The 57,671-nt window shown below is 37.3% G+C and carries 43 protein-coding genes (1 of these 43 running past the window's edge); 19 read left to right on the top strand and 24 right to left on the bottom strand.

Translation table 11 applies throughout. The features are described from left to right. Positions 1–710: 710 nt before the first annotated feature. From F6K18_RS11695 to F6K18_RS11705, 3 genes are all read right to left on the bottom strand, one after another. Positions 711–1,538: a class I SAM-dependent methyltransferase gene (locus tag F6K18_RS11695; RefSeq protein WP_287520982.1), complete on the bottom strand. Its 828-nt coding sequence runs from the start codon at positions 1,536–1,538 to the stop codon at positions 711–713. 1,051 nt (positions 1,539–2,589) lie between these two features. After that, a complete protein-coding gene (locus F6K18_RS11700; RefSeq protein ID WP_287520984.1) occupies positions 2,590–3,363 on the bottom strand; it encodes an SDR family oxidoreductase in 774 nt (257 codons plus the stop codon). A 420-nt stretch (positions 3,364–3,783) separates the two neighbouring features. Then, positions 3,784–4,626 carry a nuclear transport factor 2 family protein gene (locus F6K18_RS11705; protein ID WP_287520986.1) on the bottom strand — a complete coding sequence of 281 codons (843 nt, stop codon included), beginning with the start codon at positions 4,624–4,626 and terminating at the stop codon, positions 3,784–3,786. Positions 4,627–5,162: 536 nt separating this feature from the next. Between F6K18_RS11705 and murG the strand changes: the two genes are divergently transcribed. Both murG and F6K18_RS11715 read left to right on the top strand, forming a co-directional pair. Beyond that, complete coding sequence (murG, locus tag F6K18_RS11710; protein WP_287520988.1) at positions 5,163–6,233, top strand: undecaprenyldiphospho-muramoylpentapeptide beta-N-acetylglucosaminyltransferase; 1,071 nt, start codon at positions 5,163–5,165, stop codon at positions 6,231–6,233. A 674-nt stretch (positions 6,234–6,907) separates the two neighbouring features. After that, a complete protein-coding gene (locus F6K18_RS11715) occupies positions 6,908–7,069 on the top strand; it encodes a hypothetical protein (protein ID WP_287520990.1) in 162 nt (53 codons plus the stop codon). Positions 7,070–7,146: 77 nt separating this feature from the next. Here the strand turns inward: F6K18_RS11715 and F6K18_RS11720 are convergent, their stop codons facing one another. Beyond that, positions 7,147–7,389, bottom strand: coding sequence for a hypothetical protein (locus F6K18_RS11720; protein WP_287520991.1), 243 nt, complete (start codon positions 7,387–7,389; stop codon positions 7,147–7,149). Between the two features lie 649 nt (positions 7,390–8,038). On the opposite strand from F6K18_RS11720, the gene F6K18_RS11725 reads away from it, so the two are divergent. Continuing rightward, complete coding sequence (locus F6K18_RS11725; RefSeq protein WP_287520992.1) at positions 8,039–10,138, top strand: mechanosensitive ion channel domain-containing protein; 2,100 nt, start codon at positions 8,039–8,041, stop codon at positions 10,136–10,138. Positions 10,139–11,246: 1,108 nt separating this feature from the next. On the opposite strand, the gene F6K18_RS11730 is transcribed toward F6K18_RS11725, so the two are convergent. Continuing rightward, entirely contained in the window at positions 11,247–13,145 is a 1,899-nt protein-coding gene (locus F6K18_RS11730; protein WP_287520993.1) for a S9 family peptidase, read from the bottom strand. Between the two features lie 510 nt (positions 13,146–13,655). Between F6K18_RS11730 and F6K18_RS11735 the strand changes: the two genes are divergently transcribed. After that, positions 13,656–14,321 (top strand): class I SAM-dependent methyltransferase, encoded by a 666-nt coding sequence (locus F6K18_RS11735; RefSeq protein ID WP_287520994.1) that lies wholly within the window; start codon positions 13,656–13,658, stop codon positions 14,319–14,321. Between the two features lie 95 nt (positions 14,322–14,416). Here the strand turns inward: F6K18_RS11735 and F6K18_RS11740 are convergent, their stop codons facing one another. The 3 genes from F6K18_RS11740 to F6K18_RS11750 all read right to left on the bottom strand — a co-directional run bounded on the left by F6K18_RS11740 (position 14,417) and on the right by F6K18_RS11750 (position 16,454). Then, positions 14,417–15,046, bottom strand: a complete 630-nt coding sequence (locus F6K18_RS11740; RefSeq protein ID WP_287520995.1) for a hypothetical protein — start codon at positions 15,044–15,046, stop codon at positions 14,417–14,419. 112 nt (positions 15,047–15,158) lie between these two features. Continuing rightward, a complete protein-coding gene (locus F6K18_RS11745) occupies positions 15,159–15,701 on the bottom strand; it encodes an EF-hand domain-containing protein (protein WP_287520996.1) in 543 nt (180 codons plus the stop codon). A gap of 210 nt (positions 15,702–15,911) precedes the next feature. Continuing rightward, a complete protein-coding gene (locus F6K18_RS11750; RefSeq protein WP_287520997.1) occupies positions 15,912–16,454 on the bottom strand; it encodes an EF-hand domain-containing protein in 543 nt (180 codons plus the stop codon). Between the two features lie 587 nt (positions 16,455–17,041). On the opposite strand from F6K18_RS11750, the gene F6K18_RS11755 reads away from it, so the two are divergent. After that, a complete protein-coding gene (locus F6K18_RS11755; RefSeq protein ID WP_375341318.1) occupies positions 17,042–18,379 on the top strand; it encodes an FAD-binding oxidoreductase in 1,338 nt (445 codons plus the stop codon). 396 nt (positions 18,380–18,775) lie between these two features. On the opposite strand, the gene F6K18_RS11760 is transcribed toward F6K18_RS11755, so the two are convergent. The 5 genes from F6K18_RS11760 to F6K18_RS11780 form a co-directional block, all read right to left on the bottom strand. Beyond that, positions 18,776–19,009 carry a nuclear transport factor 2 family protein gene (locus tag F6K18_RS11760; protein WP_287520999.1) on the bottom strand — a complete coding sequence of 78 codons (234 nt, stop codon included), beginning with the start codon at positions 19,007–19,009 and terminating at the stop codon, positions 18,776–18,778. 715 nt (positions 19,010–19,724) lie between these two features. Then, entirely contained in the window at positions 19,725–22,817 is a 3,093-nt protein-coding gene (locus tag F6K18_RS11765; protein WP_287521000.1) for a TIM-barrel domain-containing protein, read from the bottom strand. Positions 22,818–22,824: 7 nt separating this feature from the next. Further along, positions 22,825–23,175, bottom strand: a complete 351-nt coding sequence (locus tag F6K18_RS11770; RefSeq protein WP_287521001.1) for a hypothetical protein — start codon at positions 23,173–23,175, stop codon at positions 22,825–22,827. Between the two features lie 15 nt (positions 23,176–23,190). Further along, entirely contained in the window at positions 23,191–23,553 is a 363-nt protein-coding gene (locus F6K18_RS11775; protein WP_287521002.1) for a hypothetical protein, read from the bottom strand. Between the two features lie 711 nt (positions 23,554–24,264). After that, positions 24,265–26,220, bottom strand: a complete 1,956-nt coding sequence (locus F6K18_RS11780; RefSeq protein ID WP_287521003.1) for a CHRD domain-containing protein — start codon at positions 26,218–26,220, stop codon at positions 24,265–24,267. A 568-nt stretch (positions 26,221–26,788) separates the two neighbouring features. On the opposite strand from F6K18_RS11780, the gene F6K18_RS11785 reads away from it, so the two are divergent. Beyond that, a complete protein-coding gene (locus F6K18_RS11785; protein WP_287521004.1) occupies positions 26,789–28,192 on the top strand; it encodes a (Fe-S)-binding protein in 1,404 nt (467 codons plus the stop codon). Between the two features lie 166 nt (positions 28,193–28,358). Further along, positions 28,359–28,580 carry a hypothetical protein gene (locus F6K18_RS11790; protein ID WP_287521005.1) on the top strand — a complete coding sequence of 74 codons (222 nt, stop codon included), beginning with the start codon at positions 28,359–28,361 and terminating at the stop codon, positions 28,578–28,580. 79 nt (positions 28,581–28,659) lie between these two features. On the opposite strand, the gene F6K18_RS11795 is transcribed toward F6K18_RS11790, so the two are convergent. The 6 genes from F6K18_RS11795 to F6K18_RS11820 form a co-directional block, all read right to left on the bottom strand. Continuing rightward, positions 28,660–29,130, bottom strand: coding sequence for a hypothetical protein (locus F6K18_RS11795; protein WP_287521006.1), 471 nt, complete (start codon positions 29,128–29,130; stop codon positions 28,660–28,662). Positions 29,131–29,609: 479 nt separating this feature from the next. Then, on the bottom strand, positions 29,610–30,875 hold the full coding sequence (locus F6K18_RS11800) for a serine protease (protein ID WP_287521007.1): 1,266 nt from the start codon (positions 30,873–30,875) through the stop codon (positions 29,610–29,612). Between the two features lie 71 nt (positions 30,876–30,946). Continuing rightward, positions 30,947–32,416 (bottom strand): serine protease, encoded by a 1,470-nt coding sequence (locus tag F6K18_RS11805; RefSeq protein ID WP_287521008.1) that lies wholly within the window; start codon positions 32,414–32,416, stop codon positions 30,947–30,949. Positions 32,417–32,472: 56 nt separating this feature from the next. Then, a complete protein-coding gene (locus F6K18_RS11810) occupies positions 32,473–33,321 on the bottom strand; it encodes a serine protease (RefSeq protein ID WP_287521009.1) in 849 nt (282 codons plus the stop codon). A 61-nt stretch (positions 33,322–33,382) separates the two neighbouring features. After that, positions 33,383–34,180 (bottom strand): COP23 domain-containing protein, encoded by a 798-nt coding sequence (locus F6K18_RS11815; RefSeq protein WP_287521011.1) that lies wholly within the window; start codon positions 34,178–34,180, stop codon positions 33,383–33,385. A 77-nt stretch (positions 34,181–34,257) separates the two neighbouring features. Beyond that, entirely contained in the window at positions 34,258–34,380 is a 123-nt protein-coding gene (locus F6K18_RS11820) for a hypothetical protein (RefSeq protein ID WP_275670343.1), read from the bottom strand. 1,513 nt (positions 34,381–35,893) lie between these two features. On the opposite strand from F6K18_RS11820, the gene F6K18_RS11825 reads away from it, so the two are divergent. The 6 genes from F6K18_RS11825 to F6K18_RS11850 all read left to right on the top strand — a co-directional run bounded on the left by F6K18_RS11825 (position 35,894) and on the right by F6K18_RS11850 (position 42,829). Next, the gene (locus tag F6K18_RS11825) at positions 35,894–36,025 is read left to right on the top strand and encodes a zinc ribbon domain-containing protein (RefSeq protein ID WP_353735065.1); all 132 of its coding nucleotides are present in this window, start codon (positions 35,894–35,896) and stop codon (positions 36,023–36,025) included. Positions 36,026–36,438: 413 nt separating this feature from the next. Beyond that, the gene (locus tag F6K18_RS11830; protein ID WP_287521013.1) at positions 36,439–36,789 is read left to right on the top strand and encodes a hypothetical protein; all 351 of its coding nucleotides are present in this window, start codon (positions 36,439–36,441) and stop codon (positions 36,787–36,789) included. Between the two features lie 150 nt (positions 36,790–36,939). Next, a complete protein-coding gene (locus F6K18_RS11835; protein WP_287521015.1) occupies positions 36,940–38,457 on the top strand; it encodes an AAA family ATPase in 1,518 nt (505 codons plus the stop codon). 175 nt (positions 38,458–38,632) lie between these two features. Continuing rightward, complete coding sequence (locus tag F6K18_RS11840) at positions 38,633–38,986, top strand: DUF1257 domain-containing protein (RefSeq protein WP_124144550.1); 354 nt, start codon at positions 38,633–38,635, stop codon at positions 38,984–38,986. Between the two features lie 580 nt (positions 38,987–39,566). Next, positions 39,567–40,250 (top strand): Crp/Fnr family transcriptional regulator, encoded by a 684-nt coding sequence (locus F6K18_RS11845; protein ID WP_287521274.1) that lies wholly within the window; start codon positions 39,567–39,569, stop codon positions 40,248–40,250. A 779-nt stretch (positions 40,251–41,029) separates the two neighbouring features. Further along, a complete protein-coding gene (locus tag F6K18_RS11850; protein WP_287521017.1) occupies positions 41,030–42,829 on the top strand; it encodes a M61 family metallopeptidase in 1,800 nt (599 codons plus the stop codon). A gap of 259 nt (positions 42,830–43,088) precedes the next feature. On the opposite strand, the gene F6K18_RS11855 is transcribed toward F6K18_RS11850, so the two are convergent. Both F6K18_RS11855 and F6K18_RS11860 read right to left on the bottom strand, forming a co-directional pair. Next, complete coding sequence (locus F6K18_RS11855; RefSeq protein WP_287521018.1) at positions 43,089–43,283, bottom strand: hypothetical protein; 195 nt, start codon at positions 43,281–43,283, stop codon at positions 43,089–43,091. Beyond that, a complete protein-coding gene (locus F6K18_RS11860; protein ID WP_287521020.1) occupies positions 43,273–44,463 on the bottom strand; it encodes an acyl-CoA dehydrogenase family protein in 1,191 nt (396 codons plus the stop codon). Before F6K18_RS11860 ends, F6K18_RS11855 begins: the two co-directional genes overlap by 11 nt. Before the next feature lie 523 nt (positions 44,464–44,986). Here F6K18_RS11860 and F6K18_RS11865 point away from each other — a divergent pair. The 4 genes from F6K18_RS11865 to F6K18_RS11880 all read left to right on the top strand — a co-directional run bounded on the left by F6K18_RS11865 (position 44,987) and on the right by F6K18_RS11880 (position 50,887). Next, entirely contained in the window at positions 44,987–45,187 is a 201-nt protein-coding gene (locus F6K18_RS11865) for a hypothetical protein (protein WP_287521022.1), read from the top strand. Between the two features lie 42 nt (positions 45,188–45,229). Continuing rightward, positions 45,230–46,321, top strand: a complete 1,092-nt coding sequence (locus tag F6K18_RS11870) for a type IV pilus biogenesis/stability protein PilW (RefSeq protein ID WP_287521024.1) — start codon at positions 45,230–45,232, stop codon at positions 46,319–46,321. A 217-nt stretch (positions 46,322–46,538) separates the two neighbouring features. Then, positions 46,539–47,624, top strand: a complete 1,086-nt coding sequence (locus F6K18_RS11875; RefSeq protein WP_287521025.1) for a hypothetical protein — start codon at positions 46,539–46,541, stop codon at positions 47,622–47,624. Next, a complete protein-coding gene (locus F6K18_RS11880; RefSeq protein WP_287521026.1) occupies positions 47,624–50,887 on the top strand; it encodes a CHAT domain-containing protein in 3,264 nt (1,087 codons plus the stop codon). The genes F6K18_RS11875 and F6K18_RS11880 overlap by 1 nt, the downstream gene beginning before the upstream one ends. 369 nt (positions 50,888–51,256) lie before the next feature. Here F6K18_RS11880 and F6K18_RS11885 read toward each other — a convergent pair whose 3' ends face one another. Together F6K18_RS11885 and F6K18_RS11890 are read right to left on the bottom strand one after the other, a co-directional pair. Next, entirely contained in the window at positions 51,257–51,589 is a 333-nt protein-coding gene (locus tag F6K18_RS11885) for a hypothetical protein (RefSeq protein ID WP_287521028.1), read from the bottom strand. A gap of 509 nt (positions 51,590–52,098) precedes the next feature. Next, entirely contained in the window at positions 52,099–52,767 is a 669-nt protein-coding gene (locus F6K18_RS11890) for a DUF3747 domain-containing protein (RefSeq protein WP_287521030.1), read from the bottom strand. 1,146 nt (positions 52,768–53,913) lie between these two features. Here F6K18_RS11890 and F6K18_RS11895 point away from each other — a divergent pair. Together F6K18_RS11895 and F6K18_RS11900 are read left to right on the top strand one after the other, a co-directional pair. Further along, a complete protein-coding gene (locus F6K18_RS11895) occupies positions 53,914–55,830 on the top strand; it encodes an AAA-like domain-containing protein (protein ID WP_287521032.1) in 1,917 nt (638 codons plus the stop codon). Positions 55,831–55,855: 25 nt separating this feature from the next. After that, positions 55,856–56,020: a hypothetical protein gene (locus tag F6K18_RS11900; RefSeq protein WP_287521033.1), complete on the top strand. Its 165-nt coding sequence runs from the start codon at positions 55,856–55,858 to the stop codon at positions 56,018–56,020. A 383-nt stretch (positions 56,021–56,403) separates the two neighbouring features. Here F6K18_RS11900 and F6K18_RS11905 read toward each other — a convergent pair whose 3' ends face one another. Continuing rightward, on the bottom strand, positions 56,404–57,671 hold the 3' portion of the coding sequence (locus F6K18_RS11905) for a Rieske 2Fe-2S domain-containing protein (protein ID WP_287521034.1). It continues 142 nt past the right edge of the window; only the last 1,268 of its 1,410 coding nucleotides appear in the window; its start codon lies off the right edge, out of view; its stop codon occupies positions 56,404–56,406.

The following is a 57,671-nucleotide window of genomic DNA, read 5'->3' on the forward strand; positions in this document are numbered from 1 at the left end:
ACAGGAGTAGGGGGGTAGGGAACAAAAAATAATTTTGCCTAGCGATCAATCTGACCATAAAATATATAGCAACCGCCAGGTTGATTAGGACAATTAGTGCGATCATCTTGCTCGCGTCATAAATCATCATAGTGACCCGATGTCCTATAGCAATGAGCGCTCAGGTATTTACAACTTAGTAGATCAAAGTGCAGTAAGGGAAAAGGTTGACAAAAAATAATGTGTAAATATGCCAGAGCACATTGCTATAACTATAATGGCGACTGCTATACAGTTACAGCGCTGTGCGCAGGCAACAGATCCGGAAGGCAACAGCTCCGGAAGGGGGAATAAAAAACCGATAATATAAGGCTTTTAGCTATTGGACACCTCTTGTAATATCATGTCCGCTGGGGCGCGTTCGTGTAAACCCAAAGGTGAATATCTACAGGAAATTTAAGTTTTTTTCTTGCTCTTAAGTATTCTTGCCTGTTCCCTGTTCCCAGTTAAGTGTTCCCTACCCTTGCTATACAATACCGATGCTACCGGACATGATATAATTTGTAAATATGCCAGCGCACATTGCTATACAGCGTATTTCATATTAGTGAGTACACCAGTCGCGGGCAAGATGCCCGCACTACAAAGACTTTAGCATTTATATTTTTACCTCATCTACCTGTAATCTGCTGTAATTTTGCTTAACCTAATTTACTTATAGATCAGTTAAATTATACTTTATGAGCAATCTGAAGCGCAGATAAGTAAGAAAGGTTAATGATATTGCCATGATATTTTTTTAAAATTGTACTCAAATTTTCAAATAAAGTCTTACGTTGCTTTGCCTCCATTGCTATATAAGGTGATAAGGTGCTTAAAAGTGCTAGATAATCATCAATATCATAAGTTACTTCACATATTAACTCTTCAGAAACTAAGTTTTGAAACTTACCAGAGTCAATAACTGCATTTCCTATACTACTAATATTTTGTTGATGAATTGCGATCGCTTCATACCCTTTTAAATCAGATGCGTAGGTCTGATAAACTGAATCTAATAATTCCTGATAAATATCTTGACTTGGTTGGGGTGGAGTATTCCAAAGTAAAACTAAAAAGCCATTAGTTTTTAAAGCTTCAGCAGTTTTAGCATAACGAAATTCAGACGATACCCAGTGAAAAGAAGTAGCAGCAAGCACTACATCAAACTGATTCTTTTCTAATTCCCACTCTTCAAAAGTAGTATTGATGATTTTAACTCTTTGATAGCGATCGCAATTTCTCAGCGCTATTTTATAAGATTCTGAATTTGGTTCTACGCAGACCATAGAAAAACCAAGATCGGCAAAGCTAGTTGTTGCTGTTCCTGTAGCACAACCTATTTCTAAAATTTTGGCATGAGAAGAAAGTTGAGCTATTTCTACGACACGGTTGACTAATATTTGGGGATAACGAGGTCTAGTTCTATCGTAAGCATCTGCTATTTGGTCATACCAATTGGATTTCTGTTCCAGGTTAAAATCTTGATACCAGTTATTTTTGGGTGAGGAATCAGACATAATTGTTTGAAATATTAATATTAATATTTGTATTTTAGGGTAGCTGTATAATAATCGGTAAGTAATGTCAAGATTTTGTAAAAGTTTGGCTAATGTATATTAGTGAAACATCTTGTTTATAATTTGTTTATAAACATTTTATCTACACCTCAAATCTGTTTAGTCAAATATTAACAATTATCAAAACTTTGTTGTCTTAGTTGTTCTAATCCCATACAAAAAAAACAGCCAGTTTTGGCCAGGAATTATTAATCAGGGTGCATCTATAAATTATATTTTTACATACATTAGACAAAATCAAGAAAAGTTGTTAAATAAAAAAACCTCCACCAATTACGGCGGAGGTTATCTATCAGGGTGCATCTACCATTTCTGTTTCCCATACTCCCATACTTAATCCGGAAATTCTCAATTTGATTTTCTATTGTTTTAGTGCAAAAAAAACCTCCACCAATTACGGCGGAGGTTATCTATCAGGGTGCATCTACCATTTCTGTTTCCCATACTCCCATACTTAATCCGGAAATTCTCAATTTGATTTTCTATTGTTTTAGTGCAAAAAAAACCTCCACCAATTACGGCGGAGGTTATCTATCAGGGTGCATCTACCATTTCTGTTTCCCATACTCCCATACTTAATCCGGAAATTCTCAATTTGATTTTCTATATCAAGAAAAGTTGTTAAATAAAAAAACCTCCACCAATTACGGCGGAGGTTATCTATCAGGGTGCATCTACCATTTCTGTTTCCCATACTCCCATACTTAATCCGGGAATTCTCAATTTAATTTTCTATTGTTTTAGTGCAAAAAAAAACCTCCACCAATTACGGCGGAGGTTATCTATCAGGGTGCATCTACCATTTCTTTTTCCATATTCCTCATACTTAATCCGGGAATTCTCAATTTAATTTTCTATTGTTTTAGTGCAAAAAAAAACCTCCACCAATTACGGCGGAGGTTATCCATCAGGGTGCATCTACTATTTATTTCTCAAGGTAATTGAAGCATTCTGGAAAATTCTGAAAAATTTTCTATATTTCTCGATCGTCCTATTGATGTCGATGAACCATTGTTGCATTAGCCTGATCTGTGGGTACTACTAATAGTTCGCTGATATTGACGTGGGGCGATCGCGTAACGCAGAAAAATACTAAATCTGCTATATCATCTCCGGTTAATGGTGTCAAGTCTTTGTAAACATTTTTAGCCTTTTCTGTGTCCCCATGGAATCGGACATTACTAAATTCTGTTTCTACTAAACCTGGTTGAATTTCGGTTACTCGCACGGGAGTTCCTAATAAATCCTGTTTTAACCCCTCAGAAATTGCTCTAACAGCAGCCTTTGAAGCACAATAAACATTACCTCCGGGATAAGCACCACGACCAGCAATAGAACCAATATTAACTATATGACCTTGACTACGATTAACCATTCCTGGCACCACATAGCGAGTCATATATAGTAATCCTTTAACATTAGTATCAATCATTTCTTCCCAATCATTGAAGTCTCCAACGTGGAGTTTATCTAAACCGCGACTTAAACCAGCATTATTAATCAAAATATCAATATTTTTCCAAGGGTCAGGCAAAGAATTTATTGCTGATTCTACTGCTAGGCGATCGCGTACATCTAGCTTTAATAAATAAGTTTTACACTGAAATTTTTTAGTTAATTCATCAGCAAGTTTTTCTAGTTTTTCTTGGCGACGAGCAGCCAAAATTAGATTTGCACCTGCTTGAGCAAATACATTTGCACAAGACTCTCCAATACCACTACTAGCACCTGTAATTAAGACTATTTTATCCTCAACAGAAATCATATTTACTATTCTATAGATTTACCAGTTTGATTTAATTATTTACACTATTAGACATCTCCAGAAAAGAGGGAAGAGGGAATAGGTATGGAGGGGGAAATAATTGATAATTTATGTACGATAATTGATTTTATTTTTTATTTTTGGGGATATCTATTTTGCTATTTGTTGAAGAAGGTTTTATACGGTAAGCAGTATAGCAGAAGGAAGAAAGAAGAAGAAAGAAGGAAAAGTCTTACGTTATCTGAGTTTTAAACTTTTGAACTGTCCTAACCTTTCCTTCAGCTGCTATAAAGCAAAATTATATCATGTCCGGATAATTAGTGATCAAAAAACTTTCTCCTTTTCCTCCTTTTTATTCTTTCTTCTTCTTTCTTCCCTCCTGACTCCTGAATCCTGACTCCTGACTCCTTAGATAAATCATCACTTATCCAAAACTCTTAAACGATAGGTACTAATAGTAATACCTCCTTTTCTCATCAAAACTGCTGATAACCATCGATCTTGATAATTTTCTGTAGCCTCACCAATTTTAAAAATTCCTCCAGAAGGCAATAGTTCTAATTTAAAATTAGCAGACTCAAGATTATAAGAATTTTCATTAATTGGTTCTTCCCAAGCAGCTCCTAAGATAATTTGTTCGCCCAAAGGTTCTGCAACAATCACATCAAAGTTATACTTTTTACCTACTTCTACTTCTAGTGGTAAATTAACATTAATAGTAGGTGGATTTTTGCCGGATGTCAGTTGATTACGCTCGGCTAAAATTTCTTGTTCAACAATTTTTTTATCTTCATAACGTTGTTGAGAAGTAATAGTAGACTTTAATCTTATATTTCTATTCTTCATTTGCTGAACACCAGTAATATAAGTAACAGTTTCAGCCACAATTGCATCGCCATCTGTTTCCCAGGATTTTACTTCAGTACGATATTCAACTGATTTATAAAGTTGCCAGAATTTAGATAAAGCTTCTGACAAACTTTCCCGATTTAAACCATCAGAGTTAGTAAAATCATTACTATAGAAATCCATGACATCTTCTAAGTCTTGACGACTGGCAGCTCGGTCTATTTTTTTCAAAAGTTCGGTCAGTTCATCAGGGGTTTTATCTCTATCTTGAGCTAAAGTCAAATTAGGAGATAAAACTATTCCAGAAGAAACAGTTAAACCTAGTAATAAAGAACTAAATAATGTTGTTGATAATTTCTGAAATTTAATCAAAAATTTGCTTTGGGTACGAAATATGATTTGAGAAATAATCATTTTTAACTTATAAAAGTTGTTAGTTAAAGATTTGTTGGTTGTCAGAATCGAATTATATGGCCTTAACAAAGTCAGAAGTCAGAAGTTATTTTTGTATAGCAATGTGCGCTGGCATATTTACACATTATTTTTTGTACACCTTTTCGCTTACTGCACTTTGAGCTGGACATTGTAAATACTTGAGCGCTCATTGCTATAACGGGGATTTGAGCTTCGCTCCAAAAATATTTCGCCTTAAAAGGCAGGGTTTTAGACCCAATTATTTTGGTAGGTTTAATTTTTGCCTAATGTTACTGCGTTAAAGACTAATTATGAAATATTAGACCTTCTGCAAAACTGAAAGTTATAGTAAGGAACAAGTTGATTAGGACTTATGTTGATGATAAACCTGAGACAGAGAAAAGCTTTTACCATTGTTCCCTGTTCCCTGCTATAGATAAATTAAAATACACAAATTATCAATTTCTCTTAAACTTTGGCCTTTTGATTTGAAATTTTTGACTTATTTCATTGTTATACCAGGGAGTAAAGAAACCTTGACCAATACACCAATTAAATTGTTAATCGCGGCCAGTGGTACTGGCGGACATTTATTTCCAGCGATCGCCACTGCTAAGGAATTAAAGGATTATCAGATCGAATGGTTAGGAGTACCTAATCGTTTAGAAACTAAGTTAGTCCCATCCCAGTATCCTCTCCATACTATATCAGTTGAAGGTTTTCAGCAGAAATTGGGCCTGGGGACTTTAAAAATTTTGAGTGGACTTATTGGCTCTATTCTAAAGGTAAGACATATACTTAAGCAGGGAAACTTTCAAGGATTGTTTACCACTGGCGGTTATATTGCTGCTCCGGCCATTATTGCTGCTCGTTCCTTGGGTTTACCAGTTATTCTCCATGAGTCTAATGTTTTGCCTGGGAAGGTGACGCGCTGGTTTAGTCGTTTATGTAATGTAGTGGCAGTGGGTTTTGAGGAAGGAGCAAAATATCTCCCTAATGGCAAGACGGTTTATGTAGGTACTCCTGTCAGAGAGCAATTTTTGTCTCCCCAAGTGTTAGATATACCTATTCCAGATAATGTCCCTGTGATTGCAGTTGTTGGGGGTTCTCAAGGAGCAGTTTCGGTTAACCAATTAGTGAGAGAATGTGTTCCTGCATGGGTTGATGCTGGTGCTTGGATTATTCACCAAACTGGGGAAAATGACCGAGATGCTTTTAGTGTAGAACATCCCCAATATTTTCCTATGACATTTTATAATAATATGGCTGGTTTATTTCAGCGGGCAAATTTAGTGATTAGTAGAGCAGGGGCGGGTACTTTAACAGAGTTAGCAGTTACTCATACACCTTCTATTTTAATTCCTTATCCTTATGCTGCTGATAATCATCAAGTTTATAATGCTAATGTATTTGCTAATCAGGAAGCAGCAATAGTTTTTCCTCAAACAGAATTAACTTCTGAAAAACTTAAAACAGTAGTTTTGGAGTTATTAAATTCACCAGAAAAACTGGAAAAAATGAATCAGGGTTCGGAAAAATTAGCAGTAAATGATAGTGCTAAAAGATTAGCAAATTTAGTCGATAAATTATTGAATAATTACTCATAATTTAGTTTGAGTAAAACATCATCAAATAGATCGAAAAATTTTGCTTCGTGAATGGGCTTAAAATATTCTTTCCACTGCTGTTTTTTTCCCGATCTGATATGCTTATTGTTTGAAACCCGTCCAGAAAAAAACTTTTTCTTTAGGCTATTCTGAATAGACTAGGAATAATTCTTTCCTTGAACCATAGAAACTGAAAAAAATCTCTGAATAAAGTTAGGTTAGTATCTGGAATTAAATCCTCATATTTTCTCTCTATAAAGTCAGGATTATCATAATTCTAACACTTGATATCTTCAATTACATTCCTAGTTGCATTCTCCATTTCAAATATCAATTGATCATCACAGGATGAATAATAATTTAGTTTTTCCTGGTAATATCATGTCCGGCTAATTAGTGATAAAAAACTTTCTCCTTCAACTCCAGTTCTTCTTCTTCCTTCTTCTTTCTTCCCTCCTGACTCCTGACTCCTGACTCCTGAGGACTCCGTCTTTATTTATTTATAACTGTTCAACCGGACATGATATAAGTCAATCCACAAAAATCTTTTCTGTTAATATGTAACCATTTTTCTGATGATTTTGTATGATAGAAACAAGTAGAAACAATTACATCTCTTGGGTCTCTGATAATATGTAATCCTTTGTAATTAGAAAGTATGTCAAAATCCAACTTTGAATGATCGTCAAGAAAAATATCAAAGTTCGGCGTTGCTGAATAGCGTGTATGATATTAATCGCGCATTACTTAGGAGTCAACCCACCCCTAACCCCTCCCAGGAGGGAAGTCAGAATTCACGAGTCAGGAGGGAAGAAAGAAGAAGAAACCCCGAGTAGAAGGAGAAAGTTTTTTGGTCGCGTAAGCGGAATAGAGTTCTATTGCGCTCTGATCCGGACAAATGTCATACCTATTTTCACCAATGCCCAAAGTTCTTAGATGAACCCCTAAGAGCTGCCTTATTTTTCTCCCGGCAAAATTTTAAGTCATAATCAGAACCAATAGCACTGAATATAGTTAACATCCAAACAGTACCTGTTTTGTGGTGAGTTCCAGTCAAAACTTTATTATCTAAAATTTCTCCAAACGATAAACCCTTACGAATAACTCCTAGGGATTTACGAATAGTAGCTCTAGTTTGCTTGAGTAATAATTTCATTTTTCCTCATTACTTTAAAGTTCATGATATTATCTTTTCTGTGGCGGGTTTAATACTCCACCGTCAACGGTGGTGCTTAAAATTGTTTGGGGTTATAAGACACGGAGTGGTGTGTCGAAGACTATCCATAAGCAATTTTTTCTTATGCCTTCTGCGTTGTTCAAATAATAATTATAGCATTCAGAGAACTTAGCCAAAAGCTATATATGATAGTAAGTTCCAACTATAATCTCTTGCAAAAGTTGTTTTGATATGAAATACATTAATGTTTGATATCAATAATTAGTAAGGGAGATAAGGAGAGTATTAAATAACATAATTTTTAGTATTTCATATTAAAATTAAAAAATTAGTAAGTCCTAATAAAAAAACTTACAGCGGTTTTCATTTCAGTAGACCACAGTAGGGGCGTTAACGATAGTTATGCGCCAGCAAATGGCCATTTGCTAACGCAAAGCTGCCGCTAACGCCCCTACACGATTTTTGTTGTGATGATGTGGTTCAGAGATCGGCAAAAGCGCTGTAAATCTGCTAGAACAAAATTTAGCAGTAATAGAAAGTACCAATAAGTTAACAAATTTAGTGCGTCAATTTTTCCACAGCAAATCAGTCGATAATTAAATGTTCATTGAGGTTTTAAAAGGTTGCTATGTGGTATGAATATTTATGGCTAAAGTTGAGAAAAGTAGCAAGATGTGAACGAACAAATTGCTCTCTAGCAACAAAGAATAGTTTGATTTTTCCACTAAGGATAAAAATAGCTCAAAGACAAGTTATTCAAATATTAATAATTGCTTTTTTACTACCTTTATTATTTTTCATAGTACCAGCTTGGGGGCAATCTACTGCTACTAATAATAATTTCAAAACAGCTCCAGTAGTACTTAATGGTAAAACCTTATTTCAAGTATCAGGTAATGATGATAAAAATTTGACAGCTACTAAACGAGCTGAAATCATCAGTTCAACATTAGAAAATATCTTAAGCTCAGGTGAATCTATAGAGGTAGATATAGACCAGAAAAATGAAGAAACAATTCTGCGTGTTAATCGTAATGATCTACTCACAGTAACTGCGACAGATGTCAAAGGAAGAATGAGGAGAGAAGAGCAAGCAATAATCTGGAAATATGAAATTGAAAAAGCTTTGGAATCAGCTCAAGAATTACCTCAAGAATCAGCTCAAAAATTAGCTCAAAAATTAGCTCAAGAAGAACCTCAGCCACGTGATATTTTCCAAGTATTAATCATCAGTATTATTCTAATTTCAACTGCTTTGGCTCTAGAGTTATCTTATCGTTTTTTTGAATTCAAAATTAGCAATTTATTTGAGGAAAGATATCCTCAATTTGCAAATTATTTGCCTACACTTTTGCCATTAACTGGAATTGCTTTTAGAGTCATAGTCTGGATAGTAGTTACCCTCTATCTCACCGAGAGAATACCATTTCTTCTCCCCTATCGTAATGATGTATTAAAATTTTTAAAAAAGAGCTTTACTTCTCCTATTCTTAATCTAGGTAGCAAATATTTTTCCATTTTAGACATAATATTTTTAGTCGGATTAATCATTGCAATGTGGAAAGGAGTCGGGTATTTTATTAAAATCTTCAGAACTAAAATTATTGGATTAACAGGAGCAGAGCAGAGCGTTCAAGATACAATTAGTTTCTTAGTTCAATATAGCTTAATTTTCTTAGGTATACTCATTATTCTGCAACTTTGGGAGGTAGATGTTAGTTCTTTAGCAATTATTGCTAGTGTCCTTGGTGTAGGTATCGGTTTTGGTCTACAGAATATTGCTAACAATTTTATGAGTGGCATTATTCTAATTTTTGAGCGGCCTATTCAAGTGGGTGATTTTATTCAAGTTGGAAATTTAGAAGGTATTGTTAAACGGATTGGTTTACGCAGCACTTACATTACTACTTTAGACAAGATTTCTTTAATTGTTCCTAACTCTCGTTTTCTAGAAAATGAAGTTTTAAATTGGAGTCATAATAATCCGATTTCTCGGGTAAAAGTTCCCATAGGAGTTGCCTATGGTTCTGAAATTAGGTTAGTTAGAAAAGCTATTTTAGAAGTAGCTAAAAGTCATCCCGAAGTATTATTACATCCATCACCGCAACTATGGTTTCAAGAATTTGGTGATAGTTCTCTAAACTTTGATTTGCTTGTTTGGATTAGAGAACCTCAGAAAAAAAGTAAGCTCAAAAGTGAACTAAATTACCGTATTGAAGTAAGTCTAAGAAAATATGGAATTGAAATTCCTTTTCCTCAGCGAGATTTGCATTTAAAATCTCCAGAAATAGAGCAAATGATTCAGACTTGGATTCAGAAAAATACTACCCAATCTGTAGAACTTTATTATCCTGATAGTTTTGTACATAAACTGGAAAGAAAAATTTCTGATTTAGAGCTAGATGAAGAGGATAATTTAACTGTATCAACCATCAATAATATCGACAGTGAAATTCTTAATAATATAGATATAGATACCTTGATTCAGGAAATGCGTGGTTCTCATGGAGTAGCAATAAAAGACCGCCGACATCGGTGGGGTATTTACCCAAAATGTTTTGTTGGTTCTGAGGCAGTAAAATGGTTAATGAGGACTCAAAATTTGAATTTACAAGAAGCAATTTCGATTGGTCAATTATTAATTGATCGTGGGTTAATTCATCATGTCTTAGATAGACATGGTTTTAAAAATGAATATCTTTTTTATAGTTTTTATGAAGAAGAATAGTTAATCAGGAGTCAGGAGTCAACCCACCCCTCGCCCCTCCCCCTCCCAGGAGGGGAAGTCAGGAGTCAGGAGGGAAGAAGAGGAGAAGAAAGAAGGAAGAAGGAAGAAGGCTTTAGTTATCTAGCACAGAAGGAAAAATCTGGTGTTGTCTGAGTTTTAAACTTTTGGGTAGTGGTGCATTGTCCGGCAATGTTTGTTACCAGAGACGGCAGTGGGAGCATCTTGCTCCCGTGCCAGGTATTCCTTTTGCTTCCGTACCTGGTATTTTTTTGCTGTATACCATTACGCTCCGCAGGACTACCAAAGAAAGAGGATGTATTTATACCAATTTGATAAATGTTTGCTACAAATAGTTAGGCTATTTCTTAGGAGTCAGGAGTCAGGAGTCAGGAGTCGTATGGGAATTCCTTCAATACCAGTTTTTAGGTCGTAAATTCTCTTTTTCGTCAAAGAGAAATTTCCTGCAAAATCTTTTGATCGCACTTATTATTCGTAACATTCTTTTTTCAAATTGGTATTACAGCAGTTTCCGAAGTTATAGCACTGTGCGCAGGCAACAGGCAACAGCGGTGCGACCCCGCGACGACGCCAGTCGCAAGGGAATGCGCACCAAGAGAGGCAACAGGCAACAGCTCCGGAAGGGGGAATAAAAAACCGATAATATAAGGCTTTTAGCTATTGGACACCTCTTGTAATTTGTAAATAGGGTTTGCGCTCATAAAGTCTGTTGGTGGGGGTAGGAGACAGGAGACAGGAGACAACCCACCCCTAACCCCTCCCAGGAGGGGAAGACAGGAGAAATGGGGATGAGCGAGGAGGTAGTAGTAAAAATTGTCCCTTTATTTTTCTGCCATAATCATCCCAAAATACTAGCATGCATGAGCTTTTTAGACCGAAAAGCTTGCACTTTTTAAAGACAAAAAAAGGCAGCAAACCAATATCAGTCAATGCTTTGATATTTAATCAGCAAGCCCTAAATATGCCAGCGCACATTGCTATATGAGGTGCACCCATCGCGGGCAAGATGCCCGCACTACAAACGTTAAATTGTTAATCTCTGTACCTCTTATCCAAGGAATTTGCTCCCCTACTCCCCTATTCCCCCGCTCTAACGAACTACACCAGAGTGACCTTCTATATTCCCTACTGGTTCAAATATTCCACCCAGATATTTTGCTAAAAATTCCTCGGCGATCGCGTAAAAATGTAAACGATTTTCTGGACGGGCAAAACCATGTCCTTCATCTGTATATAGTACATATTCGATCGGTTTACCCGCGTCTTCCATTGCCTTAACAATTTGCGTACTTTCTGACTCTTTCACCCGTGGGTCATTTGCTCCTTGACCTATTAACAGAGGTTTCTCAATTTTATCTACAAAAAACAGAGGCGATCGCGACTTCAAAAACTCTGCTTCAGTTTCCAAATTTCCCACACGATGGAAAAAGACTTTCTTCAAAGGTTCCCAATAAGGAGGGATAGTTTGCATTAAAGTGATCAAGTTACTCGGTCCGACAATATCCACGCCAGCAGCAAACACTTCCGGGGTGAAAGTCAACCCTACCAATGTTGCATAACCACCATAAGAACCACCCATGATAGCAATTTTATCCTTGTCGGCAATACCCTTTTCAACTAACCAGTTAACTCCATCAATTAGATCGTCGTGCATTTTCGCTGCCCATTCCCGGTTACCAGCATTGAGAAAATCTTTACCGTAACCAGTCGAACCCCGGAAATTAATTTGCAATACAACATAACCTCGGTTAGCTAACCACTGAGTTTCCGCTCTATAACCCCAGGTATCTCGCGCCCATGGTCCCCCATGAACTAAAAGCACTGCTGAAGTTGGAGTAGAAACTCCCACAGGTTTAGTTAAGTACCCATGAATAGTTAGACCATCCCTAGCATTGTAGGAAATGGGTTCCATAGGAGCCAACTCTAAATCTTCTAGTTGTGGTTGGTCCGTAAACAAAAACGTTGTTGTTTTGGCAGTGCGATCGTAAGCATAAAAATAAACTGGTCCGTCATCGGTGAAATAAGCTACTAACCAGTTGAGATCGTTGATAGTGCGATCTATGATGTGAAACTCCCCTTTGCGAAATGCTTTCATGAATTCAAAATCTGCAACAATACTATCGTCTAAAATTTGCCATTCTAATTTTTCTTTGTAGAAACCTACTGCTTCAATGGTACGATTACTAGGATGAGTTATGATACCACCAATGTCATATTGGGGGTCTTCAGCAATTACTTTTTCTTCGCGAGTAACAAGGTTGAGAGCAAGTAAACGTATAGCATTAGCATCATGGTTAGCTGATATATATAGAATTTTGCCATCATTGGAGAAGAAACTCGGGCCTCCATCTTCATCTGGTCCCCAGTGACGGATAGTTTCCCAAGGTTTTTCTGTGGTTTCGCGATACAGTAAATCCGAACCTCCATCCTCTGTGATAGTTGCTGCAGCCAGGATTTGAAATTTGGCATCAGCAGTCCAAGCAACAATATTACCTGGGTTATGGGTGTCAAATTCTACTGCACCATTATTGAGGTTGATACGGTAAACATCGAAAGTTTGGGGATTTTTCAGGTTCAGACCCACTAATATTTGGTCGGGGAAATTATGGTCTAAATCTATTACTTCTGCTTTGACTCCCTGGAATGGGGTGAGGTCGCGCACCATATTTGATTGAATATTGACTTGATAGAGATGATAGTTTTCGTCTCCATCAGCATCTTGAAGATATATCAGTTGGTCTTCGTTGTAAGTCCAAACATAGATACCAATGCCCCGTTTTTTGTCGGCGGTAACTTGGCGATCGTCTTCTTTACCTATTGTTCGTACCCATATTTGCAAGACATTTTTTTCATCTGGAGCAATATATGCCAGATATTTACCATCGGGGGAAAGTTTGGGACTGGTACGTTCGGGGTTGCCAAACAAAATTTCACGGGGAATAAGGGGAGGAAGTTTGGTTGTAATTTTTTCTGTAGTTGTTGTGGTCATATTTTAGTTGAATATTTGATTTACTGAAGTTGCATAGCAGGGAACAGGGAACAGGGAACAGGGAACAAATTGAAAAACATTTCTCTGTCTAAAGATCGGCGTTGCTGATTCTGGGTATGATTTTGCCCCCCTAACCCCCCAAGTTTGGGGGGAATAAAACTCTAAAAGTCCCCCAGTTTTGGGGGATTTAGGGGGCTTGAACAGAACCAAACAATCGCGCATTCATAAGATCGGCGTTGCTGATTCTGGGTATAATTTTGCCCCCCTAACCCACCAATTTTGGGGGGAATAAAACTCTAAAAGTCCCCCAATTTTGGGGGATTTAGGGGGCTTGAACAGAACCAAACAATCGCGCATTCATACTTCAATTCAGCAACGCCTAAAGATTATTATCAGTCTCTGTCCTAACCGCTCTAACTATTGCTATATATATTTTATTCTATAGCCTACTTTACAATTCGTAATATTCGGATAAAATAATTATGTAGTGTAAACCCACCTTGACTATTTATGTTACTACAAGCTAATCAACGCACAAAGTTAGACGACTCTGACGATCGCCTGTTTTATTCTTACCCTAGGTTTGTTACTCATGTGGATGAAGGGTTTATTGACCAGTTGACAAATTTATATCGCGATCGCTTGAAACCTCATACTCGGATTTTGGATATGATGAGTAGTTGGGTTTCTCACTTACCACAGGATATGGAATTTGCTCATGTTGAAGGACATGGTATGAATGAGGAGGAGTTGGCTAAAAATCGTCAATTAAATCATCATTTTATCCAAGATTTAAACAAGGATTTAAAATTACCTTTTCCTGACAAAGATTTTGATGCTGTTGTTAATTGTGTTTCTATTCAATATTTGCAATATCCTGATGCTATATTTTATGAAATTTATCGAATCTTGAAACCTGGTGGCATAGCAATTATTAGCTTTTCTAATCGGATGTTTTATCAAAAGGCTATTAGTGCTTGGCGAGATGGTTCAGAAACCTCAAGAGTAGAGTTAGTTAAGCGTTATTTTGACAGTGTAAAAAATGCTAATGGGGTTCCAGGATTTAGTCAAGTAGAGGTAATTTATCAGAAGTCAAATGTACCTAGTTTTTTACAGATGTTAGGTTTAGGAGGAGGCGACCCTTTTTATGCTGTAATTGCTTATCGTCAGGTTTAATATTAGGTGATAAGTTTTAGGGAGTAGTTAGTAAGTTAAATAAGTATTTTTCATCGGTAAAAATCAATTTTTTTGACTTATATTTTCTTTACTATCTAACTCCTATACTCTAATTTTTTTTCTTTTTTTGCTAACAAAATATTAAACTCAGAAATCATTTTACTTATATAAGGGCGATCGTAACCATTAATATAGTAAAGATAAACTTCCTCTGGGTCATCAGGGTAATAGCGAAATGGTATTTCATGTCTTGTCAATCCAAATTTATTAACATATAGTTTTCCTGGATTCGGAAAAAAACCTGTTGTCAACAAGTAACCACCGTTTTCTAATAAAATTTGAAATAAAAGTTTTAATAAAAATAAAACTGCTACTGACCGTCTATACTGCTTGGCAAATACAAACCTTGTCGATTCTATTGCCAGATCGTCTTCTCTGATAAAATCCAATAATTCGTGATAGCATTCTAACTCGAACTTCCCATTCAATCTCCTACAAATTCTCTGACTCCCTACTAAAGTATTTTCCTGAAAAACACCTAACCAAGTAGCGACAGTATCGTAGTTATCCCATAAAACCTTTCCTCCTTGTGGCAGGTATTTGATCTGCAAACCACTTGGATTATCTGGTTTAATTTCCCATTGTTGTTCTTTAACTAGAACTTCATAAGCTAGTTTTTTAGCTTCAATTATCTCTTGTTCATTAGTTAAAATTCTAGCTTCCATTATTTGATTTTCCTTCAGCTTTATACCTAGTCTTTATGGATATCTACTATAGAAAAATTCCCCCATTCGGGATTATCTAATGAGGGAATGGTAGTAGGATTAATCTCTTAAATTAGTAAGGACCAAAAAATAAATTTCCGGGGGCATCGGGGTCATCGCTCCCATGAAATTGCCGTACCAATTCCACGAATTCATCTTTAGTTATACCGCCGTCACCGTTTAAGTCTAACTTGGGAAAAGTTTCCACAGCTAAATCTGTAGAAAGTCGCCATATCTGAAAAATAGTTTTGTATTCTTCCAAACTAATAATCCCATTTCCATTCAGATCTAATAACTCGAACATCTCATTCGCAAGGTCAATATTTGTTTGGTACATATCTGAATTATTGATACGACGATCGCCATGTTCAAGCCATTCTGCTAACTCGACTTTACCATTATTATTTTTATCTGCATCCTTTCGCAAATGTTCCCAGTCTTCTATAAACTTTCCATGGAGTTTATCGTATTCAGGGGTTCCTTGAGTTAAATTACGAGCTTTAGCAACATTCTGGAATATTGCCTCAAAATCCTCTTTTTCTACTACACCATTTCCATCGGCATCATAGACTTGAAACAGGCGTGTCCATTTTTTTGTTTGTAATTCGGTGAGCATATTTTTGTTTCTTATGGTAAGAATAAATTGCACGCCAATGGTATACATAAAATGATTGGCGTGTCAAGAAATAAAATTCTGGCTTCTATAATCTCATTTCTTTTCAGTTTTCTGTTGAATGAATGTTGAATGAATATTTATCGAGATTAACTAGAAAAATTTTTTCTATTGGCAGTTACCTTATGGAGAATTACTAATTAATTTCCCTATTTAGTAATAAGCAAAAAATAAGTTTCCCGGAGCATAAGGGTCATCACTACCATGAAATTCCCGTACTAATTTCAAGAATTCGTTTTTAGTGATACTGCCATCACCATTTAGGTCTAACTTAAGAAAAATTTCTACAGCTAAATCTTCCGGTATTCGCCAACTCCAATAAAAAGTTTTGTACTCCTCCACCCCAATAACCCCATTTCCATCAATATCCAATAACTCGAAAATTTGATTTGCTATCTCAACAAGTATTTGGTATATATTGGGACTATTGATGCGACGCTCAAAATGTTGTAGCCATTCTGCTAGCTCAATTTTACCGTTGCCATTTTGATCAGCATCCTTTTGCAAATATTCCCAGTCTTCCATAAACTTTGCATAGAGTTGCTGGTATTGTGGCATGTCCTGAGTTAAATTACGCGCTCTAGCAAGATTCTGAAATATGGCTTCAAAATCGTCTTTTTCTACTGTACCATTTTGATCGGCATCATAGACTTGAAACAAGCGCGTCCATTTTCTTTTTTGCAGTGTGGTAAGCATATTTTTTTCCTCCTATTCTCCTCCAGTCAAAGTAGACTAAAATTTTTTTATTCCTAATTTATTAACTTAATACATCATTTTCAGCTTGACGCACCAGTAGGGTGCTGTTAGCGATAGCGTAACGCACCAGCAACATCAAAAATGGTGCGTTACGCTCCACTTTGTTTCGCTTTTTCCTATCGGAATGCTCCGCAAACATGTTGCGCAGCAAAACGCACCCTACTGGACTGACTACTTCTGAATAATAATGCTATATTTGATTACCATCTCCCTATATCCCTACCTTTCTACCTCCTCATTACAAAGATATATAGCAAACTTTTTGAAATTTGGTATTACTATGAGGTTCATTTTTTTATATTAGGACTTACGTAGTAGAACGTATTTCCGTCATTGCAACCTACAGGGAAGCAATCTCAAAGGCTACTTTTTCGTGCCTTGTGCGTAAGTCCTGTATATAAATGACTATCATAAAACGATCAAAAAGTCAATCAAATAAATGCAACAAATATGTGATAAAAAGAAAAGGGAATGATTTTAAATCCCTAACTGTAAAAAAATCATTTGACTAATACCATTCATAATTAATCATAGTGATTTCCCAAGAAAATACATTTAACATACAAGAATTAGAAACTATTGTCGGCAAAGACAATATTAGTTTGTGGCAAGATATAGACCAAACAAAAAAACAACAAATATCACAGGCGATCGCTCCCGACACTACCATCAACTGCATCGTCTATCCAGAAACTCAAGCACAACTTTCTACCATAGTTACTTGCTGTGCTCAAAATAATTGGGCAATATTACCTTGTGGTAACGGTAGCAAAGTTCATTGGGGAGGGTTAATGAAAGTAGACCCAACTAATCACAAACAGGGAATAATAGTTATTACTAGCGATCGCCTCAACCGTCTCATCGAACACGCGGTGGGAGACTTAACTGTTACCGTGGAAGCAGGGATGAAATATGCAGAATTACAGGAAACCTTAGCAAAAACAGGTCAATTTCTCGCTATCGACCCTGCTTATCCAGAAACTGCTACTATTGGCGGTATCATTGCTACTGCTGATACAGGTTCCCTACGTCAACGCTACCGGGGTGTACGAGATATGCTACTGGGTATAAGTTTTGTGCGTTCAGATGGAAAAGTTGCGAAAGCGGGAGGACGGGTAGTTAAAAATGTGGCAGGTTACGACCTAATGAAATTATTTACAGGTTCTTATGGCACATTAGGTATCATTAGTCAAGTCACTCTGAGAGTTTATCCTCAACAACAAGCATCCGGTACTGTTGTTTTAGTAGGAGCAAAAAATAACATTGCCAAAGCAACTCAAACTTTATTATCTTCAGCATTAACACCCGTTGCTATTGACTTACTTTCAACTAAATTAGTAGAGCAATTAGATTTAGGTAAAGGTGTGGGATTAATGGTTAGATTTCAAAGCATAATAGAGAGTGTTGAAGAGCAATCTAATCAATTATTAAAAGTGGGAGATAGTTTAGGTTTACATTCCACCCGTTACCATGATGATAAAGCAGAATTATGGCAAAAATTAAAACAACAAATCTGGCATTCTCAGCAAAATGAAATTATCTGTAAAATAGGAGTTATACCTACGGAAGCTGTAGAAACTTTAGAGCGATCGGCAGTAGAAACAGGTTTCGGATTAATTCATGCAGGTAGTGGTTTGGGAGAATTAAAATTTAATTCTGTTACTCCCGAAACTCTTCTAGAATTACGGCGTTGGTGTGAATCTAAAGGTGGATTTCTCACAGTTTTAGCAGCACCATTAGATATTAAAGAAAAACTAGATGTTTGGGGTTATAATCAGAATGGTGTTGAGATAATGCGCAGAATCAAACAACAATTTGACCCGCAGAATATTCTTAATTCCCATTCTTTTGTTGGTGGGATTTAATTGTTGAAGAAGGCAGGAGGCAGAAGGCAGGAGGCAGAAGGCAAAATTGTATGAAGCAGGAACAGGGAACGGGCAAGATGCCTATTCCACAAAACTATTAACCTACATTTCGCATTTTTGCAACGCCAAATCTGGGAAGTTCAGTTATCAAAATAATTGGGTCGCGCAACCTTTTAAGGCGAAATATTTTTGGAGCGAAGCTCAAATCTCCGTTACAAAAATAACTAACTTCTGAATTCTGAATTCTGAATTCTGACTTCATTCAACTACTGAGTATTTTTCATACAGTAGAGAAGCAATAGTTTGGTATGTAACTATCCCATTTTGAACAACCATGCTATCTGTTCCAAAATAGGCATTGCCAGCTTCTGCTTCAGGTTTAAAGTTCCAAGTAAATTAGACAACTTCTCCTTCAATTACTACAGGAGCGATTGTATTATCGCCACTGTCAAATAGCTTAAAAAGATTGTCAAAAACATTGCGTATTTCTTCAATACCTCTTTTGACAGTACTGTTGAGAATCATTATGGAGTCTTCTGTATAGTGAACCATAATGGCATCTAGATCCCGTGCATCCCACGCCTGAATGTGTTCTTCCCATACCTTTTTAGTTTCATCTACTGTAGTCATAATCAAACTCTTGTTAAGAAAGGTAAGTTGAAATAATTCTGCGAACTTGTAGGAAAGTTACCGAATAATTAATTATTAATTATTAATTATTAATTATTAAATAATTCTGGTTTAAAGCCGACCCTTTTAAGGGGAAAAAGCGGTCGTTAGCGTAGCTTCCCGAAGGGTGGGATGGCGATCTTCGGAGCGGCTCTGATAAGAGCAGTCTCCTCGCCATACCCAATCGACCAAGAGAAAAGTGCTAGGATATTTCCTGATCTTCAATTCCGTAACGGTTTTAACCTTCTGATAATTATCAATTATCCATTATCAATTATCAATTAATGAAATGGAATTTCCGTTCTACTAAACTTACCCAAACTTACCCATGAATGATAACCTCCGGTTAAGCGTAAGCTATAGCATAAGCTTTGGAGCTAGCTTCCTGCTTCTATGAGAATCACCGACCGCAGTCTGTAACCTTCTTCTCTCCACAGGCTTAAATTCGCTTGGAACTCAAGCTACTGATACACATAGTTTTTCAAGTTGATAGCAGCATTAAAATCTCTATCAACTTGAAAACCCTACTACAAACTATCGCTTATTATCCGGACATCATCTTAATTGATAGGGCGAATACCATTCGCCCCTACAACGGGGAGGACAAATACCATTCGCCCCTACAACCGAGAGACTCTACATATAACCAGGGCGAATACCATATCGCCCCTACAGCTTACACATATTCTGCCTGGATCGAAATTGAGGCAGAATAATCAAACACCTTAATGAAACTGATGTTGATATTATCGTTATAATACCAAGCATTGCTGTCAGCATTTTGCAGATGATAACTGCGTTCTTCTGAACTATTACCTACGATCGCTTCCAGATATTGACCATTAATAGTAATACCCTTCAACGGACCAGTAGCATCCCGCTGCTCGCTTGGATCGTGCAATACTGCCACGAAGAAATACTTCTCGAAAGGAGGCGTATACCCGTCGTGGACGCGCTCCACTTTAATTTCCCGCATCTTTTCGCTAGTATAGCTGTGGGTAATCTTAGTCTCGCGATATTCGTCGTTGGCGTTGGGATCGTCCACATCTGCTTTGGGAGCAGAAGAACGGCTCACCCCGTCGTCCAAATACATACTGTATTCCCCTTGCTCCCCTGGATAGATATTCAGGGTAATAGGATTAGGCTTACCTTCTGCATTCAACTGTCCCACATATTGTTCCACTTCGATAGTCGGAATAATTGCCCCTGCCCGGACATAGATCGGAACAATAAAGTGAATGTGATCGCCATTGACATTGATGTTGGCATCAAAATCTCGTACCGTTGTGCCACCTTCTGTCGCAGGACCAAGAGGCATAACGTTGTCCACAAAGCAATACCAGTTGCTACCTTTGGGCAGATAGACATCCCGCCGACCATTGTTGTTGTCTTCATATTGAGGGCGCAACACTGGAGCAATGAGCAGATCTTTGCGGACAAAGAATTCGTTGTTTAGGAATTCGTCTTTATCATTGTAGAGGGATTGGTCTTGGGGATCGTTGAGGAATAAAGGACGACAGATAGGCATCCCATCCAGGGTGTTCTCAAACAAGGCATCATAGAACAACTGCATCAGTCGGTAGCGCAATGTAATGTAATGCCGACAAATGTCGGGAACCATGCGGTACAAGTCTTGGGGTTCTGGGATATTGCCACCCTTATAGTTATTAAACCACTCTACATACTGGAAGGGTTCTTGGAACTCTTTGCGCCCTTTACGAACGTAGTGATTGCGGAACCAGGGTAAGAAAGCCCCTGCACCAGTCCACCGGATCAGCAGTTCTGGATTCGCCCACTTGCCACTATCATAAGCTGCCTCTTCAAAGCCGCCGATATCTTGACCCGTGACTGCCAAGGCGTGCATACCTAGAGACAGGACTTGGGAAATATTCATCTGGAGGAAATCCCAGTCCGAAGAGTTATCCCCAGTCCACAACCCTGCATATCGGTGAGAACCAACATAGCTACCCCGTCCGATGATAAAGTTACGCGTGTTCTCCCGTCCTGGCAGTTTATTGAGTCCTTCGTAGGTGGCTTTGTGCAGATTGTAGGAGTACAAGTTCCAGACATTGAGGGCTGGCTTCAACTCCACTTTTCCTTCAAAGTCGCTGTTCACAAGCAGTTTGAAGGGTAAGCCCTTCATATCCCCACGGTTTTGGCGGATCGCCGGGGTGGTCATATCCTGCCAGACAAATTCTAGCCCCTGATCGAACAGATATGTATATTGCTTGCCCCACCATTCACGGACTTCTGGACGGGCGAAATCTGAGTAGTGGCCAGGGCTTCCCATCGGTTGGCCATTAGCATCTGGTCCGTAGTACACTTCACCGATGTAAGGTTGGCCACTGTTGTAACTGTCACCTTCAACCCAGCCATTATTGGGACAGCCTACTGTACCAGGACCATAGAGACCCCACAGTTGGTAGTATTTGCTGTCGGGATTGTCCGCATCGTACCGCTGGTCTGTGATAAAGTAGCCTTTCTCTAATCCCTCTTTGTAGGTTGAGTAGTAACCTGGGTCTTTTTTATCTTGGCTACTGATAACGGGGGTGATGTTGGTGCTGCACTTGACACCTTGCGACCGCAACCAACTGAACATCTCCTTATGACTGCCGAAGGTTTGCTCGTAGGGCGCGTTCTTATTCGTTTGGTAATCGGGCTTGATGGTGAAAGTCCGGTAGTTTTCTTGGATGTCCACATCTACCGCCAGACCATCAAGGGGAATTTGATACTGCCGATATTTTTCCACAGCCCACTTGAGGTCGGCCGCACATTCGTACCCATAGCAACCTTGGTGATATCCCAGGGCGTAACGTGGTTTCAACTCGGCGCGACCCACAATTGCGGTAAAGCTATCCAAGATGTTCTTCGGGTCTTCTCCCAAGAACACATAGTAGTCAAGGTCCCCAAAGCGGGTGCCTAACATATAGCGACCGGAGTTGCTATAGCCAATATCGATGAATACTTGAGAGGGGTTGTCCAGGAGAACGGCATTGACGTTCTTGCTACCGGGAATGCCATTGAACTCGTAAAAGAACGGCTCTGAGTGGTAAAGAGGCTCGCGGTTATCTAAAGGTCCGCGATTGTAGACCTGTCGATACCGCATATTATCGAAGTTGAAATAATTCAACTGGTCACAATTTTTGCTGAGTTTGGTTCCCCCCTGTTCGCCAAACCCAATATATTTGGCATTGGCAGGCTTCTTCGCCGCTTGGATGATGGCATAATCCTCTGGGTTATTGGGGTCTAGTGAATGGGGAGTGTAGTAAATTGGCGTGTCTGCGGTTTGCCAGACAGGGATTTCCGCATATTCCGAATTGAATTGGGAGTTGTTGAAGACTTTGATTCCGAAGGGAGCTAAGGTGACAACCACTTTGATCACGATGGAGTTAGATTCCGACTTCGTTGTCAAGACGATCTGGCCGTTGCCTTCTTGGCAATCTAGACCGAAGATATATTGTTGCCTGGTTTCCTTGTCCGCCTCGAAGTTGCGGTGTTCCAGCAAGTGACTGAAACTGCTGTATTCCGCCTCCGTTGATTTGGTTGGGTTAAAGCGCACCCGCAATGCATCGTTCTGAACCACCTCGATCAACATCAGGCAATCGCTGCCATTGGCCTTCTTGAATTTCAGGCTCAAAGTCTTTTTATCCCCATTGAAGGAATGACTTTCTACTGATCCCAGTTGATCCCATTCTTTGTAGCGGTCAAAATATTCTTCTACCGTGAGAAATTTATAAACGCGATCGCTGGGAAAAATTTCGTTGGACATAATTTGACTATTCTCCTTGGTTAGAATTTTTTTTTGGGTGATACTCTATAGCCATCCAGATACAGTCTGTATCTGAGTAATACTGGTGCCACGGATAGGTATATCGTTGGTTTTCGTGGACTTCACAGAAGGGAACTATCTGGGTGTATCCCTCTGTCATAATCAAATCTTCATAGAGAGTATCAAACTTTTTGACTTTGAAGTTTTGCATTCGTCCTTGTCCAAAGACTTGAGTATGAATCTCCAAAAAGTCATGTTGATTGTGGATAGCACAATCTGTATGAGAAGGAGCATACCATAGGTTGACCTTGACAGCAAATTTTTCTTGGTGACAAGGCTTTGTTGATTGCCTTGCCATAAAATATGGATCGACCTATATGATACCCGCTTCGTCTTGGGGAGACTTCCAAAGGGGTACATCTTTAGGAAAGTCTGAATCAGGGAAGTTGCCCAATAGATCCCATCCAGATTCAAAAACAATCTTACCAATGTTTTTTGTTTCTACAACCTCAAGCAAAAGTAGAGATTTTGCTTCTTTAATGACTGTATCATTGAGGATAGTTGATGAGAAAGCTGGAATAATGCTTAGATTAGTTTCATTGATGTAAGCATCTGACTCTTGAGGGTTGACCACAATAGTACGGTTATAAATGTGATAGTTTTCAACATTTTCCACATACTTCGCGTCTATGTACCCACCAGAAAAGTTAAGGTGTTTGATTTGGTTAGCTGTCATCAATTTTTAACTAATTTTTTTGGGGACGGATCTTTGTCACATGGAATTAAATCTAACAAACCGATCCTACTCACCGATCTATCTAAGTGTCAAGAGAATTTTGTTGATTTTAAGAAAAAATACAATCCAGATAATTTGTATTTTTTAATACAGTTTTTTTGATCAAAAAAAGATGAAAAATATAAAGCAAATATAAAATTTGATGCAGATGGGGTGATGGGGTGATGGGGTGATGGGGTGATGGGGTGATGGGGTGATGGCGAGATAGAAGCATTTTTCTACCTTTGTTTATATTTATGAATTTCTTGACTTGTGAAGATTAAGTTCTGAGGAAGGCAGCCAAAAACCCGTACCGCGTGCAAAGATATGATCGGAGCTTCTATAGATCCCAAATGGGTTCTATGATTGGGAGTGTGGGAAGTGTGGGGAGATGGGGGCAAATTTCAACTTTTTTCCCCTATTTTATTTCTCAATTTCCTGACTTCACCACCGACTGAGGACTGACTTCTTTGCCAAAAACCCATGCCTTTCCGAAGATACCAAATGGCTTCTATAGATGTGGTTTAGAATAGTATAGGAATTACACAGTACAACGTATTTTTGTCCGAAGCGAGCGACAGGGTTTGCGGAACATTCCGGGACGGAAAGCAATCTCAAACCCCTAGTTTTTTGTACCTCATGCGTAAGTCCTGATAGTAGTAAGATCAGATTCTATCTAACTTGAAAATCATTAGCTACTAAATCTGGACTGCCGTCTAATGTGGCAAATTGAGCGCCACTACCAAACCCATCTTCAGTACCGTTGGTATTATAATACAATGCTCCACTAGCAGAGTTGTAAACAATTTCAGCCTCAGCAGTCGCAGCATCACCTTCACTAGAAACAATCGCAAAATCATCTGTAGATAAACCAATACCAGGAGAACTATCTAGAGCAGTAAAGGTTCTCAAGTCAAGCAAAATTCTATCTTGCCCACTATTAAAATCATTAATTTGGTCTATACCTATATCTTGAGAATCAAACTCCTGGTTGGTGTTAAAAATAAATCGGTCTATACTAGCTCCACCATTTAATTCATCGTTTCCAGGGCCACCATTCAGGCGATCGCGACCAATACCTCCATTGAGAATATCATTACCGCCTCCACCAAGCAATATATCGAACCCAAGGCGACCTTCTAAAACATCATTACCATCCTGCCCTAATAGAGTATCGTTTCCATTAGCACCAATTAGATTGTCATTACCATCACCACCAACAAGGCGATCGTTGCCTGATCGCCCGTTTAATAAATCATCTCCGGCAAAACCAACAATTCTATCGTTACCAGTGCCTCCAAAAATATTATTGTCACGGTTATCCCCATTAAAAACCACATCTTCTTGAGGAATTACAGTATCCAAATCTTCTAAAATAACCTGTCCGCGCAACTCACCACTCGGATTATTTGCTGTGTGCAGATTAAGATAAACTTCTCCTGACTCTACTGCTGCAACTTCAGTTTCATCCAGAGTAAAACTACCAGAGAAGAAACCTGCACCAACACCATCAGTTTCAACCACAGTCAAGTTGCGTAAAATATCACCATTCTCACCAAGTCCACCCAAATGAAGGTGAACTGAACTTTGAGGGTTCCCCTCTGAGTCCTCGGAGGGTCCGACATTCAACAAATCACTTGATACAACAGAAAAATCACCGGATATATTGAGAGTATTGCCAGAGAGAACTGCATAAAAAGTTCCTGAACCGTCACTAGGTCCTACTGGATCGACTTCTTGAACGGTTGATATCGGTAAAAATGTTGCTAGATCATTTCCTGTTGGGTCTATTTCGTTGAGCAGAACTTGGGTGCGTAATTCTCCACTCTGATTATTTTCTGTATGGAGGTTGACGTACAAATTTCCAGACTCAGCAGCTACTATTTCATCGGGACTTAAAGTAAAATCACCAAAAAATCCACCCGATCCATCACCATTATCAATTACATCGAAGTTACGAATAATTCCACCATTAGAATTAGCTAATCCCTGATGCAGATGAATGGCGCTCTGAGGATTTCCTGCTGAGTCTTCATCTCCAACCGGAAATAAATCGCTTGATAAATCTGAAAAAGTTCCTTGTATTAATAGGTTATTACCAGTCAGAATGGCATTTACTATTCCTTCTGCGGGGGTATCTGCTACTGGTGGTACTTCAAAAGCTTCTGACATGGGCAACCCTAGACCAACTGTTGCTTCTAGATCGTCTAAAAGAACCTGTCCTCGTAGCTCTCCACTTTGATTATTCTCTGTGTGCAGATTTATATACAACTCGTCTGCTTCTGCTGCCTGTGTTTCTGTGTCTGTGAGAGTAAAAGCACCATGAAATATACCTGTAGTATCATCAAATTCTGATACAGTCAAGTTGCGAAGAATATCCCCATTTTGACCTGCTTCAGCCTGATGAACATGAATTGCGCTTTGAGGGTTTCCCTCTGAGTCTGCTGCTCCTACAGGAAATAAAGGGCTTGATAGTCCACCATAGAGTCCCTCTATTAGTAATGTATTTCCTGGTAAAAAAGCATTGAAACTTCCTAAAGCTGGACCATCTGCTATTGGGGGAACTTCTTGTAGTTCTGACATTGGCAAAGAAAGTCCCAAGAAGTTTTCAAATAAATAAGTAGTCATTATTAATCTCTGTAATTTTTCAGTATGGTTAATACTAAACTATAATAGTCATATTTATTTTAAATATAAAATTTTTTTGGTATATAATTCTTACTTTTTGCAAACAAATATGACAGCTTGTCCTATTTAGATAGTTATACTCATAAATTACATTATTTATAGGTAAATTCTCTACAACAAGTTGGTTTTATTAAATATTATTAAATGCTATAATAAAAATTTACAAGTGAGCTAGTAATTGCTCTCTACTATTGTCAGCATTTCCTGCGGAATGCTGCGCAAACAGCCATTAGCTGTCAGCTTTGGCGGAATTAGTAGTTTGAGGATTTGAGTAATATTGAGTTGTGAGCAAGTAGTTAATTTATTTGGGACTTTTAATTATGTTAAATCTTTCAACTCTGATTCCTCCTTCAAGGGCAATTAAGTTAATAGCTGATGGCTGAAAGCTGACACCTGTTTGCGCAGCATTCCGTAGGAAATGCTTACTTACTATTTATTGATTGACAAAAAGATTGATGTATAGCACGATCGGTTAAAGTTAGTATCAACAAATATTTGAATATAAGATATGCAGATAAAAGACATAAACACCGAAAATAATCGAGAAATTCCTGCTAAAGAAAGCAACTTTTTACAGCAAAATCCACATTTAAAATCTTTAACAGATAACCCTAGTTTTGACTCTCAAAAACCTCCATCACCAGAATTAATTGATGCTTGCGTTCATTGTGGATTTTGTTTGTCAACTTGTCCGAGTTATAGGGTAATTGGTAAAGAAATGGATTCTCCCAGGGGCAGAATTTATGCTATGGATGCTATTAACAAAGGAGAAATACCGCTCAATAAAACTACCTCTGAACATTTTGATACTTGCTTAGGTTGTCTTGCCTGTGTAACTACTTGCCCATCTAATGTTAAATATGACAAATTAATCGCTGCAACTCGTCCGCAAGTAGAACGAAATATTAAGCGTTCATTACCTGATAAATTTATTCGCAATCTCATCTTTAATATTTTCCCATATCCTCAGAGATTACGACCATTACTCATCCCTCTATTAGCGTATCAAAAATTAGGATTCCAGAAATTTATTCGTGCTACTGAACTGCTGAAAAAAATCTCCCCCAGATTAGCAGCAATGGAATCTATTTTACCGGAAATTACTGCTGATTCTTTCCAGGATAATTATCCTACTGTTATCCCTGCTCAAGGAGAAAAACGTTATCGAGTCGGTTTGATTTTAGGTTGTGTACAAAGAATATTTTTCTCACCAGTTAATGAGGCAACAATTAGAGTTTTAACTGCTAATGGTTGCGAAGTTTTGATTCCTAAAAGTCAAGGTTGTTGTGCTGCTTTGCCAGAACATCAAGGGCAAACAAAACAAGCTCATACTTTGGCAAAACAAATGATAGATAGTTTTGCCAATACTGGTGTTGATGCAGTTATTATTAATGCTGCAGGTTGCGGTCATACTCTGAAAGAATACGGCAATATTCTCCAAGATGATGCTGAATATTCTGACAAAGCAAAAGAATTTTCTAGTAATGTTAAAGACGTGCAAGAATTTTTAGCAAATGTAGAATTAACAGCTAAACTTTCTCCTTTAACTGAAGAGGAAGAATTGACTATAGTTTATCAAGATGCTTGTCATTTATTACACGGTCAAAAAATTAGTTTGCAACCCAGAGAACTATTACAAAAAATTCCTGGAGTGAAGTTGCGCGAACCAATAGATGCTTCTTTGTGTTGTGGTAGTGCTGGAGTTTATAATATGTTGCAACCGGAAATAGCTGATGAGTTGGGGCAACAAAAAGTAGAAAATTTGTTGAATACAGGTGCAGAATTAATTGCTTCTGCTAATCCTGGATGTTCTTTGCAGATTAAAAAGCATTTAGAATTGCAAGGAAAGAAAATGATTTTAATGCATCCAATAGAGTTATTAGATTATTCAATTCGAGGAGTTAAGCTATAGAAAAAGTAGTAGATGCTTCCCATTGATAAGTAGTAGATGCTTCCCATTGATAAGTTATAGCAATGCGTGCTTGCATATTTACACATTGTTTGTTGTACACCTTTTCTAGATGCACTTATAGCTCTTAGTTGTAAATACCTGAGTGCGCAGTGCTATAATTTAAAACATGGAGAGCGGTCGCTCTGTTTTTTTTCACACAAATATTAACGACATGACTGCCCATTGCAAAGCAAAGCAAAGCAAAATTGTAGTAGCTTCAAGAATATTTATTGATACAAATGATGATATTCAGCTTTCTACTTTAAAAGTTCTTGCATCAGACTGGCGATCATTTAAATGTACGGCGTTGCATAATTGCGGGATGATAATCACATTTGCACCCATCTGAAAATGTTGATAGGTTAAAACAAATTTTTTGACACATATCAAAATCATTCCATGATGATTTAACGCCAAATTTACAAATATTAACTTATCTGTACAAGCAAAATCAGCATCAGCATTATGCAATTGAATAGCAAAAAGCTATAAGCAAAAAAGTCTATATTAATTCCAAAATAAAATCGATCATTTGCACTAAATGTTTCCGTGACAAAAGAATAAGTTAATACCTTTTGATTATTGCTAACGAATAAATTGGTAATAGAATAATTATTAGTATTATTTACCTGAGAAGCAAATCCGAATTCTCCTGGGGATAAAAATCTGTTATCCAAATCAAAGTCAGCATTTGGACTTAGCGACAGGTCTAGAGTTAGCTCTGTAATATCTATTTCATCAGGATATTCATCAAAGTCAACCTGAAAAGAATTGTTTTGGCCCAAGAAAGAATTAGTTTCAACAATTTTCTTAGCTACAGCAGCTTCTACTATTCCTGTTGAGAAGGCGATAATGGCTGTTCCTACCGTAGTTAAAAATAGTTTTTTTGCAGTTATCATTCAAGTTTTCTGTTATTTCTATTTAACGGTTTGATCGATTACTAAGTACACCTAATAAATTAAGAATTGCAAATTGATCAAAGATTTGTCTAGAGGGTTAATGCCGTCTTTACCAAATCTTGATAATTTAAAACTGAATAAATACTGCTATAAAGAGCTGTACAGACCTTACTGTAAGTATTACAATAATTTGTTGATTATTTCTAATATATGAAGATTGTGTAAAGTGTTAATACTATAGCAGGGAACAGGGAAAAGTTGGAAAAACATTAAAATAATACTATACTTCCGATGCGACTTCAGTTATTAAGTAATGATAGTGGTTTAGTAATTTTTTGTAACGATTATCGGCATTAAACCAAGATATCTTATCTGTTTTCACCCTACTCCCTACTCTCAAGGAGATGTAGCAAGAATGCGTAAGATTTGGTATTATTATAATCTCAACCTATCTCAATTATTAGTGGTTTCTATATTACTCAATCTAACAATATACTCTCAGCACCACCAGAAGGTTCATCCCTAATCATATTCTCCAACTCAAACGTATACAGTTTATAAATATCATCAACAACATCATTAGGGTCATTAAACACATCCTCACTCGCGTCAAATTCTACTTGACCACTACTACTAGCAACTTCTAGATTTTTAATGTATGTGATACCAGCTTTTATAACTTCAGGTCTAGGTAACTCTCGTCTGAAAGTCAAATCAAAATCAAACTCTTTGAGCAAACTCTCAAAATAATTAACATTTTGCCCACTGCTATAACGCTTTTGCAACTTATTAAAATCAAGACTCTCACCACTCGAAACATTATCAGAATCAGATTCACCTCCTGCCTCAAGACTCCCGCCACATAAAGGTTTACTCTGACTACCTAACCCATGACTGCCAACTACACGACCATTACTATCAAACACAGGTCCCCCACTCATACCAGCAGCAGTTTCATCAGTATAAAAAATACTATAACCCAGATGCTCAGGAGCAGGGTTAATCTTTCCCCTAACTAAACCCCAAGCTAAACGGCGTTGTCTGCGAGCTACTCTGTTACGACATCTACCTGTCTGCGGGTCTTGCTCTCTTTCTGGGTCAGGCCAACCGGAAATATATACTCTATCGTTGATATTGACCTGTTTAGGATCTCCTAAAGGAGCAACTGTATAATTGTTTGTGCTTTTAAAGGTGACGATCGCTAAATCTACACCTCTTATTTGATCTGTACCAATGCTGCGTTCAACTATATCTGTACCTGCAATAAAGCGATCACGACAGCCAAATCTCACCAATACTGTTAATTTCGGATTGCCTTTTAGAGGACACCCCCGGTGGTCATTAACATCTTTAACAATATGAACTTTCCCATCATAGGTTCTAATTCCATAATAAGGAATACCTCCCAACTGCTGCCAATACTGCTTACTATCAAGGTGTCTTTGTATAAAATTATGAGCTACAGTTAAGACATAATATTTATTTCCTGTTTTAGCAATAATTACCCCTGAACCTGGATTCCAAATCCCTGATTTTTGTAATGGGTTATTACGATTTTCTTCTAAATCTTGTCGTAATTCAGGGGTTAGTGCAGGAGCAATTAATACAGTTGTTTGTCTAGCTATAGAATTAATTTCCTCTATTGAAAGTTCTGCCACAGTAGGAGTTGATGCTAGACAACTAAGGAAAATTCCACCGATAAAGATAGATAATTTTTGAGTTTTTTTTATGAAAAAATATAGCATTTGCCCCCCCTGCATCTATTACATAATTTTTTTCATTAAACCTACTTGATATTTTATGATGTTTCAATTACCTATAATAGATCTGGTTTTTTATCCCGAATACGAGTTTCTAGATCAAAATTAAAAATTTCATATATATTGTCTATCTTATCATTAGGGTCTTCAAACCCGCCCTCTTTTGTTTGATTTGGATCGATCAATTCAGGTGTTTGATTTGGAGTTATCAATTCAGGATTTTCTAATATTGTTATATCTGAATTTATCGACATAGAATTTTCGATTTGGCTACTTACACCAGGAATTTTAATTTGAGGAATTTTTGTTATTTCTGATTGAATTATCCTTTGTGAAGGAGCCTCTAATTTAAAAGATAAATTCATTTCTATCTCCTGAATCAACTTTCGAGAATAATTAACATTTTGGGCACTACTATACATTTTCTGTAAATCATAAATTGATTTTGAAGTATAATCCAAGTCTAATGTAGAATTATTTTGATTTTTATTTGAGCCATTCTCTAAGTTATTTTTAGATTCAAATTCTGGATATCCTAGGAAATCATCTTGCCTCTTCTGATCTTCATTTTTCAACCTAGTATTTTCAGACTCAAACACGTTAAAAGGGTCTGAATTATTTTCTGCCTCAAATTTATTTTTTGAAGTAGAATTATTATTAGATATTGGTTCATATATTTGTCCGCAAATAGGTTTATTTGTCGAGCCTCGTCCGTGAATTCCAACTAGCTCTCCGCCACTATTAAACACAGGACCACCACTCATTCCTGGACGAGTATAATCTGTATAATATAAGCTATAACCATTATCCTTTTCAGTAACAGGAATAGAAGCTTTTAATGGTCCCCATGCTAGGTGTCTTTGCCTTTCAGGTGCAGGATCTTTACAAATTATTTTTCCTTGGGAATCTAATTGCATAGTTCCATCAAGTTTTAGTTTCGGTTCCGCTTCAATTTTCGGCCAACCAGAAATATAAACAATATCTTCTTCTTGTAATTTACTAGCATCTCCTAAGGTCACAACAGGATAGTTTTTTTTACTTTCAAAACTAACTATTGCTAAATCATAGCCATTTATTTCTTGATTGTTAAAACAACCAAATCTTACTAAAGCGGTTTCTACTTTTTTATTTTTTATTGCTTCTAAGAATCTATTAGTACATTCTCTACCATCGTTGATTTTTGTAACTTGATGAACTTTTTTGTCACTTGTTAGTATGCCATAATGTGCATCTTGACTTACTTGTTCCTGACTAAAGTTATGAGTTACTGTCAAAATATAGTATGTTTTATCTTGTTTAGCAATAATTACTCCTGAACCTACTGTCCATCTAGCTACAGGTTTTCTTTTTAATAAATCATCTTTTTCACGTTCACTTAACCTGGGGGCAATTAGAACAGTAGTTTGTTTAGATATGGAGTTAATTTCTTCTACTGTTAATTTTCTAGGAACTGCATCTACTCCCTTACCAATACTGAGAATAATTCCAGTCAGAGAGGCAGTAAATATATGTCTTTTTTTTATCATATTTTTTCACACCTATTCCAAATTTTTGTGTCAAAAAAAATCTCAAATAACTAATTTTAATCACCAGACAAATCACTAACATTTGTTTTTACTATCTCTGCAAAATCATCCCGTTGATTCAACTTAGCAATAGGAATTGCCCAGCTAGCACTCAGGAATTCATCAAGTAGCTCTTCTGATGGTTGACTACCATCAGAAAATCGATAAGCATCAAAGCCACCAAAAGCATACTTTGCCCGACCAATAATCCCAACTAACTCACCATTTTGATTCAAAACTGGTCCCCCACTCATCCCAATTTCAATCTCATTACTCATGCCAATTTTATAACCTCTCTCCAAGGATAAATTAAGTAGATGAATAACCTTACCCTTAGTCAAATTATATGGTTTAATTCCTAAATCTACAGTAGTAACTAAATTTACTGCCTTCCTTTCATAGTTAGGAAATCCAGCCACATAAACTTGTTCTCCTAAACTTAAGTTAAAATTAGCATTGACAACAGCAACTTTATACTCATTATTTGTGGAAAATTTAACTATTGCCAAATCCAGTTCTCTAAAATTAAATCTAGTATCTTTATGAGCAGTATATTCTTTTCCATCTACAGTTAAAACTGCGAATCTATTTTCTTGATTTGAATCAAGTACATGAGCGCAAGTTAGAACAAAATATTCGCTACCTTTCCGAGAAATAATCACTCCTGAGCCAGCAATATTTTTCCCGATCAATCTAACAGTCAGAGGTCTAGCGATCGCCTCCACAGTTGGATTATACTTAATAGTAGAAACAGAAACTGCCTGAATTTGCGGGAGATTAACTTCTTCAGAGTTTGATGCTACCTGAGAAAGGCAAAGTTCCCAAAAAGTAGGAATTATTGCCATTAAACTTATCAATTGTTTCATTTGAGTTAGTAGGAGTTTCTTTGTCCCTAAAATTTTTGTTTAACAATTCTCATTTCCAGCCTTAAAACTCCTGATTTTCCATTTTTTTTTGTTCTTCTATAACTTGAAAAATCAACTTTTCCATATCCACCTCCAGCATTTTTTCCTGATTTACTGATGATGCTTTCAACCCATCAATAACTGACAATTTTTCTACCCATTCAAGGCTTTTATTTTCCACAACATCGCTACTTTCAATTATTAACGAAGTACTAGCATTACCTCTGAGAGAACTTACTAAATTCATCAGAATTTTACCGTTAGTAGCTCTATTATTATTTCTGAGAGTCCACAACAAATTACTAGAGTTACAACCTCCTGCTTTAGCAGCACAAACTACAGCCATACCATTAACAACTCCTTCACTTAAAGGAGGCATCTTTGGTTTTTCTCCCTGTATAAAATGCTGATTAAATCTATCTGTAACTGCCTGACAACGAACTTCCGGAGTATACTTGTCACCAAATTCTACGGAACCTCCCTTTGTCCATTGAATTAGAGGTCTTTTAGTCGCTTCCTTCCAGGATGTAACTATTTCACCCTGACGACTACGACGTGCTTGATATATAACTAGCGCAGTTTGATTTTCTGGTGTACAATCAAACTTATATTTGTATGCGTAACGGCGACTGTAACGTATCTTTTTAGGGTTGACTGAAGGAGTGGGATTATTATCTGGTTCGTCATCAGATGTACTAAGTTGAGTAACTGTAGTATTTGAGTTTGTGAGTTGGGCAAAACTGGACTGTACTTTGATAACTAAGAGTTGAGCAGCGATCGCTACTGCACAGACCATAGGTAATATTTTTCGGTGTTCCATAATTAATATTTCCTAGCTTATGGTTCAGCAAAAACTTTAAGTTTGCTGTTTGTTTCATCCTTCCTTTCTCTGTTCTATTATTCAGGAAATTCGTATTCCTCATCAAATTTTTCACTTTGTTCTTCAATAATGGCATCAATTATATTTTCCATGTTAACTTCTGAAGATGCTTCTATTTCTTCATCATTTTGACTTTCCATAATTATGCTACTGCTCGCTTTACCTCGAAGTGTGCTCAGTAATTGTCGAATGTCGAATAATTTGAACCATTGGAATTTTGATTGTCATGTCTCAGAGTCCACAGAACATTATTTTGATTACAACCTCCCTCTGGTTCGGTAAATTTTTTCCACAAAGATAATATATTCCCTCTACGGTCTCGTCGTGCTTGATAAATAGCTAAAACTGTTTGATTATTTGAGTTACATTCAAATCGGTATCTAATAGCACGACGACTATAACCTGTAGTTTGACTATTAGGAGAGTGAGTAGAAATACTCGTTTGAGCCTTTTTAGGTTTATTTTCTTGAACTACTATGATATTAGGCTTAGATATATATAGTGCCTATTTGAGCTTGTGCTGTTAATATTATTGCTAGTAATTGATAGGTTACTAACCTGCACAAGCTAGAGATAACAGGTATTGATTCATCAAAAAAACTCAAATATACCCCATTTGCCTAAGCGCTAGGCAGGAATAGGAGTAAGGATTTAGGGATTAACTGAGGATATTGTTTGAAGCAATACCCCATAAACTAAATATAGCAAATAGCTAACTAAATCCTTCTGATATTAATTTTTGATCGAAAAGCCAGACTTAAAATAGCAAAGATCCACGTCCAAATTAAAGATTCAAGGCTTGACTATACACACAACCTAACATAAGTCGCCAATCCGACGGCTTCCCTACAACTAATCAGAGAAAATCAAACTTTTGTGGTTGAGGATTTAGCAGTAAAGAATATGGTCAAGAATCATAACCAACCCCCATCCCCTCCCGAGAGGCAGGGTCAATTTATTGTCACGCTATAGAATAATTGATAGGGAGTGTGGGAAGTGTGGAGAGATGGGGAGATTCTTAATATTTGCACAATTAAACCTACCCCATGTACTACAAAATGCAGTATAAGAAATAGGAGATAGGAGACAGGAGACAGGAGACAATTATAGTGGTCAATAGGAGTAAGTAATTGAGTATTTATACTGAATATTTTCCTGAGAATCTGACTGCTGAGAAAGGTCATAATGTAGGAGCTATATAGTATAAATACCTACCAAGTTACGGATTTTTCTACTACTTTTAATGTTACAAAATGAAGTGCGGAATGTGAGTTTTAATTATAGCGCTGCGCGCAGGCAACAGCTCATTTGGGAACAGCTCATTTGGGGGAATAAAAAGCTGATAATATAAGATTTTAGCTATTGGACACCTCCTGCAATTTGTAAATATACCAGCGCACATTGCTATATTTCATATCCATATAAATATTCTCTGACGACAAAGAATTAGCCCTGCTCCCGGTAGGGGAGCAAGAGGGGTGGGAGTGATGCCAACTAGTCCGAGTTAGTTAGACAATTAGAGTATAAGAGCTGATTTATCAAGTGAATATTAAGAGGCTAAATCCCTTGCAATACAAGGGTTTTGGGAGTTTCACAAAAAACAGCTAAATCCCTGAGAGTTAGATTATATAAGGGTTTTAGCTAAGTTTACAAATCAGCTCTAAAGCGGAATGGTATGGACGGAAATTAATCAAGATTGATCGATTCTTTCCCAGTTCTAAGCTTTGTTCTGATTGTGGGCACATAGTAGAAAAATTACCTCTGTTTAACATCCAGTCCGCTTAACCATGAAAAATATTAAAAAATATAAATTATTTTTACTGTTTTGCAGAATGTATGTTAGATATTCATCCAAATTCAGATAGCAAGGAACTAGTTGGTTAGGACACAGACTGATGATGAACCTTAGACAGGGAAGTACTTTTCCCACTCTTGTCCGTTCCCTGTCCCCTGCTATATGTAATCTAATTTCGATTCTTGTTTAAATTATTTAGTCAAAAAAGCAAAACATTTGATAGCCTCTATAAGGCTGTAAGTCTTATGCAAAGTAGAGTATAGCTTTTTTTATCAGTAAATTACTTTTGATAAAATGTAAACAAATGTTACAATATTAGAGTCAAGACGGTTTAACTGCTTGACATTCCCTAGAAGAATAGTTAATGTAATATACATACCCGGGTAAACAAGTTGACTGTCATATGCAAGACAAGCAAAAAGTTACGTTATACATCCAACCAGAACTGCATCGCAAGCTCAAAATCAGAGCAGCAGTTGACTCGGAACCAATGTCATCAATAGCAGAAAGAGCTATCCTTTTCTATCTGGAAAACCCAGAAGTAGTGGATGAACTAAGTTCAATGTATGGACAAACCCACCGGGTATACACTTGTCCAGAGTGTACGAGTTCAGTTGTAATGCGAGAAGGAGAACTGGCATCCCTGAAAAATCAGCCAAGTGTATTGGCAGACCAAAATATTCCAGTAAATGAAACCCCGGAAACAGAAAAATCTAAAGCTCAACCGGGAGAGCAAGAGTTAGTTCCCTGCTGATGAATGTAGAAATGACTACATCTGATGACTACAAAGTAGTAGAGATGACAGTTAAACCTCTAAATAATTGCTCATCATACTGCTAAGGGTAGTAAGCATAAACTCAATTAAGCCGTAATCTATTGTACCGTTTCTATTGGATCGAGGACTATGAAAGAAGAAATTAAGATTCTAATCCAAGCTCAATATCCTCTGATCTACCTCGTAACATCCGAGGAAGAGCGGTCAGAGCAGGCAATTGCAGCTATAGCTCAACTTAAGCCCCAGTCTCAGAAAAAAGTATTTGTTTGGACAGTAACTCACGGAATAGTAGAGTATGGTCAAAGCAAAAATACCACTCAGCATAATACAGTCTCACCAGAGGCAGCTATAGAGTGGGTAATCAGACAGCGAGATACTAGCAACAACGCTGGAATATATATATTCAAAGATCTACATCCGTTTATTGACTCACCGCCAGTTACTAGGTGGTTAAGAGATGCGATCGCTAGTTTCAAGGGCACAAATAAGACAATTATATTGATGTCCCCAGTGCAGAATGTTCCGATAGAACTAGAAAAGGAGGTAGTTGTACTTGACTTTCCACTACCAGATATGAAGGAGTTGAATAAAGTCCTGTCACAACATCTAGGGAAGCGTAACATTTCCACAGAGACAAGGGAAAAGCTCCTCAAAGCAGCTTTAGGTCTTACAAAAGATGAGGCTGAAAAGGTATATCGCAAAGCTCAAGTAACAGCAGGACGTCTGACTGAACAAGAGGTTGAGATTGTACTGTCTGAGAAAAAGCAGCTAATCAAGCGTAACGGCATATTAGAGTATATCGAAGAGGATGAAACTATTAATGCTGTAGGTGGGCTAGAGGAACTTAAACACTGGTTAAGACAACGTTCTGATGCTTTCACAGAGAGAGCTAGAGAATATGGCCTACCTCAGCCAAAAGGTATGTTAATCCTAGGAATACCTGGATGCGGGAAATCTTTAATAGCAAAGACTACATCTCGCCTGTGGGGTTTACCATTATTGCGCTTGGATATGGGACGAGTCTACGATGGTTCAATGGTAGGACGTTCTGAGGCTAATTTACGAAATGCTCTTAAAACAGCCGAGTCAATATCACCAGCTATACTATTTATAGATGAATTGGATAAAGCGTTTGCTGGTAGTACTGGTTCAGCTGACTCTGATGGAGGTACTTCAAGTAGAATATTCGGTTCATTCCTGACTTGGATGCAAGAAAAAACTTCCCCAGTATTTGTGATGGCAACTGCCAACCGAGTAGAACGTTTACCGGGAGAGTTTCTGCGTAAAGGTAGATTTGACGAAATTTTCTTTGTAGATTTACCAAATAAAGGGGAACGCCAAGATATCTTCAAGATTCACCTAGCAAAAAGACGTCGAGAAATTGAACGCTTCGATCTCGATCAATTATCTAATGTTTCCGAAGGCTTTTCAGGTGCAGAAATAGAGCAAGCCATAATCGCTGCTATGTATGAGGCATTTGCTCAAGATAGAGAATTTACACAGCTAGATATTATTGCCGCGATTAAAGCTACACTACCGTTGTCGAAAACCATGACAGAGCAGGTGACTGCACTACGAGATTGGGCAAGACAACGTGCGCGGCCTGCTGCAGCTTCAGTCGCCGAGTATCAAAGACTGGAGTTCTAAAAGCTTTCTCCTGGTCCAAACAGGAGTAAAGGCTAGTAATCTGTATAGAGTTACTAGCAGTGCCTAAAAAAACCACTTTGACTCGATATCAACTTAACGATGATGAGCAGTGGTAATATTTCATAAAAACCGTTGTTGTTTCTGTTTTCAGTTAAAATTTTAGGAGGAAACTCGAATGTCTCACTTCAGCACACTGCGTACCAAGATCTCTGACTCTGAAATCTTAAAAGCTTCTCTGCGTGACTTGGGTATCACAGTTAAAACTAACGCTGATGTTCGTGGCTACAATGGCCAACGTGTACGTTCAGATATCGTTGCTGTTCTCGAAGGTGAATATGATTTAGGTTGGTCTTCCAATAGTGATGGTTCTTTTGACCTAATCGCTGACCTATGGGGTGTTGCTAAAAAGCACAATCAAACTGAGTTGATCAACTCCATCAATCAGAAATATGCCGTTAACAAGACTTTAGCTGCTGTTAAGCAACGTGGTCTGCAAAACGCTAATGTCAAGTTGGTTGTGCAGAAGTAATCTATTTGCGCGTTCCCAAGTTTGCGGGTTAACCGAGATCGGGTTAGCCCGTTTTTTTAGTTATTTTGGCAGAAGGAAGAAGGAAAAAGGAAGAGGGAAGAAGGAAAAATATTGCTTTGTCTGAATTTTAAGCTTTTGACCTATCCTAATACCAATTACTATGCATTAATGCTTAACTTAGGTAGCACTTCAATTATTCAGTAATTAACACAAACAAATATAATCACCTTTTTGATCACTAGCACCCTAGGAGCGCATTAATTATTATTATATTTACTTCTCCCCCTATTCCCCTCCTGAGAGGGGTTAGGGGTGGGTCTCCCACTCCCCTGCTCAAGATACGGGTTGAAAAGTTTTTGAGAAATGGTATAACCTTTCCTTCAATGGCTATATTAAATATTCAATTTAAATTAAGTTTGCAATAAGCAAAGAATAATGATAAGATAGTACTATTTTAATTTAATCAAACTTAGTTGAGATAATTAAGAATAAAAACACAATTTGGCTTAACTAAAAAACTCCAGTTATGATAGCTGTAGAGTTGAACAATATCAAGATACGACAAAGAGCAGTAATTTTCATGCAGACAGAAGCTTTCAGCGAGGTTTTTCCTCTGTTTAAGGGAGCAAACCCAGAAACCTTGGAATGGCTACTTTCAGTTGCAGTCAAACACGAATATCCCTCAAATAGAGTCGTCCTTATGGAGGATGCTTGGGGTAATGCAGTTTACTTCGTGGTATCCGGTTGGGTCAAAGTTAGACGCAGATTGTCCCCTGACAACTCAGTTGCACTTGCTATTCTAGGGAGAGGAGATTTTTTTGGAGAAATGGCTATTCTAGATGAGTCACCACGCTCAAATGATGTCGTTGCCTTATCACCAGTACGTTTGATTAGTATTTCAGCTCAAAGATTTATTCAAACTCTCTTCAAAGACCCTCAGTTACATCATCGAATGCTTCAACTTATGGTCAAGCGTCTAAGGCAAACAAATATTCGTGATCAACTGCGTCATAGACCCCCTGCAGTCAAACTGGCTAATACATTAGTTGAATTAGTAGAAAATTACGGTCAGACCACAGACAAAACCTGTGAAATATTTAATATTTCTGACCAAGATTTAGCTGATGTTACAGATATAACAATCGAAGAAACTAGCAAAATCATGGAAAAACTACAGACTAAGGGGTGGATGAATAGAGATACAGAACATCAGGTAATTCACTTACTTAATCTCAAACATTTAATGCATTTAGCAAGTCAATAGACTCATGCCGCTACGCGGAAGTTAAAAGTCAAAAGTTAAAAGTCAAAAGTATTAAAAAGTATTGATTTGTAATTGTTTGAAGATTTTGTAACCAGTTATTTCCGCCATCCTGCACTAGATTAATAATAATGTTTGAAATGTTCAAAATTCAATCAAAAGTTTTGTCTAAAAAATTAGATTAATTAATATTTGATGAAGTATAGCGTTTCTCAGACTAATGAGGTACACCTATCTTTATTTCTATTTATTATTTATATTGTGTTCCCTGTTCCCTGTTCCCTAAAACAAACGAATGTTGTACTTTACCGAGAAATTGTGGTCTAAAGCCTCCCGTTTTAAGGGGATAAAAAAAGAGAATATTCCTGATGTCAAGCTTCCTTATGGCAGAAGTACTGATAACTGATAACTGAAATGACCAGTATGGGAATTGCTATAGCAATATGATTTTAGTTGTGAGATATTGGATATTTTTAGGCAACAGCTCCGGAAGGCAACAGGCAACACAGAAGAAGAAAAAAAACGAATATATATAAGTAAGATAACTGCTATATTCTATACTTTAAAGGAACATCTCAATTCTCACATCTGATTCCTGATTGCTATAAGAAAATATATAGGAATGTGCGCTGGCATATTTACAAATTACAAGAACTGTCCAATAACTAAAATCTTATACTATCGTTTTTTTATTCCCGCTGTTGCCTGTTGCCTGTTGCCTGCGCACAGCGCTATATATACTAAAATCAAATGGAAATAGTTCATATCAAAAATAAATAACCATGACTGAAGCTAAAACAGTACCCCTCAGTCCCACCATTAAAAAACCACCAATTCAATATCAAGTATTTATGCCTCATCCAGAATCTCATCTGTTTGAGGTTAGTTTACGCGTCAAACTTGAACAACTATCTCCTTCATTACAAAAAGCTGGAAAACTGGATTTAAAGATGCCTGTATGGACACCAGGTTCTTACTTAGTGAGAGAATATGCTAAACATTTACAAGATTTTTGTGCTTATAGTGAAAATGAATGTTCTTTAGATTGGCAAAAGCTCAGTAAAAATCATTGGCAAATAGAAACTTCAGGAACTTCTGAAGTAATAGTACAGTACAGGATATTTGCAAATGAATTAACGGTACGCACTAATCATTTAGACTCTACACATGGTTATTTTAATGGTGCAGGTTTGTTTTTTGATATTCCTGGGGCTGAGAAAAATTCGATTTGGATAAAAATTATTCCACCTAAACCTGATTGGAAAGTAACGACTTCTTTACCAGAAATTACAGGTTCTGATAATACATTTGAGGCAGTAGATTTTGATACTTTAGTAGATAGTCCTTTTGAAATAGGTACTCATCAATTATATCAATTTGAAGTACAAGGAAAAGCACATCAGTTAGCTATTTGGGGAACAGGTAATGCAGAACCAGAAAAGTTAATTCCAGATATTAAAAAAATTATTGATGTAGAAGCCAAGTTTTTTGGTGGTTTACCTTATGAAAAATATCTATTTCTATTGCATATATCTGGACAGGGGTTTGGTGGTTTAGAGCATAAATTTAGCTGTACTTTAAATTATCCTAGATTCAGTTTTAGGAGTAAGGAAAAACGCGATCGCTTCATGCAATTAGTCGCCCATGAATTTTTTCACTTATGGAATGTTAAGCGCATTCGACCTAAAGCTCTAGAAGTATTTAATTATGAGCAGGAAAATTATACTCCTTCTCTATGGTTTTGTGAGGGTACAACTAGCTATTATGATTTATTAATTCCTTTAAGAGCTGGTGTTTATGATGCTCAAACTTTTTTAAAAGGTTTAGGAAAAGAAATTACACTTTTCCTAACAATAATAGGACGAAAGGTACAGCCCCTAAGTGAGTCTAGTTGGGATGCTTGGATTAAACTTTATCGTCGGGATGCTAATAGCAATAATTGTCAGATTTCCTATTATTTAAAAGGAGCAATGGTATCTTTATTGCTCGATTTATTAATTAGGGAAAAACATCAAAATAAATACTCGTTAGATGATGTAATGCGCCGAATGTGGGAGCAGTTTGGTAAACCAGAAATAGGCTTTACTCCCGAACAACTGAAAAGTGTAATTGAAGAGGTAGCAGGAGTAAATTTGGATGACTTCTTTGAGAGGTATATTGATGGTGTAGATGAGTTGCCTTTTGACGAGTATCTCAAGCCTTTTGGATTACGACTTAAGAGAGAAGATAATAAATGGCCGAATTTAGGTATGAATGTCGCTACTAAAAATGGCAAAGAAATAATTAAATTTGTCGAAGCCCAAGGGCCAGCACAGTTAGCGGGATTGGATGCGGGTGATGAGTTATTGGCAATAGATGGTTTTCGGGTAACTGCCGATAAGTTGAGCGATCGCCTCAAAGATTATCAACCAGGAGATTTGATTGAAGTGACGGTTTTTCATCAGGATCAACTTTTGACCCATAAGGTAACTTTAGCAGCTCCTAGTCCTAGTAATTACCAAGTGGTATCATTGAGCAGCCTTACACTCAAACAATTAGAAAATTTTTCAGGATGGTTAGGGGTGCCATTGGATTCTATTTAATAGAGCAGGGAACAGGGAACAGGGAACAGGGAACAGGGAACAGGTAGGGACGTTGCATGCAACTACAGATTATTATGATTAGGGAAATAGGCGATCGCCAACCCAAACAATAATTCCCTTGTCTAGACTGACTTTGAAGCATTTTTCCTACAAAAAAATGTCTAAGTAGGGCTTGCTGATTAAATCTAAAAGCATTGATATATAAAGACAAGTGCCTTTTTGGAGTCGAAAAAAGTGCGCCTGTTTCAGTCTAAAACGCTCAAAAAGTTAGTATTTTAGGCGCATAGTTGGGCAGAAAAATTATTCTTACAATTCTTACTTCTACCTCCTCGCTCATTCCCATTTCTCCTGTCTCCTGTCTTCCCCTCCATCGGAGGGGGAGGGGCGAGGGGTGGGTTTTCTCCTGTCTCCTACCCCTACTAAAAGATTTTTGAGCGCAAACCCTAAGTACCATTAGGACTTGTGCTGATGGTGAACCTCAGACAGGGAAATGTTTTTCCCCCTGTTCCCTGTTCCCTGTTCCCTGTTCCCTGTTCCCTGCTATAACATTTGAGAGTAGCTTCCATAATATGTGTAGTTTGACCTGAAACTGTGTATACTAAAGCCTCGCGATAAACTCGTTGCGCTCCATGATTTTTGTGATTAGCTGCACCACTAGAAACAGTAACAGCAGCAGCAGTACAACGTTGGGCTAAATTAATAGCTGTTGCTCTGAGGTGGAGTTTTTCGGCAAAATCAGTATCAGGATTTTTATTGGCTTCTTCTATGTCATTTCGACATTGATCGACCTGATTTTGTAAGGAAGAAATTGCATCTGGAATAAAAGGAAGAGGTTTAGTTTTTGATGTTGCTTTCATAATATCTATACCTGCTAAAGCACATCCTAAAGCAAAAGCACTAAAGCCCAAAACTTTTTGTCGATCGCTATTGTGAATCCAATTTACAGGTTTGAGAGAAACTACCTGTTCATCGGGTAAAAACCAATTTTTTACTGTAGCACTAACAGTATTGGTTGAAGTCATAGCGCACAAAGGCATTATTTCTGAGAAAGTAATACTGCCGTTTAATTTAGTGGTTTCAATCAAAGGAAGTATGCCAAAAACTGCTCTGCCATCAGGTAATTTTGCTGCAAGAATAAATTCCTGAAATATACCCCACCCAGTTATCCAAGGTACAATTCCTTCTATATAGTATCCACCTGTAGTCGGGAAAGCTTTTACAGGTGGTTCTCCAGAACGTCTGAGTTGAGAAAAGCCTATTCCTAACAAGATTTTGCCGTGACTTAAATGAGGTAAATATTGTTGTTGTAATTGAGGGTTTTGACTTGATGCTAACATTGCTGCTGCACTTTGATGTTGAGTTTGGAGAAAAGCTAATGCTCCAGAATATCTTGCTATGAGTAATTGATAGTTAAAAAAGTCTTGTTGATTTAATTCTAGACCTCCCCACTTTTGCGGAATTTTTAGTGCTAATAATCCCGATTTTCCTAGAGTCATTAAAGCTGTTTTTAATGTTTCTTGATTACTATCTATTTCATTAGCTAGGGGAGCTATAATTTTTTGTAAAATTGAAGTTTCTATTTGCTCTATATTTAAGATAATTTCTGAATTTTTCGGTGGTGGTGATATGGTCATTTCAGTTATCAGTTATTAGTTATTAGTTATCAGTACTTCCTGCAATAAGAAGGTTTAAAGATACAGAATTTTAGTTTTTATTCCCTTAAAAGGTGTTTTCACAAGGCGTGAGGTACATCAACGATCCCCCTAAATCCCCCTTTTTAAGGGGGACTTCAGGTTTCCTCCCTTGTCAAGGGGGGTTAGGGGGGATCTCCAGCAGTGTACCTCACGCTTACTGATAAATTTTATGTTATATCAGAATTAATTTTATTGGTTAATTTTAACAAGATAATTACTATTTTTTTGGGAAAAAATAAATGGTTTAAAAATCAGATTTATCGACTTAATAAATTATTGATTAAGTAGGTAGGTATAATTAAATGTAAAATGTCATTGCAACTGGAACGGAGTGGAAGGAAGCAATCTCAAACGCTACTTTTTCGCTAATTATCCAGAGTATATCTAATCTAGTTGTTAAAATAAGAACTAGATGAATGTTATTTCTAAGAAAAGCTGTCGGTATTCGGAGGAATGTTAGGGGATGAAAGTTTCTATTTTTGATTTTTTAGACTATTATAAAGGGGTTTTAGAAAAATTCTTAGAGAAATTAAATTCCTCTAATCCTCCCCTATTGAAGCAGGAAGTTATCGAAAAGAGAGTTATCGAAATTTTATTAACCAGAGATGCTTTAGAAAAAGTATTATCAAATAGGATTAAACCTTCTACTTTTGGGATATTATAACTTGAAAAAATAGACAGAAAACTTAAAGAAAATGCCGAGCAATTGATTCAATATGTTAACTTAGCTGAACATCGAAAAAATTTTCCTAAGTCTCGCGAATCTTGGTGGTGGTATTTGGATATTTATGCTCAAGAAAAGGCAATAAAATCTCACCCTTGGAATCGTTTTGACTGGTTTTTTAGAGGAGTCAGAGGTATTTCTGTGATAGGAAACATAGCCATTTCGCTAAGGCTGGCTAGACTTTTTTTCAGTAGTACTTCAGAATTTCTAGTGGCAGTAGCTATTGTTCCATTTATTTTATCATTATTTCAAGCTCAAAGTGAGTTAACGGAAACGGGAAAAAAAGGGTTTGATAAACTTTTAGAAATATTCAAAATTCCTCAACATTTTCACGAAGAGGCAAAGCTTGGTTTTAATTTATTCATAACAGGATTTATATTAGTCATTTGGTTGAGTTTACCATTGATTTATAATGGCTACAAATTAGCTGGTCAACAATTACAACAAAAGGAAAAATTAGCTTCGGCAGAAGAGAAATACTTACAAGCAATTCAGTTAGATGATAATAATTTTGATGCTCATTATAAGTTGGCAACTGTCTATGAAGAATTACAAGATTTGGAGAATGCCAAAAAACAATATATAATTGCAATTAGAGGTGGGTTTGTGGATGCCTATAATAATCTTGCTTATTGGTATATTCGGGAAAATAAGAATGGCGAAGCAGTAGAATTGATGAATCAAGGTTTGCAGCTTTTAGAGGAAAAAGAAAGGAATTTTGAGGGGTTAACGGATGAGGAAAAGTTTAATTTCCAGACTCAAAAATATGGCATATTTAAAAAATTAGGATGGGCAAGATTTAAACAAAAGCGATATGATGATTCTGTAGCCTATCTTTTCCCTGCAATAGCTATTGCTAAAAACTCTAAATATCAGAAATATATCCGAAATCCAGGGGCAGTTTTTTGTATCTATAGTCAGGTCTTGTCAAAGACAAATAAACCATCTTCTGAAGTCAAAGAAAATTGGCAACAATGTCGTCAATTAATCGTATCTCGTCTAGCTGCGGGTGAGACTATTCATTCTGAAGAGGATGGATGGTTATATGAAGCTAAACAACAATTAAATAAATAGATACAGGTTAGTGAGGTACAGTGCTGGAGATCCCCCCTACCCTGAGAAAGGAGGGAACTGGAAGCATAGCTTAAAAAGAGGGATTTAGCGGGATCGTTGATGTACCTCGCTGGAGATCCCCCCTACCCTGAGAAAGGAGGGAACTGGAAGTCCCCCTTTTTAAGGGGGATTTAGGGGGATCGTTACAAATAATTTTGTCTACCTACTTAATATAAATATGGTAAATTCTATGTTGAATTGGAAACGGACAATTCAGGCTGCATTAACCTTAATACTTATGGGATGGGCAACTCCTGTGTTGAGTAGTCCTATTCATGTACTTATTGATGTTCGGGGGAATGTCCAAGTAAAAAAGGCACAATGGAAGGGTTTTATTCAAGCAGAGTCTGGTATTACTCTTAGTAGTGAGGACAAAATTAAATTAGGAAGTAATGCTTCGGTAACGGTTTATTGTAGCGATCGCAATCAATGGACAGAGACGCAAGCAGGAACATATCTTGTTTCTAAGGGATGTCCTGAAGGAGAGACTGTTATTAGACTATGCCCAGATTGTAATAACGATACGCGCCGTCCCTCTGGTAAAAAGGAAGAGAGGTTAAAACAATTGCCCTATCTGATTAGCCCTCGCAATACTTTGGTTTTCAATGACTCGTTGACCCTGCGCTGGAATAGAGTCTCAGGGGCAAGCCAATATAAGATTAAAGTGGGAGACTGGGAAGGGCAAACCCAGGAAACGCAAATAGTTTATGATGGGGAATTAGAGCCAGGGGAATTTTATACTGTCAGGGTAGTGGCGGATAATGGGGTTGCTTCCACAGATGAGGATGATGGTCAGTATAGTTGGTTTATTGTCTTGGAGGAGGAGGAAGCAAAAACTTTACAGGAACAGGTAGGGGCGATCGCTCTGCAGGAAAATCCAGAACGAGAAGGATTAGTCTTAGCCTATTTTTACCGAGGAAATGAATTAAATGCCAAGGCGATTCAGGTATTAGAAGGGTTAGTCAAGTCTGGCAGTCAGACGACAACGGTTTATCAGTTGTTGGGGGATATTTACCAGCAGGTAGGATTGAGTTTAATGGCGAAGGAGGTTTATCAGCAAGGGTTGGCTTTGACGACAGAAGCGGAGAGCGAAGTTAAGGCAATGATGCAAAGGGAATTAGGAGAGGTGGAATATAGTTTAGGTGATAGGGATGAGGCAGCAAAGTGGTTAGAGAATGCAAAGGCGAGTTATTCCGCATTAGGGGACGAGGTACAGGTAGAAAAGTTGGCAAAACGAATCGATTTTATTTTAGAGAGGGATTAATGATGAAAAAGAGTTTAATCAAGTTATCAATATCATCTGCGATCGCTTTTGTCGGGGTGCTGGGATTCTGGATAAGGATGCCAGCACCAATGGTGGAACGGCCAATGTCTCAGGTTGCACTGGAAGATGAGTTAGGGAAAGCTGAAAGATTAAATAATCAGGCTGTTGAGTTATATCAGCAGGGAAAGTATGCTGAAGCTATTCCCTTGGCTGAGAAAGCATTAGCGATTCGCAAAAATCTACTTGGAGACAATTACCCTGATGTTACAGAGAGTCTGAACAATCTGGCTGCACTTTACATCTCACGAGGAAGATACAGGGAAGCTGAACCCCTCCTTCAAAAATCCTTGGCTATCACAAAGGACAAATTAGAAGACAATCACCCTGATGTAGCAGCCATTATGAACAATCTGGCATTCCTTTACGAATCTCAAGGGAAATACACGGAAGCCGAACCCCTCTATCAAGAGTCATTAGCTATCTGGAAAGAACAATTAGGAGACAATCACCCTGATGTAGCAACCAGTATGAACAATCTGGCAGGGCTTTACTATTTACAAGGGAGATACACGGACGCCGAACGTCTCTTGAAACAGTCCTTAGCTATCAGAAAGGAAATATTAGGAGACCATGACCTCTCTGTTTCAGATAGCCTAAACAATCTGGGAGCACTTTACAGATCGCAAGGGAGATATAGGGAAGCCGAACTCCGGTACGAAGACTCCTTAGCTATCACAAGGAAAAAATTAGGTGACAATCACCCCTTTGTTGCAGATACTATCAACAATTTTGGATTACTTTACTACTCACAAGGAAGATACACGGAAGCCGAACGCCTCTATCAAGAGTCCTTAGCTATCAAAAGGGAAAAATTAGGGTACAATCACCCCTTGGTTGCAGATACCCTGAACAATCTTGCAGGACTTTACTACTCACAAGGGAGATACAGGGAAGCCGAACCCCTCTATCAAGATTCCTTAGTTATCAGAAAGGAAAAATTAGGAGATAACCATCCCCATGTCGCAGAGAGTCTAAATAACCTGGCAGCACTTTACAGATTGCAAGGCAGATACAGGGAAGCCGAACGCCTCTATGAACAAAGTTTAAATATAACAAAAAAAAGCTTGGGGAACAATCACAACTTTGTTGCAACTATTCTCAACAACCAGGCAGCACTTTACAGTTCACAAGAGAGATACACGAAAAAGGATGCGGAAGCCCTCTATCAACAGTCTTTAGCTATCAGAAAGGAAATATTACCAGACAACCATCCCGATGTCGCAGAGAGTCAGAACAATCTAGCAGCACTTTACGAGTCTCAAGAGAGATACACGGAAGCCGAACGTCTCTTTAAACAGTCCTTAGCTATCAGGAAAGAACAATTAGGAGAGAATCACCCCTTTGTTGCAACCAGTCTGAACAATCTGGCTGCACTTTACGAGTCTCAAGAGAGATACACGGAAGCCGAACGTCTCTTTAAACAGTCCTTAGCTATCAGGAAAGAACAATTAGCAGAGAATCACCCCTTTGTTGCAGAGAGTCTGAACAATCTGGCTGCACTTTACTACTCTCAAGACAATGTAACTAAAGCAATTGAATTTTTAAGTCAAGGACTATCGGTTGAAGAGTATAATCTTTCCGAAAACTTGGTAGCAGGGGACGAGCGCCAGAAACAAGATTACATGAGAACAATTTCTGGGACAACTAATGGCGCTATTTCTCTCAATCTCCAGTCTGCACCCAATAACCCAGAAGCAACTCGTCTAGCACTTAAAACTATCTTTGAGCGCAAAGGACGTATCCTGGATATTTTGACTAACAGCTTACAAATTCTCCGCCAGCGTATAGAGGACTCCGAAAGTCAAAAATTGTTAACTGAACTCTTCGCTATTCACACCCAATACGCTAACCTCATTTTCAAGAAGCCAGAAGATTTCCCTTCTCCAGAAGTTTATCGTCAACTAATTGCTGAAGTTCAAACAAAAGCCAAACAACTTGAAGACAAACTGAGTCGTCGTAGTTCCGAATTCCGTAATCTATCCCAACCCATTACCCTTGAAGCTATTCAAGAAAAGATTCCTGCTGATGCTGCTTTAGTGGAATTGGTACGCTATCGACCATTCAATCCTTTTAATCCTAAAGTACCCCCAAACAAAGGCTTTGGCAAACCTCGCTATGCTGCTTATATTCTTTATCAAAAAGGCGAACCCCAAGTCATCGACTTAGGAGAAGCAGAAGGTATTGATCATGTAGTAAAAGAATTGCGGGATAAGCTGGTAGTTTCTAACCCCAGAACTATCAAAACACTCAAAAAATCTGCCAGAAAACTAGATAAATTCGTGATGGAGCCTGTCCGCCAATTATTAGGAGAGACTAAAACCATTCTTTTATCTCCCGATGCAACGCTCAATTTGATTCCCTTTGAAGCCTTAGTGGATGAGAATAACCAATATCTAGTCGAAAATTATCAAATCAGTTATCTTACCTCTGGACGTGATTTACTGCGACCAAACTCTAACAATAAGCGACAATCTGCCTTAGTTATCGCTGACCCTTTCTACCACAGTCCAGTAGTTGCAATTAACCGTTCGGTTGAGAATATTTCACAGCTTTTTGCAACGGAAACATTCGGACGTTTAGAGGGAACGGCACAAGAAGCTGAAGCAATTCAAACAACTATGGGTTTATCGGACAACCAAATCAAAACCAAACAGCAAGCAACAGAAAACGCTCTCAAACAAGTCAAAAATCCTGACTTCCTCCATATTGCCACTCATGGATTCTTTTTATCCAAACCTACATCAGAAAACCCAACCAATCTTGATAATCCCCTATTTCGTTCTGGGTTAGTCTTTACAGGTGTGGAAGAACGACAGAGTGGAGGGGATGATGGAGTTTTTACCGCTGATGAAGCAACCCTCTTAAATCTAGTTGGCACTCAATTAGTAGTATTATCTGCTTGCGATACAGGAATAGGAGATATTAGCACGGGGGAGGGCATTTATGGATTACGTCGTGCTTTCGTTATTGCAGGCAGTGAAAGCCAAATGATTAGTCTGTGGAAAGTAGAAGATAATGCCACAAAAGACTTGATGGTAGCTTATTATCAGGGATTAAAAGTAGGAAAAGGACGCCGGGATGCTTTGCTGGAAATTCAGCGAAATTGGTTGAAAGAAGGAGAATATGAACATCCTTATTATTGGGCGAGTTTTATCTTTTCTGGGGATGGAACACCTATAGCGCTAGGCGCAAGTCAGAAGTAATCCCTGACTAAGTTTGAGCGTTTATAAACGTCCTAACCCATTTGCGTAGTACTATACTAATTTAATCAATTTCTACGATGATGAAAGTTTTGATACTTATTTTTGGATTTTAGTAATTATTAATATCGTCAGGAGGGAAAGCAAATACAATTCCTATTCCCCAAGCAATACTTGGTACTAAAGCAAAAATTATTATTTCTAAACCTGTCATAATTAATTTCCTACTTGATTTTTTTGTATGTAAAGTTTCTAGTTTTGATACAGTCTACACGGTATCTACAATTTATTGGGGTTTGTAGATGTGGAGTGGCTTATTTTAGTATCCCTATCCATTTTTTCCTTCTTTCTTCTTCCTTCTTCCTTCTTCAACTAATTATTTATTTGTAAGTTTCTCTGGTTTTCTATTATATCTATTTTTGCTGTTAATCTAGTTAAGTTACTGTCAATAATTCGTTGATTAGTAACATGATCGTAAGCTTCCCATTCTTGAGTAACTTCTGTATCTTGCCAAATAAACCAGTCCCGATAAATTTCTCCACTATCAATATCATTACACAGAGGCAACCAATCATCTCCTGTAAAATACTCTGTTTCTTGAATGACTAAATCTAGACCTATTAAAGTTAATAATATTTCTAAATCATTCAATTCTTTCTGAGATGGTTTATGGGTTTTTCTATGGTTCATAAGTCTGATTTTCATGGTTTTTATTGATTTTGTGAAAGAAAATTTTAATGTATAGCAGAAGAAAGAAGGAAGAAGAAAGAAGGAAGAAGGAAAAATCTTGCGTTGTCTGATTTTTAAGCTTTTGATCTGTCCGTGCCCTTTGCTTCTACTGCTATATTAACTATTTGATCAATTAGAAAGTAGGGCGGTACAAATTTTTCTAGCTATATACTGAATTTTAAATCTAGTTACCATCGATAAAATATTTGCTAATTTCTGATTTTATTAAGAGTTATAAATTAATTTAAATTGCTAAAGTTTATCAATTAATTAATCCATTTTCAAAATATATATTGTGTATTGAATCTACATTTTTCAAGGTATATTAAAAAATACTTCTGTAATTTATGAATCTTCAGTTTATCAAAATAATATGGGTCTAAAGCCCCACCTTTTAAGGCGAAATATTTTTGGATAGTTGCTCAAATGCCCGTTAAAAAAATAACTTCTGACTTCTGACTTCTAACTTCTAACTTCTGACTTCGTTAAGAACCTTCTGCTATTGCTGAATTAGTATTATCATAAAACTCTAAACTATCTGGAATTTGAGCCTCAATCTCAGATATTCTTTGCTCAATCTCAGCTTGTTTAGCAGCAAAACTATCATAACTAAAATAAAAATGACCAAGAACTTTTCCTTGATAACTACGCTTAGTAAATTGCCAACCAGGTTCTAGAAAAATTTTCATCATTCCATTACTAAGTCCGCGACTTCTACCAATCAATTTTTTATCTCCTGTCAAGGAAATGCCAAATAATTTAATTTCACCACCAACATTTTGCAAAATTAATCTATGACTAACTGATAAATCATTACCATCTACCCGAATTGAATAGCCATTACTATCAGTAGCTCTTCCACAAATGCCAGAAAAATTAAAGTTTAATAGCAAAGGCTCAACTAAAATTGGATATAATCCTGCTTCACTTTCACTCCAGCAAGGTCTTTCATTAGAACGCTGTTCTAAAATAATTAGTTTATAACTAGAATATCCGTTTAGATCGCTCGGAGGCATTGCCATGGCAACAACTTGATTTTGGTCAATTTCTACCTCGTCAAAAGTAAAATTTGCTTGGGCAGATATCGCAGTATTAATAGTAAAAAATATTGTGCTAAAAATAGTTAAAATTGAACGATGAAAAATATTTTTCATTGGCTTGCTCCCTGTTTTTTGTTTCTCTAAATACTTTAAAAAAATCGGCTTTTTTTTGTAGAGAATATTAGGATTTTAATTAAACCAGATTTAAAAAAATCTAGAAAAGCCTCAATTATGTTAGGCAGTATAGTTTCGAGATAAAAGCAGTTAAAATGTTGTTAATTAGTTAACTTCCTTAAATTAGAAAGAGTTAGCTATGTTCGTTAAAGTAGCATTCAGCACTCAGCTATGAGCAATCAGCTTCTCAAGGTGTATAATGAAGGTTTAAGTCCCCCATTAACAAGCATCACGCGCTTTTTTATCAAAATAATTGGGTCTAAAACTCCGCCTTTTAAAGCGAAATATTTTTGGAGAGTTGCTCACGCATCCCCTACTTCCCCTCCTGGGAGGGGTTAGGGGTGGGTTAACTTCTGACTTGTGACTTGTGACTTGTCACCCCGTGAGGTGGGGGAGTCAAACCCTTGAATTTTTAGCTGACCGCTATTTGCGTTTGCGTAGCATTTTGTAGAAAAGTATTCCGGAACAAAAAAGCTGATAGCTAGTTAAAATCATTTACAGCATTTTTGAGGATAGTGAGGTACAGTTATAAGACTATTCGTATATTTCCTGTTCCCAGCTCCGGTGTTCCCTAATAACTTCTGACTTCTGACTTCTGAGTTCGTTAAAGTGGGGGACTCAAACTCTTGAATTTTTAGCTGACAGCTATTTGCGTTTGCGTAGCATTTTGTAGAAAAGTATTCCGGAACAGAAAAGCTGATAGCTAGTTAAAATCATTTACAGCATTTTTGAGGATAGTGAGGTACAGTTATAAGACTATTCGTATATTTCCTGTTCCCAGCTCCCTAATAACTTCTGACTTCTGACTTCTGAGTTCGTTAAAGTGGGGGACTCAAACTCTTGAATTTTTAGCTGACAGCTATTTGCGTTTGCGTAGCATTTTGTAGAAAAGTATTCCGGAACAGAAAAGCTGATAGCTAGTTAAAATCATTTACAGCATTTTTGAGGATAGCGAGGTACAGTTATAAGACTATTTATTCGTATATTCCCTGTTCCCTGTTCCCTAGAGCAATAAAACTTTATACCTCATCAACTCGATAACTGCTGTAAAATAAATAACAATAAAAATACAAATAGGAAGAAACAGTGGAAAAAAAATCAAAGCGCGATCGCGGACGAATTCTCACAACTTCTGGACTGAAAAAACTGAATGAAGCTATTGAAGAATGGAAACAACAGTACAACCTCAGAGCTACTCTTGCAGAAATTGAAGCTGAGTCTGGAGTGGGTTCCGACACCATCAGTAAAATTAGACAAGGGCGAGTCGGTGCAGACCTGAGTAAAATTCAGCAGCTTTTTGCCTCCTTTGGTCTGACATTGGATGAAGCAGACCACCGTTCGGGAAAACAGAGTCAAACTTCAAGTGAAACAGAACCTATTGGAGAACTTTTGCCACTACTTAATAACGAAGAAATAGTGAGTCACAATAGTTCCCAAGTTTTTATCAGTTATTGCAGTCAAGACCCGGATCGAGAATTGGCACGACAGTTTGAAACTGCCTTGAATGCTGCTGGTCATCAGGTTTTTATGGCAGCAGACCGCATCCGTCTGGGAGAAAATTGGTTTCGGCGTATTAATGAGGAGTTGAAGCGGTGTGACTATTTGCTGTTATTTTTGCCTCCCCAGTCGGTACAAAGTGAGTTACTGACCTATCAAGTACAACTTGCAAGGGAGTTACAATTTTCCCGACCCAACCGTAAACCTGTAATTTTGCCGATACGGGTAGGGTTTTCCCTGAGTACACCCCTCAACCACGATCTGCGGGGTTATCTCTATCGCATTCAACAACGGGAGTGGCGATCGCCTGAAGATAGTGTAGTTATTCTGAGGGAAGTTTTGACTCTTTTAGCTACTCCACCGGAGAATATTGCGTCGGAAGTAGAGGAACAACAAGAGACTTTACCTGCGGAAGAAATTAGTAGCATTGCATCAACAAATAGCGCTCCTTTACCCTCTGCTGAACCTGAAATACCGGGGGGACAAATTGATGTAGCATCTACTTTTTATATCGAGCGTCCACCTATTGAAGAACGTTGTTATCAAGCTATTTTGCAACCAAGTGGGTTGGTTAGAATTAAAGCGCCACGACAGATGGGTAAAACTTCTTTAATGGCAAGAATTTTACACCATGCTACGTTGCAAGGATATCGGACTGTACCTTTGAGTTTTCAGTTAGTAGATAAAGAGGTTTTTAGTAATCTTGATAAATTCTTAAAATGGTTTTGTGCTTATGTGGGACGAGAGTTACGTTTGCCTAATCAATTAGATGATTATTGGGATGATATTTTTGGTAGTAAAGTTAATTGTAAGGATTATTTTGAGAAGTATTTACTAGCTCAAATAGATAATCCTTTAGTGTTGGGTTTAGATGAAATTGATAGAGTTTTTCAATATCCTGATATTGCCGAAGATTTTTTGGGATTATTACGAGCTTGGCATGAGGAATCAAAGCGACGAGTTATTTGGAAAAAATTGCGATTATTGGTAGTACATTCTACGGAAGTTTATATTCCCATGAATATTAATCAATCTCCTTTTAATGTAGGATTACCTATAGATTTACCAGAGTTTAATCCACAGCAAGTTCAGGATTTAGCATCGCGACATAATTTGAATTGGTCGGAGTCAGAGGTCGATAAATTAATGGCAATTGTTGGTGGTCATCCTTATTTAGTTAGGGTGGCTTTATATCATATTTCTAAACAAGATTTAACTCTGGAAGATTTGCCAGAAAATGTAACTGCTGAAACTGGAATTTATAGCGACCATTTACGACGACATTTGTGGAATTTAGAAGAATATCCAGAGTTAGCTGAAGCTATGAAAAATGTGATTTCTGAAAATTATAACGGGCAGTTAAAAGGAATGTTAGGTTTTAAGTTAGATAGTTTAGGTTTGGTGAAATGGCAGAGTAATAAATGTTATCCCAGATGTGAGTTATATCGTCAGTATTTTCAAGCGCATTTGTTATCGGAGAAGGAAGAAGGAAGAAGGAAGAAGTAAGAAGGTGTTTAGTTATAAATAAACGATGGAGGAGTCAGGAGTCAACCCACCCCTAACCCCTCCCAGGAGGGGAAGGACTGAGTCAGGAGGAAAAAGAAGGGAGTTTAGTTATTTAGGAGAGAAGGAAGAACTAAAGGTACTGGTGGATTATAATGGTATAGCTAGTGGGAGCATCTTGCTCCCGTTCTAACTGTTGCTTGCTCCCGTTCTAACTGTTGCTTGCTCCCGTTCTAACTGTTGCTTGCTCCCGTTCTAACTGTTGCTTGCTCCCGTTCTAATGATTTCTATGTGCTACGCAAACAGATATTCCTAAGTTAAAAGTAGTAATAGCAGTTGCTATAGTATTATACCAAGCGTGAAAAAATAATTTTTAACTTAGGCGACACTTCAATTATTAATTAATTAATTAACACAGACTGAATATTTTTTTGATAGTTAGCACCGCAGTTATTGTTAATTATTCTTATGCTTATACAAAATGTTCCATCTGATCGCCATTCCAACATCTTTGCTCCCCATCTCCCCCACTCCCCCGCTCCCCTACTCCCTCGCTCAAGAAAATTTTGATATTTCCTAATTATCTGGTAAATTTCTAGGGGGAGTTTCTCGACCTTGATAAAACTGTTTTTCTAATTGATTTAACCCTAACCAAGAAACAACTCCAAGAGGTAAACTTAAAATCATAAAAATCATCCCAATTATATTTAAATCTTCCAAAACTAACAGTAATAATAGGATAATCATCAACATAGCTGAAGTAGCAATTATTACTCCTATTTTAATTCGTTGTAAATTTTTTAAAGCATTGCGACAACTACTACATTTTTTAGTATGAGAATGATATCTGTCTAATAATATTTCTGAAGAAAGAGCAGAACTTAAACTTGCATTAGGAAATAACTGAGCATTATATTTATTCACCCAAGAACGCAATTCAAATACAAATAAATCTGCTTTTGTCGGTAAATAAAAAGCCTTTGAAAAATTCGCACTACCACCTTTTGCTTCTAAATACCGTTCTTGATGATGTAAAAATATTTGGTCATCTTCCAATACTCCATTTTGCCCAATATGAGAATACCAACGAGGGCTTAACTGAATAAAAAATTTGGGAAATGGAGAAGAAAATTTAAAGGGAAAACGAGCAAATAAACGACATTCTCCTTTCCGAATAGGTGTTGCATATACAACTGTTAATGTACGACCAAATTGTTTAGAAGTAAGGTCATGCCACATCATTGCAGGAGCAATAAAAGTAGTTTCTTGTCTTCCCAAAGTACCTTTTCTCGGACCTTCTTCCCAGACTCCTTTAAACCCCCACTTTCCTGATGCTACTACTTCTAATTCTACAGGAGAAACATTAGTACGGTTTCCCACAGTACGATGATGAGTATAAGGAATATGACTAGAATCTAAAACATTTTCCATTAATGTTAAAGCATCATAAGGTAAATCTCGAAAAGTATTTAAACAAACCCATTCATTAGAACTTTTATCAGAATTTTCATCTAAAACATCAACTGTAGGAATAGGTGTTTGAGCAGCATTTTCTACTTTTCCTGCATAGACAAATAAAAGACCTTGACAGACTTTTGTCGGTAAAGATTTAACCGTTGCTCTTGATGATTTTTCAGCTTTACCTTCTTCTTTTTGTTGAGGAATAATTTCACAGTTTCCTCTGCCTGAAAATGCCCAACCATGGTAAGGACATTCTAAACATCCAGTCTCATTAATTCTACCTTGAGAAAGCGGCGCTAAACGATGAGGACATTGGTCTTCAAATACGCGCCATTGATGTTTTTTTTCCTCCCACCAAATCACAATATCTCGTTCTAATAATG

The organism is Okeania sp. SIO2C2 (genome assembly GCF_010692625.1).
Classification (GTDB): Bacteria; Cyanobacteriota; Cyanobacteriia; order Cyanobacteriales; family Microcoleaceae; genus Okeania; species Okeania hirsuta.

What these genes read in the sequence shown, in the direction of transcription:
- F6K18_RS11815 (WP_287521011.1), bottom strand. Translation starts at nt 34,180, where the DNA reads ATGGAACACCGAAAAATATTACCTATGGTCTGTGCAGTAGCGATCGCT.
- F6K18_RS11780 (WP_287521003.1), bottom strand. Translation starts at nt 26,220, where the DNA reads ATGACTACTTATTTATTTGAAAACTTCTTGGGACTTTCTTTGCCAATG.
- F6K18_RS11735 (WP_287520994.1), top strand. Translation starts at nt 13,656, where the DNA reads ATGTTACTACAAGCTAATCAACGCACAAAGTTAGACGACTCTGACGAT.
- F6K18_RS11875 (WP_287521025.1), top strand. Translation starts at nt 46,539, where the DNA reads ATGGTAAATTCTATGTTGAATTGGAAACGGACAATTCAGGCTGCATTA.
- F6K18_RS11845 (WP_287521274.1), top strand. Translation starts at nt 39,567, where the DNA reads ATGCAGACAGAAGCTTTCAGCGAGGTTTTTCCTCTGTTTAAGGGAGCA.
- F6K18_RS11835 (WP_287521015.1), top strand. Translation starts at nt 36,940, where the DNA reads ATGAAAGAAGAAATTAAGATTCTAATCCAAGCTCAATATCCTCTGATC.
- F6K18_RS11880 (WP_287521026.1), top strand. Translation starts at nt 47,624, where the DNA reads ATGATGAAAAAGAGTTTAATCAAGTTATCAATATCATCTGCGATCGCT.
- F6K18_RS11820 (WP_275670343.1), bottom strand. Translation starts at nt 34,380, where the DNA reads ATGGAAAGTCAAAATGATGAAGAAATAGAAGCATCTTCAGAAGTTAAC.
- F6K18_RS11740 (WP_287520995.1), bottom strand. Translation starts at nt 15,046, where the DNA reads ATGGAAGCTAGAATTTTAACTAATGAACAAGAGATAATTGAAGCTAAA.
- F6K18_RS11805 (WP_287521008.1), bottom strand. Translation starts at nt 32,416, where the DNA reads ATGATAAAAAAAAGACATATATTTACTGCCTCTCTGACTGGAATTATT.
- F6K18_RS11830 (WP_287521013.1), top strand. Translation starts at nt 36,439, where the DNA reads ATGCAAGACAAGCAAAAAGTTACGTTATACATCCAACCAGAACTGCAT.
- F6K18_RS11885 (WP_287521028.1), bottom strand. Translation starts at nt 51,589, where the DNA reads ATGAAAATCAGACTTATGAACCATAGAAAAACCCATAAACCATCTCAG.
- F6K18_RS11750 (WP_287520997.1), bottom strand. Translation starts at nt 16,454, where the DNA reads ATGCTTACCACACTGCAAAAAAGAAAATGGACGCGCTTGTTTCAAGTC.
- F6K18_RS11795 (WP_287521006.1), bottom strand. Translation starts at nt 29,130, where the DNA reads ATGATAACTGCAAAAAAACTATTTTTAACTACGGTAGGAACAGCCATT.
- F6K18_RS11695 (WP_287520982.1), bottom strand. Translation starts at nt 1,538, where the DNA reads ATGTCTGATTCCTCACCCAAAAATAACTGGTATCAAGATTTTAACCTG.
- F6K18_RS11810 (WP_287521009.1), bottom strand. Translation starts at nt 33,321, where the DNA reads ATGAAACAATTGATAAGTTTAATGGCAATAATTCCTACTTTTTGGGAA.
- F6K18_RS11890 (WP_287521030.1), bottom strand. Translation starts at nt 52,767, where the DNA reads ATGAAAAATATTTTTCATCGTTCAATTTTAACTATTTTTAGCACAATA.
- F6K18_RS11860 (WP_287521020.1), bottom strand. Translation starts at nt 44,463, where the DNA reads ATGACCATATCACCACCACCGAAAAATTCAGAAATTATCTTAAATATA.
- F6K18_RS11720 (WP_287520991.1), bottom strand. Translation starts at nt 7,389, where the DNA reads ATGAAATTATTACTCAAGCAAACTAGAGCTACTATTCGTAAATCCCTA.
- F6K18_RS11785 (WP_287521004.1), top strand. Translation starts at nt 26,789, where the DNA reads ATGCAGATAAAAGACATAAACACCGAAAATAATCGAGAAATTCCTGCT.
- F6K18_RS11760 (WP_287520999.1), bottom strand. Translation starts at nt 19,009, where the DNA reads ATGACTACAGTAGATGAAACTAAAAAGGTATGGGAAGAACACATTCAG.
- F6K18_RS11705 (WP_287520986.1), bottom strand. Translation starts at nt 4,626, where the DNA reads ATGATTATTTCTCAAATCATATTTCGTACCCAAAGCAAATTTTTGATT.
- F6K18_RS11790 (WP_287521005.1), top strand. Translation starts at nt 28,359, where the DNA reads ATGGAGAGCGGTCGCTCTGTTTTTTTTCACACAAATATTAACGACATG.
- F6K18_RS11865 (WP_287521022.1), top strand. Translation starts at nt 44,987, where the DNA reads ATGAAAGTTTCTATTTTTGATTTTTTAGACTATTATAAAGGGGTTTTA.
- F6K18_RS11725 (WP_287520992.1), top strand. Translation starts at nt 8,039, where the DNA reads ATGTGGTATGAATATTTATGGCTAAAGTTGAGAAAAGTAGCAAGATGT.
- F6K18_RS11745 (WP_287520996.1), bottom strand. Translation starts at nt 15,701, where the DNA reads ATGCTCACCGAATTACAAACAAAAAAATGGACACGCCTGTTTCAAGTC.
- F6K18_RS11775 (WP_287521002.1), bottom strand. Translation starts at nt 23,553, where the DNA reads ATGACAGCTAACCAAATCAAACACCTTAACTTTTCTGGTGGGTACATA.
- F6K18_RS11700 (WP_287520984.1), bottom strand. Translation starts at nt 3,363, where the DNA reads ATGATTTCTGTTGAGGATAAAATAGTCTTAATTACAGGTGCTAGTAGT.
- F6K18_RS11900 (WP_287521033.1), top strand. Translation starts at nt 55,856, where the DNA reads ATGGAGGAGTCAGGAGTCAACCCACCCCTAACCCCTCCCAGGAGGGGA.
- F6K18_RS11800 (WP_287521007.1), bottom strand. Translation starts at nt 30,875, where the DNA reads ATGCTATATTTTTTCATAAAAAAAACTCAAAAATTATCTATCTTTATC.
- F6K18_RS11730 (WP_287520993.1), bottom strand. Translation starts at nt 13,145, where the DNA reads ATGACCACAACAACTACAGAAAAAATTACAACCAAACTTCCTCCCCTT.
- F6K18_RS11765 (WP_287521000.1), bottom strand. Translation starts at nt 22,817, where the DNA reads ATGTCCAACGAAATTTTTCCCAGCGATCGCGTTTATAAATTTCTCACG.
- F6K18_RS11770 (WP_287521001.1), bottom strand. Translation starts at nt 23,175, where the DNA reads ATGGCAAGGCAATCAACAAAGCCTTGTCACCAAGAAAAATTTGCTGTC.
- F6K18_RS11855 (WP_287521018.1), bottom strand. Translation starts at nt 43,283, where the DNA reads ATGGTACTTAGGGTTTGCGCTCAAAAATCTTTTAGTAGGGGTAGGAGA.
- F6K18_RS11840 (WP_124144550.1), top strand. Translation starts at nt 38,633, where the DNA reads ATGTCTCACTTCAGCACACTGCGTACCAAGATCTCTGACTCTGAAATC.
- F6K18_RS11850 (WP_287521017.1), top strand. Translation starts at nt 41,030, where the DNA reads ATGACTGAAGCTAAAACAGTACCCCTCAGTCCCACCATTAAAAAACCA.